Genomic DNA, 57,671 nt, shown 5'->3' with positions numbered 1-57,671 from the left:
AAAAAGCTAAACGCAAAAAAGTTATAATAGGTAGTTTAATTTCATTTTGCATTTTGCTCATTGCATACGGTACACCGGCAATATACTATAGGAATCATTTTTATTTTGGTTCTAATATTAACGGTATTAATGTTTCAGGCAAAACAGTAGAGGAAGTAAAAGAAGAAATGGAAGGAAAACTAAAGAAGTATACCTTGGAGTTAAAGGAAAGAGGGGATAAAAAAGAACAAATTAAAGCAGAGGATATTGGATTAAAGTTCAGCTCAGAGGAAAAAATTAAGGAATTAAAGGATAGTCAAAAGCCTATCAAATGGGCGTCGGCTTTTTTTGATAGAAAAGATAATGAAATCACGTTAGAAACTATCCACGATAAAGAGTTATTGACAAAGCAGATAGACAAGCTTTCTTGTCTTGACAGCACTAGTGTAATTGAACCTAAAAGTGCCGGCTTTAAATATGCCGATAATGGGTATGTAGTTATTGATGAAGTTCTTGGAAATAAGATAAATAAAGATACTTTATATACTAAAGTTGAAAATGCGGTGCTTAAGGAAGAAACCTCAATAGACTTAGAGACTGAAAATTGCTATGTAAATCCACAATATTCAGCAAAGTCTGAAAGAGTTATAGATGCTAAAAATATCCTTAATAAATATACAGCTTCAAAGATTACCTACAATTTTGGAGAAAAGAAAGAGATAATAGATGGATCAACTATAAATAAATGGATAACCATAGATGAAAATTTAGCGGTAAAACTTGATGAAGACAAGGTGAAAAGATACTTTTCTGATATTTCCAGTAAGTATAATACGGTTGGTAAGACAAGAGGCTTTGTAGCATCTTCAGGTAATACGATAAGTGTCAGCGGTGGTGATTATGGCTGGTCTATTAATACAAATAAAGAAACACAAGATTTAATTACGGCTATAAAAGACGGCAAGACTATAAATAAGGAACCTCAATATTCTCAAAGTGCGCTTTCACGCGCAAGCAATGACATAGGTAGTACCTATGTTGAGATAGATATGTCAAAGCAGCATTTATGGTTTTATAAAAATGGCTCCCTCATAGTTCAGGGAGATGTAGTTACAGGTAATGTAAGTGCAGGCCATAGGACACCTGCAGGTGTTTATAAGTTAAAATATAAAGATAAGGATGCCGTTTTAAAAGGACAAGATTATGCGTCACCAGTTAAGTTTTGGATGCCTTTTAATGGAGGTATTGGAATTCATGATGCCAGCTGGAGAAAAGAGTTTGGTGGAAGTATTTATAAAACTAACGGATCGCATGGCTGCGTAAACGCTCCGTATGCTTTAGCAAAAACTATATTTGAAAATATAAATCCAGGTACTCCTATTGTTTGCTTTTACTAGAAGGATTAACCCCTAGCAGAAATGCTAGGGGTTTTTTATATTAATATATTCTATCACCGTTAAAAATTGAATTTTTAACAATTACATAATCAACAGTGCGTATTGCATCTAAGGTTTTACCGCCTGCGTAAGAAATAGAAGATTGAAGATCCTGTTCCATTTCTATTAAGGTATCTTTTAATGGACCTTTAAACTCTACAAACATTTTTTTACCTTCTACATTCTTCTTTTCACCCTTTTGAAACTCTGAAGCAGAGCCAAAATATTCTTTATAAAGTTTTCCATCCTTTTCAATTGTTACTCCTGGAGACTCTTCATGACCAGCAAATAATGAACCGATCATAACCATAGAAGCACCAAACCTAACTGATTTTGCTATATCTCCATGGGTTCGAATCCCTCCATCAGCTATAATTGGTTTGCTTGCTGCTTTTGAACACCAGCGAAGGGCAGCTAGCTGCCATCCTCCAGTTCCGAATCCAGTCTTAATTTTAGTAATACATACCTTTCCTGGACCAATTCCTACCTTGGTGGCGTCAGCACCGGCGTGCTCCAATTCTCTTACTGCTTCCGGAGTTCCTACATTTCCTGCAATAACGAAGCTTTTCGGCAAGTGCTTCTTTATATACCTAATCATATCTATGACAGCATTAGAATGACCATGTGCAATGTCGATAGTTATATATTCCGGTGAGAGATTTTCTTCTGATAACTCTTTAATAAATCTATATTCTTCATCTTTAACCCCAACGCTGATGGAGGCGAATAATCCGCGTGACTTCATATCTTTAACAAAAGATAAACGTTTTTCTGGTTCAAAGCGGTGCATAATGTAAAAATAATTATTCTCAGCAAGATAAAGAGCAATCTTTTCATCAATAATAGTCTGCATATTCGCAGGAACTATGGGCAGTCTAAAAGTTCGGCCTCCAAAGCAAATGCTTGTATCACATTCTGAGCGACTACTTACAATGCATTTTGCGGGAATCAGCTGAATATCTTCGTAATCAAACACGTTTTCCATATGCGGCACCTCTGAGTATAAATTTAAATATTTAAATATTTATATAGAAAGCAAATATCTAATCACATTGAGCAGTTTCATAAATCCTTGAAGATTGAATCTTTTGGAGCAGTTCAATGCGAAGATATTTAATGCTTTTCATATAGATTATATTAGTTTGTGGAAGTTTTTTTATATTATACTTATTGACCGAATCGGTTTATAGGATTATAATTAAATAAACCGATTCGGTTTATAAAGTTAAGAGGTGAAACATTTGGAAAAATTTTTAGGTTTACCTACAGAAAAACAAAATGTAATTATTAATGCTGCCCTTAAGTGCTTTGGAGCCAACGGCTACAAGAAAACATCGGTTAGTGATGTTGCAGCTGCCGCTGGAATTTCAAAAGCAATGGTGTTCCACTATTTTGGAACTAAAAAGTCACTATACTTTTATTTGATTAATCTATGCGGAAACATTTTTATGAGCGAGATTGATGACAAATTTGATAGTACCATTGATGACTTTTTTGTGAGAATAAGACTTTCAACAAGCATAGAAATTTCTATTATGAAGAAGCATCCAGACATCCCATCTTTTTTAACAAGTGTGTATTTTGAAAATGATGAGGAAGTAAGAGATGACATAAAAACTATTTTGTCACAGGGAGATGATTTTAGAAATAAAATTGCTTTTGATGGTATGGATTATTCTAAATTTAAAGAGGGTACTAATCTAAAGCTTTTTATGAAAATGCTTCTTTGGCTTGCTGATGGTTATGCAAATCAGATGAAGAATAATCCGGCAACTGATCTTGATGAGTTGTTTAAAGAATTTGACGAGTGTTTGGATATGCTTAAAAATAATTTTTACAAAGAGGAATATTTAAGATAGGAAGGCATATCTATCAAACCAATTAGAGTGTTTTTTAAAAATAAAAATATAGGGGGGTAAATCATGAGTGTAGTTGAAATTAAAAATCTCACAAAGAATTATGGAAAGGCAAGAGGCATTATAGATGTAAATCTTAATGTTGAGCAAGGGGAGGTATTTGGATTTATCGGTCCAAATGGAGCCGGAAAATCTACTACTATAAGAACATTATTAGGATTAATAGCTCCTACCAGCGGAACTGCTGCTATCTTTGGAAAGAACTGTATTGAACATCCGGAGGTTAGGCAGGAACTTGGATATTTGCCTTCTGAGGTGTTTTATTACGACAATATGAGGGTAATTGATTTGCTGAAGTATTCAGCAAGCTTCTACAATAAAGATTGTACAAAGAGAATAAAAGAACTTGCTGAGATAATGGACTTGGATTTGAAAAAGAAAATTGATGATCTTTCTTTCGGAAATAAAAAGAAAGTTGGCATAGTACAGGGGCTGCTTCATGAGCCAAAGTTGATTATACTGGACGAGCCTACAAGTGGTCTAGATCCATTAATGCAGCAAAAGTTTTTCGAATTAATTGATCAGGAAAATAAAAAGGGAGCTACAGTATTCTTCTCATCTCACATCTTAAGCGAAGTTCAGAAAATGTGCAGCAGAGTGGCATTTATTAAAGATGGCAGAATTATTAAAACTGAAAAAATGAGCACTCTTCAGGAAAACAATTATAAGAGGATAAGTATAGAGGCTAAATCGAATATTACCAGAGAAGCCTTTAATCTTAACGGAGTGAGTGATTTTGAGTGTAAAAGAAATACAGCCAGCTTTATATTCAAGGGAAATATAAACTCCATTATGAAAAAAATTAGTGAGATTGAACTTAGAAATATATCCATAGATGAGCCTGACCTTGAAGAAATCTTCATGCATTATTATGCAAAGGAGGATTAATCAGCATGAACATCTTTTTATTTGAACTTAAAGCACTGAGGAAATCAACTTTTATATGGACGTGTTCAATAATCGCCCTAGCTGCACTTTTTCTTTCTATATATCCAAGCATGGTAAGTGAAGCCGAAGATTTTAAAAAGCTGTTAGGTGGATATTCTCCATCAGTTAGAGCAATGCTGGGAATAAATCTTGATTATATTACATCAATCTTAGGTTTTTACTCTATGATTTTTTCTTTTATTATTCTTTGTGGAGCTATTCAGGCTATGAACCTCGGAACTTCTATTATTTCCAAGGAATCAAGAGAGAGAACAGCAGATTTTCTCTTAGTTAAGCCAGTATCACGTTCAACTATAGTAACGGCTAAACTTTTAGCCGCTTTTACAACTCTGCTTGCTACTGATATAGTTTTTTTAGGAGTATCGTCTTTGATAGCCAACAGCGTTAAGTCAGCAGATTATAGCGGAAAGATATTTTTTATGATAAACCTTACTCTATTTTTTACTCAATTGATTTTTCTAGCAATTGGTGTTGTTGTTTCAGTATTTTTTAACAAGCTTAAATCTGTTCTTCCAATTTCGCTTGGTGTTGTCTTCGGTACGTACATGATTGGAGCACTGATAGCTACCGAAAAAAATAATGACCTTGCTCGGTTTATATCTCCTTTTAAATACTTCGATATAACATATATTATCAAAAATGCAAGCTATGAAACTCCATACTTGGCCGCAGGTACAGCAATTATAGTGATTGCAATAGCGGCTAGTTATATTATCTATAACAAAAAGGACATACATGCCGTTAACTAATATGCTTTTGAGGTGATTAAAATGAATACAGGAGGCATAGAGATTAATAATCTCTATGTACAGTATAAACAATACAGGAGGGTTGATTATGAATGTTTTTATTAGAGAATTAAGGGCTAATCGTAAAGCTTTAATTATATGGAGTATATGTATGTTTCTTTTTGTTCTTAGCGGCATGGGAAAATACACTGCGTATTCTTCAGGTGCTAACAATGAGGTTTTTGATAAAATGCCTCATACCATGAAGGCACTGTTGGGGTTCGGATCTTTTGATGTGACAACTATGAGCGGTTTTTTTGCATTTTTATTTCCTTATCTCGCGCTTACAGCGGCTATCCATGCTGCATTGCTTGGAAGCGGAATAATATCAAAAGAAGAGCGAGACAAGACGGCGGAGTTTTTGATGGCTAAGCCGATATCCAGAGCAGCTATTGTAACTTCAAAACTTTTTGCAGCTTTGATAAATATTATAGTTATCAATTTAGTTACTTTGCTTTCATCCATAGCTATGGTTGCAGCCTATAATAAGGGAAAAGACATTAGTGGAGAAGTGTTGGTGTTTCTTTTAAGCATGTTTATTATCCAATTAATCTTTTTATCACTTGGTGTATTTATTTCGGCTGTTATGAGAAAGCCAAAAGCTGCAGGTTCTCTTACAACCGGAATATTGTTTAGTTCATATGTAATATCAAAGATAACTGATCTGACAGATAGTTTAAATGCACTTAATGTACTTTCACCATTTAAATATTTCAGCTATGAAAATATCGTTAAAGGAAATGGTCTAAGCACTGGTGTAACTATCCTCTCTATTTTGCTTGTGGCGGTACTTTTAGCATCAGCATATTCCTTTTATGCTAAGCGGGATTTAAGTGTATGATAATTACCTAATAATAAATAGCTCAGTATTTTCAATTTAAGGTGAAAATACTGAGCTATATTTTATAAAATTTTATCGATTAAGCCATATTCTTTAGCTTCTTCAGCAGACATATAAAAATCTCTTTCCATATCCTTTTCTATTTTTTCTAACGGTTGTCCGGTGACTTCACTGTATATTTTATTTAATTTGCTTTTAACTCTGAGGAGATGCTCAGTGTGGATTTTTATATCTGTAGCTTGTCCTTGAAAACCACCATATACTGAAGGCTGATGTATTAGAATTTCACTGTTTGGAAGAGCATACCTTTTGCCTGGGGTACCGGCTGTAAGCAAGAATGATCCCATGCTTGCTGCAAGTCCAACGCATATTGTGGATACGTCTGGTTTTACAGCTCTCATTGTATCGTAGATTGCAAGTCCTGCAGTAATGGAACCTCCAGGACTATTAATATAAAAGCTGATGTCTGCTTCTGGATCTGCTGATTCAAGAAAAAGCAGCTGTGCTACAATTATACTAGCTGTTTCATCCGACACCTCACCGTTTAACATAATTATTCTATCCTTAAGCAGCCTTGAATAAATATCATAGGAACGCTCGCCTAAATTTGTCTGTTCAATAACAACAGGTACATAACTCATATTAATCACCTCTTAAAAATTTTAATGAATACTATGCCGCCATAGAAAGCCTAATATTAGCTTTGGAAGCTGAAAGCATCATGTGTATATGATTTCTATTTCTTCTAAATTCTCTTGGAGGAACTCCGTAAAATTTCTTAAAAGCCTTTGTAAAAGCCTCCTGGGAGCTAAATTGATATTTTAGGGATATATCTATAATCTTTTCATCTGTATAGATAAGATCTTTTGCGGCTCTATCAAGCCGTTTTTTCCTTATGTATTCAGCTACGGGTTCGCCGGTAGCGGCATGAAATTTCCTGTGAAAATGAAACTTTGATAAAAATACTTTATCCGCCAGTTCTTTAAGTTCTATTTTTTTATCAAGATTATCTTCAATAAATTCGATGGATTTTTTTATGCAAGCATCATAATTCATATTAATCTACCTACCTATTTGAATTCTTTTCTTTATTATAGATTAGTTTGTTTAATAAATCTTGTCATTTCTTGCTCATTTATTTTTTGGCTTCACTAAATAATATTACTGGAGTTGTATAGCTAAGTTTTACATCTATTCAGAAAATTAATAAAGTATGTAGAGAAGTTAATACATGAAAAATTGGAAGAAAATATATTTGCGGATACACTAATCAATGAAGTATTTGGGTAGTAGTATAAATTGGTGGAAGAATATGTTGATTTATTTTATAAACAGATTTATAATATGTTTATAAAAACAACAAACATACGGAGGTGGATTAGATGTTTGATGAACTTATAAACCTTACTTTGAATGAAATAAAAAATGGCTATAGCTTTGATAGACAATTAGATAAATATATTTGCAATATTTGCGGAAGAGAATTTGAAAGTGGCGAAGTTTTTAAAATTGGAGACAAATATTTCGATGCAGAGAAAGCAGCTAAAATTCATATAAAAAATGAACATGATGAAATATTAAAACTGCTTATGTCCTATGATAAAAAGTTTACAGGGATTACAGACAACCAAAAGGAACTGCTTAGTATGATTACCTCTGGTATGACTGACAGTGAGATAGCTAAGCAAATGGGTGTTGCACAAGCAACTGTGCGCCATCAAAGATTTACATTTAGGGAAAAAGCAAAGCAGGCAAAACTGTATCTAGCCATTTATGAACTTGCTTTTCAAAGTGCGGAAAGAAATAAGAATACTAAAGATGATATCATAAACATTCATAATGGTGCCAAAATGGTGGATGATAGATATTTTACTACAAAAGCTGAAGAGATGCAGATTTTATCAAGCATGTTTTCATCACTTGAACCGTTAAAATTAATAAGTTTTCCGGCAAAAGAAAAGAAGAAGATAGTAGTACTTAAGAAAATAATGCAACAGTTTGAAAAACAAAAAAAATATAGTGAAAAAGAACTTAACTCTATATTAAAAGAGATTTATGAAGATTTTGCTACGATAAGACGCTATCTTATAGAATATGGCTTTATGGAACGTACAAATGATTGTAAGTATTATTGGATTAAGGAATAGGAGGGAGCATAAATGGATTAAGGAATAGGAGGGAGCATAAATGGATTTGGAAATAGAACTTAAAAATTATCTAGATGACCAGAGTAGACTGAAAATATATCCATCCAAGAGAAAATATAAAATATTAGCTCTGATATTTTTAGCTTCTAAATTTGAAAAAGGGATAATATATTCTGAAAAGGAGATAAACGAAATACTGGATAATGCACATGCTTTTAACGATAGATGCCTTATCAGAAGAGAATTGTTTAATAAAGGATTTTTGGGAAGATTAAATGACTGTTCTAAATACTGGCTTGAAGAAAAACAGCCAGAATTAAGTGATTTTAAGATTAATTAACAAAAGGGGCTTCTCGCAAAACACCTCAAACCTGCCGCGTGTTAGCTGAATTCCTGGAAACTTTCGCTTTGCAGAAAGTTTAGGTGCTTTGGAACATCCCCTTTACCTAATTTAATGCGAGTATATGTCGGAAAACTCAATGTTAATTCTTTCTACTTTATTATGACTTGTGAAATTATTTTTATTTTCAGTAATAGCTGTCTTGGGAACTATTATTGCAGGAAGCTCAATTATAAATTCGCTCCCTTTTCCAGGCTCGCTTTTAACCGCAATACTTCCTTCATGCATTTCCACAAGGGATTTTACAAGTGATAATCCAATCCCGCTTCCCTCATGGTTTCTTGTAAGGGAACTATCTACCTGCCTAAAACGTTCAAATATTAATTTGTGATGATCTTCCGGTATTCCCAACCCATTATCTTTTACTGAAATCAATAGCATGTCTTTCTTATCTTGAACAGTAACCCAAATTTCACCTCCGGGTTCAGTAAATTTTATAGCATTTGAAAGAAGATTTAATATTATTCTTTCTATCTGATCTGGATCACAAGCAATAACCTTTTCTTCTACATCAGTATCAAAGCCAATAAATAATCCCTTGCTTTTTGTATAGTCTGAAACTGAAAGAGTTATATCTTCAATTAGACTTATAATCTCAAAATTTACAAAGTCAAGGCGGTAAGTATTTGAACCGATTCTTGTTAAGTCAATTAAGTTATTAACCATTCGGAGCAATCTGTAACAGTTTTGCCTCATTATATAAATATTTTTGCTCAGATTTTTCGATAGTTTGCTATCCGGATCATTTCTTACGTATAGCTCTGTCAGCTGCAGTGCACTAAAAATTACGTTTATAGGGGTTTTAAACTCATGAGAGATATTTGTCAGAAATTCACCCCTTAATTTATCGTATTGAAGTTCTGATTTAAGATTTTGGTTTTCTATGGTCTTTTCATTAAGTTTATTGACCATTTTATTAAAGGCTTCAGTAAGTTTCTCTATTTCTCGAGGTCCTTCGGTTGTAACATAACTGATAACATTATTTTGACTCATTTCATAAATTTCGTTTTCAAAGTTTTTAAGAGGTTTGGTTGTATATTTTCTTAGTATAAGTACCGCAGCTAGAATAGCCAAAAGTGCAAGCCATATTACTGAGCTTGAAGTAATATCAAGCATTTTTTTAGTAGATATAAAAGTATCTCTTTTCATTATAACTGTCAGCTTTGCCTGACATGTATTTGGTATATTATCAATGTATATAGAGCCTATAAGTTCATTGCCCCAAAACTTAACATCGTCAGAAGTATTGTTTGTATCACTTACTTTAATATAGTCATTGATATTATCATGCAGATCATCACTGGAAATAATCTTATCTCCAAAGGTCATAAATATTTTTTGTTCCAAACGTTTTCCAAGAGAACTGATATAGCTGGAAGATATTTTTTTTCCAATTATTAAGAGCCCTTTTTGTTCGCCTTTGTAATAAGTTTTAAGAATTGGGCTTGCATAAAATAAATAAGGATCTCCATTATACATAACTATTCCTCTGGGGTAATTTGCTTTGTCAGTAACAAAAGGGGCCTTTAACATATTTGATATACTTTCATCCTGCAGCAGTTGAGATATATCATTATTTTTTAAGCCAGACTCATCAATAATCTGTTTGTTATTATTAATTACAACAGAAAAATCAAGATTAAAATTCGATGGAATCCAATCAGAAAAGTTTTCTTTAAACCATTGAGAGTTGTTTTCCTCAAGTTTATTATAGGCATCATCCCAAATAGAATAATCCCTTGCTATAGTACCTAGTTCATTTAATTTTTCTTCAATTATTGTATTTGCCTGATTTCCTAATGAGTGTAAGTTTTCTTTTTCCAGGTTCAATATAGATTGTGAAATAATAAAGTTATTAATTATAAAGGAGACTAGTAATGGTATTACAGCTATTATTATTAAGGCACATAGAATTCGATTTTCTATACTTTTGAGTATTTGCAAATTTTTTCTCATTTTACAACCTCTCAACTATATTACAGATTTTTTATCTTTAAACAAGCTGGTAAACACTCTTACAAGGCTTGGATCAAACTGTGAGCCGCTATTCTTTTTAAGTTCAAGCAGAGCCTCCTCTAAAGATAAACTTTCTCTATATATTCTTTTAATTGTCATGGCAGAGAAGGCATCTGCAATTTGTATAATCCGTCCTTCAATGGGAGTATCATTTCCATTAATTTTATTAGGATACCCGGTGCCGTCGAATTTTTCGTGATGATATTTGATACCGCTCAAGATAACTTCAGAGAGCTCCATATCATTTACTATATTTATTCCATCATTTACATGACCTTTTATTATTAAGTACTCTTCAAAGGTTAGCTTTTCTGGCTTTCGTAATATCTCATTGGGTATAAACAGCTTACCAATATCGTGTATTAATCCCGAGATGTATATATCTTTAACTTTTTCTTCTGTAAAGCCTAAAGCAATAGCAAGGTCTGCAGAATATTGAGCAACATATTTTGAGTGAACATAAGTATAGGCTTCCTTCTCTTTTAGAGTTTTTAAAAGTTGTGTGAACCTGGAACTTTGTTTTATATTACCTATTGAGCCTTTGTTAGCTAATTTGTATTCTCCGAATTTATTGAGATACATATTGCTGTCCGCTTGATTTAAAAGTTCCTGAAGATTTAATTTTTTATGATCACTTGAATATGCTGCACCTATTGTAAAAGATATTCTTAAGGGTGGAAGAGCAGGATCTATAGAACAAACTTTGTTTTTAGAGCTTAGATACAACTGATCAATTATATTCTCAACTTGAATGCTCGAAACATCCTGTATGAAAACTACAAATTCATCTCCTCCTAATCTGGCAATGATACAATTAGTATTCATCAGCTCTTTCTTTAGTAAGTTTGAAAGATCTATAAGAACCCTATTTCCAATTAAGTGGCCATAGGTATCATTTATTTGTTTAAAATGATCCAAATCAATTAAAAGTACAGCCGTTTCATGATTTCTATCTAATATTTTTTGACCAGTTTCTAAAAAGTATTTTAAGGTATATAGTCCAGTGAGTGAATCGGTTATGCTTGCCTTAAGATATTTATTTTTTTCGGAATTTAATTTTCTAAACAAATAAGAGCTTATTGATAAGACTATTGATGCATAAATAATACCAATAATATCAGTCAGAACAATATTAGAATCAGCTTTTCCAAAGTATGTAGAAAACAATTCTGCAAGTATGACTCCCACTATATTTGTAGATATTACATCAGGCAGTAAGTATGCAGTTATCAATGGAATATAAAATGCTAGGCTTTGAAGGTATACCAATTTTAAAGGATGAAACTGTATTATTGTATAGAATAGGCCTATTGCAGCTAAGGAAAAGATATATCTATATAAGACATGTCCTTCCCAGTAATTTGCAAAGATTAGTAATCCTGTGATAATAGCAGAATATATCAAAAGCGCGGGAGAATTCCACCCGCATGCTATAAAACCAACTCCGGTAGATAATATAATAAAATCGAATATCGTTTTAGACGGGTTTGTTAAAACGTAATTATATATTTTTTTAGGTGTATGTTTAATAAATGTCTTTATGTTCATGAGCTGTTGTCCTCACTGTTTATTTAGTTTGAGTTAATCCATAGTAAATAGTAAAAAGATAGCTTGTCTAAAGTAGGAAATAATCGTATAAAAAGTACCAGTAACTATGTATGATAAGCATTAGTACTGGTACTGATTGAAAAAACTAACGTGTTGTCCAATACACGGCAACCCGGCTGTCATTGTATGAACTTTAGACCCGTAGTTTTGCGTCCCTAACTTTCGAATAGGTTTGCCCTTATATTAAGTTTTTACAAATTACATTACTATATTACATTATATACTAAAAATAGGGCCAAAGTAATGGTAATTAGATACACTAGCAAAAAAGCTGATACCTGATCAGTATCAGCTTTTTTTCACTCCAAGTTTTCCATTCATATACTTTATGCTTATTAATGTCAATATTAGCATTGCTGCAGTAAGGATTAAATGGGTAGTAAATATATCACTATTGTCTTTCAAAATACCCATCAATGGAAAAGCTACTGCAACAGCTAAGTTTGTAGCAAGACTCTGGAAGGATAAAATTGTAGCACGCTTATCAGAAGGAATATGCTTGTTCATATATTTTGTTGTAACAGGTCTGTAAATTCCTCTTGAAACCTGCTGAAGAAGTATTGCAAAAACTCCAGGCCAAACCCTGATAGTACCAAGCATTAAAAAGGAAACTATCATTAGAAAAGACATAAAAGTCAATGTCTTAGGTTTTGTCTTCTCCATAATATAGGAGCTTCTCTTGGAAATAAAGGCAGCAGTAATATTAAAAATAAAGAAAATGGCACCGAAATATTTTACTGGTATATTAACTCCCTCCATGTAAGGCTGATAGTACCAGAAACCTGTTCTGTAAAAAATGAAAAATATCATGGAGAAAAATACAATAGCTTTAAGCTTATCATGACTTAAAATATATTTTCCGCTTTCTTTTATTTGATTAAGATAATTTATTCCGTATTTTCCTTCCTTGCCCTCAACCTCAGGTTCTTTAAACATAAAGGTTACAGCAATTGTTATGAGCATAAACAAAATTGAAACAATCATAGGAAGATTTATATTCTTTTCATATAGGAAGCTTGACAACACTGATCCTATAGCTTGAGCATATAAAGAGTAGGAACGAGCCTTGCCTTCAACCTTTTGATATTCCTTTTCTCTGTTAAGCATTTTTAATGAATCGTAAATTAAAGCACTGTCAGCACCTGACTTGAAGGCCGAACCAAGGCTGAAGGTTATTTCTGAAAGAGCAAAAACTAAAAAGCCTTTACCAACTACATATAAAAGCAGTCCTACAGCCCAGAGAAAGGCACCTATAAGTATGCTGTATTTTCTCCCTAATTTATCTGCTGCCGCTCCTGTTGGAACCTCAAAGAAAAATACTGATATTGATGAGATGGATTGGAGCAGCATTATTTCTGTAAAGGATAAACCTTTAGCAGTTAGAAATAATACAAGTACAGGTCCTAAAATTAAAAGCTCAGCAAAGGTTGAATAAAAGTAGTAAAGTTTAATGTTTTTTTGAATACTCATGGTGGCACCTTCTTTCTTATAAAAATAAAAAACCCTGCGAAATCACATCTTATAAACAAACTTTAGCTATGAATTATATGAAATAAAAAAAGTTAACTTTGATGTTTAATTTCATATAATTTAAGTTTCAGTAATGCTTATAATTAGTGACTCCGCAGGGTTTAACTCTGCGTGTAGGATAAGCCCCTGTACCGCTTGATAAAACTAGGTACACTCACTTTGTTATATTTTACCATACACTATTTTGCTTGTAAATACTAAAAATATAAATAGTAAGATGTCCAAGTATTAAAAATATCAATAGTTGTTGCTCAAGCTTTCATGCCATTCTACAATTTAGTTGGACAATAAAATCATATAAATAATTGTGCATATAGCGAGGAAAAAAGATGGATATAAGAGAAGATATACTAACTCCTAGAGAGAGGTCCAAGGCATTTTCAGAAGGCAAACCTATGGATAGGATAATATGCCTGCCTATGGTAGCAATAAGTGCGGCTTACTTAATAGGTAAAACCATAAAAGAGTTCCAGCTTGATCCTGAAGTAATGGCTCAATCACATATAGCTGCTTATAAAAGGTTCAAGTATGATTCAGTAGGTCTAAGTACAAATTGTTCAGTACTTGCAGAGGCCATGGGAGCTAAGCTTGATTATCCGGAAGATGATGCTGCCAACTGCATTGAACCATTAGTTAAGTCAAGAGAAGACTTGAGCAAGGTTAAGGACATAGATCCTGAAAAGGATGGAAACCTGTGGGTTTTTTACAAGGCATTTAAAATAGTAAACGAGGAGATAGGCCAAGAAGTACCTATTTCAATATCAGTATCTGGACCTGTTACTACAGCTGCAACTTTAAGAGGTACAGAAGCTTTTGCAAGAGATATGTATGCAGATCCGGAGCTTTGTCATGAGCTTTTGAGAAAATCAACAGATAATATAAAAAGACACATAAAAACTATAGTAGCGCACGGAGCTGATATAGGAGCTATTGCAGACCCGATAGCTTCTGCAAGCGTAATAAGTCCTAAAATGTTTAAGCAATTTGCCTTTCCATATATTAAGGAGCTTGTTGACTATATTCATAGCTTTAATAGTGGGGCTGCGCTTCACATATGCGGAAAATCAGAAAAGATTTTAGAGCTTATGGTTGAAACAGGTGCAGATACTATAAGTGTTGATAAAGTGGATTTGAAGGTGGTTAAGGAAGTTGTAGCAGGGAGAGCGGCTATTGTTGGAAATGTTGACACAACAGATGAAATGCTGCATGGACCTGTAGAGAAAATCCAGGAGGTTTGTAAACGATATATTGATCTTATGAGAGATTATAAGGGCCTATATATTTTATCAACTGGCTGTGATATATCACCTAAAGCACCTTTTGAATATGTACAGGCTATGATGGATGTAGCGAGAAGCTACGGACTGTATGAATATAATTAATTAAGATATAAGGGAGTATTATATATGAATAATTTACCTGAGATATTTGAAGATTTCAGCGAATCAAGAAAGAACGGATTTATAACAATTAAAAATTTAAAGGATGATGGGAAAAAGGTTGTTGGCACCTTTTGTACTTTTACTCCTTGGGAGGTTATACATGCTTCAGGTGCAGCACCTGTTTCTCTTTGTGCAAAAAGTGATGAGCCTATTTCAGAGGCAGAACAGTACCTTCCTAGAAATCTTTGCCCTTTAATAAAGTCCAGCTACGGCTTTGCCATCACAGATAAGTGCCCTTACTTTTATTTTTCAGATATGATTGTTGGAGAAACAACTTGTGACGGAAAAAAGAAAATGTACGAATTTTTGGGTGAAATAAAAAATGTACATGTTATGCAGCTTCCTCAGACAAATAAGGGAGAAGATGCCTACAGACTTTGGAGAAATGAAATAATTAGTCTAAAAGAGAAGCTGGAGAAGGAATTCAATGTAGAAATAACTAAAGAAAAACTTATGGAATCTATTAGGCTTCGAAATAGAGAAAGACTGGCACTAAAAGAATTTTATGAATTAGGTAAAATGTGTCCGCCGCCTATAACAGGATTTGAAATGTACAAGGTATTGAGCGGAGCATCCTTTAAGTGGGATAAGGAAGCGGAAATAAAAGACCTAAGGGATTTAGTAGATAAAGCTAAAAGAGAATATGAAGAAGGAAAGAGAAAAGTTTCTAAGGATGCTAAGAGAATACTAATAACAGGCTGTCCTATGGGAGACGCTACAAAAAAGGTAATAAGAGCCATAGAAGAAAACGGCGGTGTGGTTGTTTGCTACGAAAATTGCTCAGGTATAAAGGAAATTAGCAGGTTGGTTGATGAAGATAAAAATCCTATAGATGCAATCGCAGAAAAATATTTAAATATAGGATGTTCCTGCATGAGTCCAAATGATAACAGGATAAATCTTCTTTCTGAACTTATAGATGACTACAAGGTAGATGGAGTTATAGATGTCATACTGCAAGCCTGTCATACCTTTGCTGTTGAATCCTATAAGATTAGAAGATTTGTAAATGAGGAAAAACAAATTCCATATATGAATATAGAAACTGATTATTCACAGACAGATGTTGGACAATTAAATACCAGAATCGCTGCCTTTATAGAGATGCTTTAAAAAGACGGCTGACAGAGGGAGTGAATTTATGGCAGAAGTCAGGTTTATAGATGAGAATATTAATGTTGAAGCTGTAGAGGGAACAAGACTTATAGATTGCATTAGAATGGCCGGTTTAAAAGCTGAAACTCCCTGCAACTGCACAGGTATATGCGGCAAGTGTAAGGTTAAAGCTTACGGAAAGCTTTCTTCAAAATCAGAGGAAGAAGAAAAACATACAAAGGAGCCTGATACAAGGCTTGCATGTGTGGCTAAGATTTTAGGAGATGTTGAGGTTAAACTTATCAGTGCAGGAGAAAACTTAAAAACAATAAATAGAGGCTATTCAATTGAAGTAAAAGCTGACTGTCCTGAAAAGGGGGCATTAGGGGCAGCTGTAGATATAGGAACGACGGGTATTTCTGTTTATCTTGTTGATTTAGAGAATGGCAGGGTTTTGGACAGAATATCCGATTTAAATCCGCAAACTGAGTATGGCGGAGATGTTTTATCAAGAATAACTTATGCCATAAAGGAAGAAAATGGTTTGGAGACCTTGAGCAAGTGTATAAGAGACAAGATAAGCAATATGCTTAAAAAAGCTGCTCATAAAGACTATAACCTGAAAGATATCTATAAAGTTGTGATCTCGGCAAACACTACAATGCTTCATTTGTTTTTAGGGGTAACCCCTGAAACTATTGCAAAGGCGCCCTATAAAGCTGTTTTTTTAGATAAAAAGGACTTTAAAGCTGAGGAACTGGGGATTGATATAAGGAACGAAGGAACTATAACGCTGCTTCCTTCTGCCTCAGCCTATGTAGGTTCTGATATTTTATCTGGAATAGTGGCCGTAGATTTTCAGAACAAAATAAAACCATCATTATTTATCGATATTGGTACAAATGGCGAAATAGTTGTGATAAAGGATGAAGAGATGGTTGCTTCTTCCACAGCAGCGGGACCTGCCCTTGAGGGCATGAATATCTCCTGCGGCTTAAGAGCCGAGGCCGGTGCAATTGACAGTTTTAACATAGATGAACAATACAATATAGCCTTTACAACAATAGGAGATAAAGAGGCAAAGGGTATTTGCGGAAGTGGTCTTATAGATATTGCAGCAAGTTTAATAAATAGAAATATAATTTTAAAAAGCGGTAGATTTAATAAAAATCTTCCTGATAAATTAGCCTTCAGGCTTGTAGATAAAAAGTTTTATATAACCGATGAAATTTATATATCTCAAAATGACATAAGACAAATACAGCTTGCAAAAGCAGCAATAGCTTCAGGAATTATTATGCTTTTAAAAGAATTAAACATTGATATTGAGTCTATAGAAGAAGCTGTTGTAGCAGGAGCCTTTGGCTATCATTTAGATTCTGAAAGTATAAAGGCTATTGGACTCATCCCTCAGGGTTTCAAAGGGAAAATTAATTTCGTAGGGAACTCATCTGTTGAAGGAGCAAGGCTTGCACTTATTAATGAACAAAAACTTAGAGAAATGAGTAAAATCAAAGAAAATATTAAGGTAGTAGAGCTTTCTGTAAAACAGGAATTTCAGGATTACTTTGTAAAGGAAATAAGCTTTTAATCAAGTACTGATTCTTTGAAGGGAGAAAAATATGATAAAGGTAGATATAGTATCGGGCTTCTTAGGCGCAGGAAAAACTACTTTAATAAAGAAACTTCTTACTGCCTATAAGGATGAAAAAGTTGTGCTTATAGAAAATGAATTCGGAGATATAGGCATAGATGGAGATATAGTTGAAAAAGACGGTTTTGATGTTGTCGAGATAACCAGTGGATGTATCTGCTGTATCATGAAAAAAGACTTTGTAACCTTATTTGAAAAGGTGCTTTGTGAGTATAAACCGGAAAGAGTAATAATTGAACCCACAGGGATAAGTATTTTAAGCGAAATAATAGAAGTTTTAAAACTTGAGCAATTCAAAAATATATGTGAGATTAATTCAATTATTACCGTTATAGACGGAATAAGCTATATGGAGCAGAGAGATGTATTTGGTGAGTTTTTTGAAGATCAAATAATAAATGCCGGAACTTTAATGATCAGTAAAAGTCAGCTGGCAGATTCAGAACTAATAGATAAAATTATTGCATCTTTAAGAGAGCTAAATTTAAAGGCCCCAATAATAACAGATAATTGGAGTAAACTGACTCAGGAAGAAATAAAATCCCTCTTAGATTTAGACTTAAATATAGATTTTGATAACTTGTTTTATACAGAATATAAGCCCTGCAGTGATAATCAGTTTGATGCATTGGCCATTAAAACCTCAAAAAAATTTAATGAAGAATCTCTTGCTGAAGCACTGAACAGACTGAAGGAATCCGAATTTGGCATGGTTATAAGAGCAAAAGGATTTTTAAAGGGAAAAGGATTTGGACTGGAATTCAGTTATGCAAACGGGTACTTTGAAATATATAAAAGCAAATTTGATTCTACAGGCAAGCTTTGCATAATAGGAAAAAACTTAGAGGATAAAAAGATAAAAGAGCTTTTTCAGACAAAGATTGGAGGGCTTTTTAAGTGGTAGATATACTAATTGACAGTATAAAGGATGTATCAAAAACCCTTCCTATATTATTTATAGCCTTTATTCTTGTAGATTACCTGGTGAATGTGGTAAATAAGGATAATCGCCTGATAGAAAAGCTTTCAAAATACGACTGTATAGGTGGAGCTATCCTTGGTGTGATACCTCAATGCGGCATACCTGTGGCTATGGCTAAGTTATACAGTGGCGGATTAATAAGCATAGGAATGCTTGTAGCAATATTTTTATCCAGTTCAGATGAAGCACTTATTATTATAGGAGCTCATCCGGAAAAGCTGCCTTTTATGCTTAAGCTTATAATTTTAAAAGTAATAATAGGCATGATCTTTGGATATTTAATTAATGCTTTTATAAAAGAAAAAAGAAATAGATTTAAGCTATACGATATATCCTGCGATTGCAGCAAATGTAAAGATGGAAAAGGTATAATAACCAGAAATATAAAATTTACTCTGAAAATTTTTATATTCTTGATTATTACAGTATTTCTTATCAATCTTGGGATGGACAAGATAGGGGAAGAAGGTCTTTATAAGCTGTTAGGAAAGAACTCCTATCTGCAGCCTGTGTATGCAAGCTTAATAGGTATGATCCCAAGCTGTTTATCCTCTGTGGTTCTGGCAGAAGGCTTTATTAAAGGCGCTGTAGGTCTTGGACCTTTGATCGCAGGGTTATGCGCTAATACCGGTTTTGGAATATTGGTTATCTTTAAAGAGTTATCTGTGAAGAAAGCATTTAAAATAATGCTCCTTGTGCAGACAGTCAGCATTATTATTGGAGAACTTATTTATATTTTAAAGTTTTCTTTTTAGAAATTTGCGGGGGTAGATTAATGGAAAACCAGATTAATTTTAAATGTACATTAGACAAGTTTGAAGAAATACCGGAGAGTGTTGCTAATCAAACAGGTATTACGTTTCCTGAAGCACATACAAAAGTTGATAAAATTTCAATACTTGCAAAAACTTTAAAAAACCACCACAAGGATTCTATTTCAAGGGTTCCCTTCTGTCTTACCGTAGAAGCTGAGGCTTTGGGAGCAGATATAAAGCTTGGAGATGAAAAAATAGGACCTAGAGTTGGAGAATATGCTTATAAAAGTATTGAGGATTTGAAAAATATTAAACCAATTGATTTTTCAACAGGAAGAATTAGCGAAGTGCTAAAAGCTGTAGAAAAGTTAAGCAGCGAAGGAGAAGAAGTGGCATTAAATATTCAAGGACCTTTTACTATAATGTCTTCCTTAATTGACCCGGTACTATTTTATAAGGCTGTAAGGAAAGACAGGGCAGCAGTAGAAGCTTTTATGGAGGTTATTTGTAAAAGCACAGTCCAATATGCAGAAGAAGGCTTGAAAAGAGGAGCAAAGATAATATCTTATGGAGATTCTGCTGGAAACATTGATATACTTGGGCCAAAGATGTACAAGGATTTTAGCGGAAGGTACAGCTATGAGGTGTTAAAGCAAATAGAAAGTAAGCTAGGAAAAGCATTTGTGCATATTTGCGGAGTTACCTCCACTTCTTTAAACAAATCCGGATTTATAAAATCTACTCCAATTGGGATAGATAAAGATATGACCTATGGTGATGCTTTAAAGTTAATTACCGAGTTAAGAAAGGATGTTAAACTTATCGGCTATAACTGCTTAAAAAGGACAACTTTAAAAATGAAAAAACCTGTTGTTTGGAAAATAGAATTAATATAGAAGGGGAGATAAAAAATGAGTGATGTAAAGGAAAATCTTTTAAGGGAATTATCTGATTCAGTAGTGGATATGGATGAGGAAAAAACCGTTGAACTAGCTAAGTTGTGCATAGAAAAAGAAATTAGCGCTTATGAGGGAATTGAAAAGGGGCTGTCTGATGGAATGAATAGAGCCGGGCAACTTTATGAAGAAGGCGAATACTACATTCCTGAGCTTTTAATGTGCTCAGATGCAATGTACTCAGGTATCGAGGTTTTAAAGCCGCACCTTGAAAAGTCCGAAACTGAAGGTAAACATAAGGTTGTTATAGGAGTAGTTCAAGGAGATACGCATGATATCGGGAAAAATCTTGTTAAGATTATGATGGAAACAGAGGGCTTTGAAGTAGTTGATTTAGGAAGAGATGTACCACCTGCAGCTTTTGTAGAAAAAGCAAAGGAAATAGGTGCAGACATAATTGCCTTATCAACCCTTATGACAACTACTATGGATGGAATGGCAGAGGTAATAAGGATACTTGAAGAAGAAAAATTAAGAGACAAGATAAAAGTTATGATAGGCGGAGGTCCTATATCCCAAAGCTTTGCTGATAAAATAGGTGCAGATATTTATACTACAGATGCTTCAAAGGCTGCTAAACGTGCAAAAACTCTAGTTCAGGGGGCGTAATATAATGAAGGATCAAATGACTCCAATGGAAAGAGCTATTGCCTTGGGAAAGGGTCAGCCAATTGATAGGCTGCCCTGTAACCCTAACATTGCAAACGGGGTAGCCCGTATTCATGGCTGCAAAATTTCTGATTTCAATATTAGTGGCAAGGCTATAGCAGATGCCCAGATTTCCGCTTATAAAAGATATGGAATGGACGGAGTTAGAGTATTTACGGATTTATATGTTTGGGCAGAAGCAATGGGCTCAGAGCTTATTTTACCTGAGGATAATACCGCAGACCTTTTAAAGCCTGCAATAGAAGATGTAAAAGATATAGACAAACTTAGGGTAGCTAATCCTTATAAGGATGGCAGGCTTCCTGTATTTATTGATGCGATGAAGTATCTGATTGATGAAATAGGACAGGAAGTTCCCTGCTCAGCAGGAATAGTAGGACCATTTTCAAATGCCTTCTTTCTTGTAGGTCTAGAAAAGATGACAAAGATTTTATTTAAAGATCCTGAAGCTGTACACAAGCTGTGCGAACTTTCACTTCAGACATGTATAGATTATGCCAAGGTAGCTATAGAATTAGGATTAACTCCAACTATATCAGAACCTCTAGCCTCTTGCACAATAATAAATCCAAAGCACTTTAGGATATTCTGCGCACCTTACTTAAGAAGGCTTGTAGAATTTATAAAATCAAAAGGTAAGGCCACAGTACTTCATATATGCGGAAAAACTGAGAAGATATGGCCGGATATCGGTGAGATGGCTTCTATCGGTGTTTCAGGATTCAGCATGGATAACGTAGTGAGCCTTAAAGCCTGCAAAGAAACTATAGGAGATAAAATGAAGATTTTAGGTAATGTAGATCCATCAAATGTTATGTATGCAGGTACCTTCAAGGAGGTACGAAATTCTGTTACACAATGCGTTATAGATGGATATGACAACCCTAAAGGCTATACAATTATGTCAGGCTGCAGTCTCCCTGTTGAGACTCCTCTTGAAAATATACACGTTATGATGGATACAGTAAGAGAAATAGGTTATCCGATAGATGTAGAGAAACTTCATAAAATGATAGAAAACTAAAAGAATGAAGGTGGCTAAATTGTTGACCCCTAAGGAAAGATTAAAACTTACTCTTTTAAGAGAGAAGGTAGACAGACCACCATGTATTTGTCCTAGTGGAATGATGAATATGATTGTCGAGGATATCATGGATATAACAGGCTGCAAATGGCCGGAGGCACATACGGATGCAAGGCTAATGGCTGAGCTTTCTGCAGGAGTTTGTGAAAACGGAGGCTTTGAAAACTTTGGAGTGCCCTTTTGCATGACTGTCGAAGCAGAAGCCATGGGTGCTGAAGTTTTTCTAGGTACAAAAGTAAATGAACCTAGAGTAACAAAGTATGTAATAAACTCAGTAAGTGAATGGACAAAGCTAAAGAAAATAAAAACTGATGAAGGAAGAGTTAAAACAGTAATCGATGCTATTAAAATACTTAAGGAAAAAAATAATGAAGTTCCTATAGTAGCTAATCTGACTGGACCGATAAGCCTTGCAGCTTCCCTTATGGAACCGGTAAATTTTTATAAGGAAATTATAAGGAAGCCTTCTGAAGCACATAAACTGATGGAATTTGTAACAGAAAATCTAATTGAGTTCGGAAAAGCTCAGCTTATGGCAGGAGCAAATGTTCTTGCTATTTCTGATCCTAGTGCCACAGGTGAAATATTAGGTCCTGTGAGCTTTAGAAAGTTTGCTGTTCCTTATTTAAATAAAATTGCTGATGCTTTAAAGCAATATGCAGAAACCGGAGTAATAATTCATATATGCGGAAGGCTTAAGAGTATTTATGAAGAGCTTAACTCTCTGAGAAGTGATGCCATAAGCTTTGATTCCATTACAAGTGTAAGAGAGGTTTGCGAAAATGTAAATAATAAAGCTGTCATGGGAAATGTAAGTACCTTTACACTTGAAAATGGTACTAAAGAAAGTATAAAGGTACAGGCGTTAAGTTGTCTAGATTCAGGAGTAAATATATTATCGCCAGCCTGCGGCATCGGACCAAGAACTAAATTTGATAATATAAAAGCAATGCTTGATGTTGTAAAGTTTAAAGAAGCTGACTAAATTATATTTAACTATAATATAGAAATATTTATATATTTAACTAGAAAAGAAGATATCGCGAGTGCGTACAGCAAAGCAGGATCATACTTACTGGTGAGAGTCCAGTTATTGATAGAAAAATCTTACTGTCATACAGCTTGTTGGTGGACTCAATGCGGAAGAATCCTATATAAATTTAGATTATATAGTTGGACGCTCCTCACAAGTTTTAAATGCAAAACCTTGCTTTATGTACGCTCCTATTATCTTAGAAAACAAGAAGCTTTGCGATTCCTTGGTGAATGAAGTTAAGAAGGCTTGCACTATAGCAATAGTTGGTATCGGAGATATGTCTGCTAAATCCAACATTGTTCAGAAGAACTACATATTAAAATCAGAAGCTTATATTTTTCAGAACAAAAATGCAGTTGGAGAGGTATGTACACATTATTTTGATATAAGCGGCAATATAAAAAAATAATCAGGAAATCAATCCTGATTATTTTTTTATATTAATCTTAACAATATCTTATTGTGTTTATAGGAATAATATCATTGATAGCACAAACATGAATATAACTCCACCGATCATTGGAACTGAGGTGCGCTTTACAATTTCCAAAGCTGGTTTTTTTGTGGTACCCGCTACGATTACTACAACCGCAGCAACTGGAGAAACCGCTCTCATCAGGTTACCAGCAAGTCCCATTGGAACTGAAATTGCAATTGGGCTGATTCCAGCTGCTTGAGCTAGAGGAACCATAAGTGGAACCATTGCGTAGAATAGGGCTGTTCCGCTTCCTGAAAGAAGTACGATTATTAAGGATAGTACTACTAGTATAAGAGGAAGGATTATTCCCATTCCTGTACCCTTTGTAGAAGTCATTGCTATCTGCAGAGTCTTTATTAGACCTATGGACTGCAGTCCCTGTACAAATACGCTAGCTGCAACAAGTAATGCTACTATTGACATACCGCCTGCCATGCCCTTGAAGAAGCTTTCTGTATCGTCTAAAACCTTTTTATCTCCTTTGTATCTGATAAGCTCACAGATAATAGCAACAATAAAGCTTAGTATTGATGCAACTTCAACTGATAAGGAAACAGGTGACTTTGTAAAATACATTGCTATAAGAAGCAGTATTGGTAGTAAAGGAAGTAGTGCGTAAACTGTTATAAATAATGGTGAGCCCTTGATTTCCTTAATTTCCTGAACTTGTATTTCTTCTTCTACAGCTGATTTTAAAGCTTTCTTATCCATACTCTTTTGCCAGAAGTAGTGAAGAACTGCCATTACAAATAAAGTAGGTACAGATACTATAGCGTGATAGTTCATAACATAGTTAGTTACTGAAAGCCCTGAGTAAGCAGGGAATTTTGCAAGTTCCTTGGCTATAGCAACATTGTCAGCTCCAAGAGGAGTTGGCATTACAGTTGCAGTTGTCGCTATAACTGCCGCCGCTGTTAATGTGCTCATACCTGATTTTTTCAATACTGGATATAATGTAGCTAATAATATTATAGCTAGATTAGAAGCACTAGGAACAACTAATGAAAGCATGTTTCCTATTAAGAATACTATCGGAACTAAAACATAAGCTGATTTAATCTTTGATATAGGTTTGGTTAATACGCTAACTGTAACATCATTTGCTCCGATTTTACTCATATAAGCAGCATAACCACCTAATATCAGAATTATGAAGCCGGCTCCATTTAAGGTTGATTTAAAAATATCTGCTGTAACCTTTAAAGGATCCAATATCCAGGACTTGGTTGAAGCAAAATCCTTGATTCCTAAGCCGTTGCCCATTGCAATAGCGATATAAAGCAGTATGATTCCTGTTGCAAATAAAGTGACCTTTATGTCCATTTTCTTTATAAGCATATAGACTACCAATACAACAGCTACTATTGCAGCTGCATACATAATGAAATTGTTCATACTATTTTTCCCCCTTATCTTTTATATACATTTTTTAATTGATTTTAAAAACCACTCTTTAAAAATATCAGGATTAATTTCGGTACATACCTTTGCGTTTGGATCTCTCTTCATGTAGCCTTTTAAATCTACAATAGTACATCCAAGTGTTAGGGAACTTTGTGTCTCCACATCTATAAAGGTATCTGTCATTTCATACATCTCAGGGCAAAGAAGATATGCAATGGCACAGCTGTCATACATCTTTAGTCCCGTTTTAAAGCTTCCACCTCTGTATTTTTGGAATAGTGAGTACATCATGTCACCAGTTTTCCCAAAGGTTTTTATCTTTTCACTATCCTCAGGATAAACAAGTGCTTTAAGCCCCATGTCCAGGCCAGCCATAACAAGTTTTACTCCGCTGCCAAATACAATCTTGGCTGCCTCAGGGTCAGTAGCTATATTGAACTCTCCCATTACTGTCTTGTTTCCTCTTGTTAAAGAACCACCCATGAATACTATCTCATCAATGTTTTCTTTAACTTCTGGATACATTTTTAAAAGCAGTGCAATGTTTGTAAGAGGTCCAATAGCTGCGATGGTTACTCTAGTATTGCTCTCAAGTATAGTTTTTCTCATTACATTCACAGCATGTTCCTCAAGCAGATTGCTTCGAATTGGTTCTCCAAATTCATAGCCATCCATTCCTGATGCTCCATGAACATTTTTAGCATCATCAAACTTTTGTATAAGAGGTTCCTTTGCTCCTTTTGCAACAGGTACATTTTTGCCAAAGAATGTTAGAAGCCTTAGTGTATTTTCAGTTACCAGGTCTAAACTAACATTTCCTGCTACAGTAGTTATCAGTTTCACATCCAGCTCATCGGAAAAAAGAGCGATTGCTATGGCGATAGCATCATCAATTCCTGGATCTGTATCGATTATTAATTTTCTTTTGTCTTGCATAATACACCCTCCTTTATATTACTTAAAAAATTCAGTTACTTCTTCAGTGGTTGGTATTGCTATTTGAGCTCCCTTCCTTGTAACAGTTACTGCTGACACCTTTGTGGCATATTCCAAAGCCTCTTCTAAGTGATCACCGAAGGCCAGCTTTGCTGCCAGCGCACCAATAAAAGAATCCCCTGCCGCCGTTGAATCTACAGTATCTACCTTATATGCACGCATTTTAATAACTTCCTCTGGAGTTATTGTTACGCTACCAACCTTACCTAAGGTTATGATCACATTTTCTGTTCCTTTACCCCTTATGGCTTTTCCCAGGCTCTCGCACTCTTCTGGAGTTTTAGGGTAAATTCCTGTCAGAACCTCACACTCACTCTGATTTAGAACAAGTATATCAATGTATTTAAAAAATTCATCTGGTATGACCTTTGCAGGTGCGGGATTCAATATAGTCTTCATACCGATGGTTTTTGCGTATTCAAGTACCTTTAGGGTTGTATCAAAATCATTCTCAAATTGCGTTATGAACAGGTCTTCCTTATCTGCAATCTTGTCCAGCTTTTCCCTTACAAAATCAAAATCTAAAGAAAAATTCGCTCCAGGATTTAATATGATTCTGTTGTCATCATCACTGCATATAATCATTGCCGACCCAGTATAATCCTGCTTTTGAAGCTGTATTGAGTCTGTGCTTATACCGTAACCTTTGAGAGATTCTATTATCTGATTGCCAAAGGCATCTCCACCTACACTTGCTATCAATACTGTTTCAGCACAAGACTTTACTGATGCCACTGCTTGATTTCCGCCTTTACCGCCAGTATTTATTAAAAAGTCATGACCATGAATGGTCTCTCCTTCCTTTGGCATCCTATCAACCTTAATTGTAAGATCGATATTTAAACTTCCTACTACAACAACTTTTTTCATTCTAGTCTATACCTTCCTTCTATTCAAACATATCATTCCTGCCCCAAACCTATCATTTGGTCTTACAATAAAACCAAACTTTTCATAAAACTTCTCCGTATGAGGCATAGCCATGAGTCCAATATAGGGATTTTCACAGCAGCAGGATTCTATATAATCTAAAAGTTCATTAACAACCATAGTTCCAACATGCTTGTTTCTGTAATCAGGATGAACTACAACGTCCTTTATAAAAAATGCAATTCTTCCATCTCCAACAATTCTGCCAATAGCTACGGGTTTTTCCCTATCATAAATCACGACGCTGTAAAGTGTATTTTTTAGTGCCTCAATAATATCGGTTTTCTCATATATTTGCATATCTGCGTATCTTCTTATAGAATCAAAAATCTCCCAAGTTAAACCGTTTCTTTCAATATTCATCTAATCACCTTCTATGCTAAAACGTTTTATCTTTATTTATATAATACAGCCCGATGTAAACATTGTCAATATAGAAATAAAACGTTTTATCAGATATATTAAGATAACATTTAGCAATTTAAACTCTGCAAAAAATATGGTATAATTACAATGGTGATTGATATGAGTTGTACTATAAAAGACATTGCTAAACAAGCCAATATATCCATAAGTGCCGTTTCGCTGGTTTTAAACGATAAACCTTGTAGGATTTCTCAAGAAAAAAAAGAGTTAATTAAGAAGATTGCAAAAGAAAACCACTATACCCCAAACATAAATGCAAGAAGTTTAGTTACAAAAGAGACTAAGACTTTTGGTCTCATTATTCCTGATATTGAAAACATATTTTTCTCTAGACTAACAAAATCTATTGAAAGTTATTGCAGAGAATCGGGGTATACTCTTATTATTGTTAACTCCAATGATGAGTACGAGCAAGATTTATATTTAATTGACCTATTACTATCTAGAGGTATTGATGGCTTATTTATCACTTTTTCTACTTCAGCCTATAAGCATGAAAAAGAGATGTGCGCTAAATTAAATAAATTAACAGTCCCCTATATTTTAATAGACAGGTTTTTTAGCGACTTTAATTGTAACAAGGTGTACTTTAACAACAAAAAAGGAGCTTATCTAGCCACTAGGTATTTGATTGAACAAGGTCATAAAAAAATTTCTTGTATTATACATTCCATTACTTCACACAATCTATCTTATAGATTTGAAGGTTATAAAGAAGCTATGGACGAATACGGACTGGAAGTAAAAGAGGAATATATTATCAAGGGCGATTATTATATTGAAAGCGGATATAATGCTGGAGATATAATAATGAAAAACAGCACAACTGCTGTGTTTGTATCCAATGATATGATGACGCTTGGTCTGCTAAAGCGTCTAAAGGAAGAGGGCATAAAGGTTCCTGAGGACTTATCAATTGTGAGTTATGATAATACATTAAATGACTTTATAATAGATTTGCAGCTGACCTCTGTTGAACAAAATATTTTAAATTTAGGAAAAAAAGCTTCCGAGCTTATGATTAGTCTTATTCAAAATAGGCATTCTAAATTTGCAGATATTTGTCTTGAGCCCAAATTAGTTGTAAATAATAGTGTTAAGAAAATTATAGACTGAGCATAGAATTATTGAAGGGACAACGGTATTAATAACCATTGTCCAGTTCTATCTCTGTCACTTCCTAATAAATAAAGTCTCCTGATTGATTTTTGTCGTTCACCTTGCACAGTTTTTCTGTGAGTTTTTACTATAAATACGCAAATAATTATAATGAAATATTACTAGAGTAAACTAGCCTACTTAAAGAGAATAACTCAACATCACGCAAAGCACTTATTTTTAGTTTCCTAAGGACTTTTTATATTCTATAAACTCACTAGCAGTAAGAAAAGTATCTTCAAATCCAAGCTTTTGACACAGCTGAGTTACATGAGGAGGTTCAAGATATGCTTTTCTAAGTACGTCAGCATGAGAATAAACCTCTCTTGTATTTCCATCAAGAAGTATTGAGCCGTCATTTAGCACTATAGTTCTTTCAAAGGTTTCGGCTACAAAGTCCATATCGTGGATTATTGTTATTACAAGCTTTCCTTGTGCTATGAGCTTTTTTATTATTTGTTTAATTTTTTCTTTTCCTAAATAGTCTTGAGCAATTGTAGGCTCATCAAAGATTATTATATCTGTATCCATAGCTAGTATTGAAGCTATACTGATTAGCTTTCTTTCAGAAAGACCTAAGTCATAAGGGTTTTCATTAAGCTTATCAAAAAGACCTACTTCTTTAAGAGCATACTCACAACTTATCCTTGCTTTATCTTTATCCATGCCTATGTTTAACGGGCCGAACATTACTTCATCAATAACCTTGTTTTTAAATATCTGATCATTAGGATTTTGAAAAACAAGACCTATATGCTTTGCAAGCTTTGCAGCAGTGGTATCCTTTGTATTTATTGAATTTATTAATATATCTCCGGATACAGGTCTTAAAAGTGCTTTTAAAAGCTTTACGAAGGTCGTTTTGCCAGCACCGTTTTGCCCTATTATAGCTGTGCTTCTCTCATCAAATTCAAGAGATATGCCTCTAAGTATTTCTTCAGAATCTTTGTAAGAAAAGTGAAGGTCTCTAACTGAAATTTTATTCATTTTTTTTCACCACCAAATCATAAGCCTCATCTATTGTGATTGGATAAAGTCCTGTGGCTTCATTTTTTATATTAAGCCCTCTGCATATTCTAGTAAAAGCTGGAGCTTCGACTCCGTAAGCCTCTATGTCATCTCTAGAAAATATCTTTTCAGGAATATCAAAGTCTATTAACTGACCTTTATTTAAAAGCATAACTCTGTCTGAGTATTTTGCTATCTTTTCAATCTTATGCTCCACCATAATTACAGTTATTCCTTCGCTGCTAAGTGCCTGAACCGCCTTAAAGACTTCTTCAGAACCTTGAGGATCAAGCTGCGAAGTAGGCTCGTCAAGAACAATAACTTCAGGCTTCATAGCTATTATGCTTGCTATAGCCATTCTCTGCATCTGTCCGCCAGATAAATCAAAAGGATTTCTATCCTTGTATTTATAAATATCAAGAAGCTTTAAGGAATAATCTATTTTATTTTTCATTTCACTTTGGGATAATCCAAGGTTTTCAAGTCCAAAGGCAATTTCTTCATAAACGGTTAGCTTTGAGCCGGTTACCTGTGTGAAGGGATTCTGAAAAACTATGCCTACCTTTAGCGATAAAGTATTAACATCACTTTCGCCAACCTCAATATTATCTACAAGCACCTTTCCTCCATAAGCACCTTTATAGAAATGAGGAACCAAACCAACGAGAGCTTGACACAATGTGGATTTTCCCGCACCATTTTCTCCTATAACTCCTATAAACTCTCCCTGGTTGACCTCAAAGGATATGTCATTAAGGGCAAGCTCAGAAGTTAAGGGATATCTGTATTTTAAATTTTCTACAACTATCTTTTTCATGCTATAATCCTCCAAAGTATTGCAGCAGCTATTAAGGTTATTATTACTGCTCTTATTAAAAAGCCATGTTTAAATTTGAACTCATCATTTAGAAAGCTTTTTTTAACTTTTGAGTTAAAGCCTCTAACCTCAAGTGCCATAGCTCTTTCTCTTGTAGAAATCAAAGAGTTCATTACTACTGGACCTATAAGAGGAAGAAAGGCCTTCATTCTCACAAATAGTTTTCCTTCTGTCTCCATTCCTCTTGAGCGCTGTGCATCAGTAATTGTATCCATAGTTGAAACCATCTGAGGAATAATCTGAAGTACTGAACTCAATACATAGCCTATTTTAGGAGAAAGCCCTTTTCTAACAAGCTCTTCAATAAGATCAGATGGTTTTGTTGTTAATATAAGTATTGAAAAGGCACAGATTATATTAATAACTCTCATACAAATCTTAAAAGCATAAAAAAGTCCCTCTTTGTAAAAGGTAATAGACCCTAAAGTGAGAAAAGCAATTTTATTGGTTTTATTAAATAGTCCTTGAATTATAATTATTGATAAAAGCACGATTAAGCTAAAACTAACTAGAGGAATTACTTTCTTAAAAACCTTTCCTATAAGAAGCAGTCCTATACTTACAAGCATGCAGATAAAGGTCATGTTTAAAGTCGGCAGAATTATAGGGATAAGTATGGCGGCAGCTATGTAATAGAGCTTGCTTATAGGATCAACCTTGTGAATTAAAGAATTTCTTTGCTGATAAAGGGTTAAAGTTCTCATATTTATCACCTTTTTCCTAGAATAAAGGAGCTATTTTTCAACAGCCCCTTGAAAGTTACAGTTTTTCTATATCGCTATTATTATTATATAAGTGAGTAAGTTTTTTAGGAAGACCCTTAAATATTAAAAAGGCTATAATGACGGTAGCTACCTTATCAGGAAGATCAACTACTAGTTCATCTAAGAAAGAAGCTATAAAGGTTGGAAAACCATGACCTGTAAGAGTAGCAAAAAGTGCATCTCCCCAAAGGTTTCCTGTTTGTCCTCCCCAGAAACCGATATTCAAAGGTGTAGATACAATTGCTGAAACCAATGCAACTACAAGACCAGTGACAATTGCTTTGCCGATATTATCTACCCAGCCTTTATAAGCCATAACTCCGATTGCAATACCTATAGCTATGCTTGTAAGGGCATAAACAAAGGAAACAGGATCTGCAGTAAGACCGTAGATTACATTGTTAACGGCTCCTGAAATGGCTCCTATAACAGGACCAGCCAGCATACTTGCAAGAGATGTTCCTATAGCATCAAGCCATAAAGGGAGCTTTAAAGCCGAGGCAATAAGTTTTCCGATATAATTGATGCCGACAGCTGCTGGAATAAGTACAAGGGATGCAGTAGAAAATTTAAAAGACCACATACTTTTTTTTGACATAAGAATTCTCCTCTCACTATTTATATATTAGTACTTAAATAAATGTGTAAAGAATAGCAGAATGATGTATATACACTTGTACATATTATACATCACACTACAAATATTGCCAAGCATATAATTATTTGTATAATATTTTATGATGTATAAACTTTATATATTAATTAATAATGATGATTTCATTAAAAAGTTATATATGAATAAATAGTCAAGGAGTTGTTTTATAACAGCTCCTTTTGTGTAGAAAATAATATAGAAATGTTTTTACTATTGTGGGCTCCTCTCTTCGCAAGATAAACTATATATAGAGTAGGACATCTTGAAATTAAAAATGACTTAAGGTTATGGTGTCCCACAGAAAATGATAAATAGAGATGGGGGATATGATGAAAAAATATGAAGGTAAGTTAATAATGCGTCCTGCTAGCTTGGAAGATATACAGAATATACAGTATATTGCTTCAGCCTGTGATATAGATGAGTTTGGAACAGATGAATTTGTAATCAATATGCAAGAGGTACTAGAATCAATACCCATGGAAACAAATAGCTGGGTGGTTACGACAGAGGACAATAAAGTAATTGGAAATGCATTTATGGAAGAAATGGGTGAAGGAAGGCTGGATACTTATGTATTTACTCATCCGGAGTATAAAGGACTAGGAGTTGCAACGCTTTTGGTAAAATGTACTGAGGAGAGGGCCAAGGAATATATTGAAAAATACAAGGAAAAACAAATATCCTATGAATTTAACAACGTTATTCCTGCCGAAAATACTGGTGCAAAGAATATTTTAGAGAAACGAGAATATAAATTTAAGCGCTTATACAGCCAAATGAGTATTGAGCTTGATAAAGAGCCTGATGAGGTTATCCTTCCAGAAGATGTAACTATAAGAAAGTGGAGTTCTGATGAGGATTTTAAATCTATCTACAAGGTTTATTGTGAAGCGTTTAAGGATGCAAGAAGCCACCGGCCAAAGCCATATGAAGAATGGCTGAATCATAAGACAAAAGATACCGGAGATTTCAATCTATGGTACATGGCTTACTACAAGGGAGATTTAGCAGGCTTTTTAATTGGAAAAATAGAAGGAGAATATATGTGGGTTGATCTGTTAGGGGTATCTCGCAGTGCCCGTAAGCATGGAATTGGAAGAAACCTTCTTAAGACAATTATGAAAGAAAGCTATAAGAGAAGTATTTACAAGGTTGCGCTTAGTGTAGATGCAGACAGTCCTACTAATGCCCATAAGCTTTATAAAAGCATTGGAATGAAGCCAGCCTTTCAAATAGCAATGTATGAAAAACAAAATATATAGTAATATGAAATAGAGTAGGGAATAAATAAGTTATTTAATCTCTGCTCTATTTTTATCTTTGTTAATAATACGATGAAAAGTTTATAAAAACACTTCAGGTAATTGCAGAAATAGCATATTTTAGGTTAAACTTAATTTGTACAGTTGGAAAACAGCGGAACTTTAGTACTGTATAGATTTATAGTTGAAATGTTTATTTATCAGCTTTATAAAGGTGGTTTGGTTATTATGGAAACTGATATAAATATTCTAGTTGTGGAAGATGATGCAGACATAAATAGTCTTCTTTGCAGAATACTAGGCAGAAAAGGTTACAATGTAAGGGCGGCATATTCAGGTACTGAAGCTAAGATGTGTTTTGAGATGTATGATTTTCAGCTTGTACTGCTTGATTTGATGCTTCCGGGGGTTTCTGGAGAGGAACTTATAGCATACATAAGAAAGTTAAAGACGATGCCTATTATAGTTATATCTGCAAAGGACTTTCTAGAAACAAAAATAGATGTGTTAAAGCTCGGTGCTGATGATTTTGTAGCTAAACCCTTTGATGTCAATGAGATTGAGGCAAGGGTAGAAGCACAATTAAGACGGTTTATGATATTTTCAAAACCAAAGGAAGAAAAAAACATTCTTAAGCATAAAAATATGGCTTTAGACAAGGAAACTATGGAGGTTAAAGTTAATGATATTCCTCTTTCACTTACAGCAAGAGAGTTTTCTATTCTGGAATTATTAATGACCTATCCTAATAAGGTGTTTACAAAGGCGAATTTATTTGAGCATGTTTGGAAGGATGATTTTCTTGGTGATGATAATACTGTTAATGTTCATGTAAGCAATCTGCGCTCAAAAATTGCTAAAGCAGATAAAGACAGTGAATATATTCATACTGTGTGGGGAATCGGTTTTAAATTAAGCGATAAAACTTAATACTTTCTTAAGGATTTCTTTAAGTTTTCTTGTACATTAAGATTTACTATAACATTGTACAAGGAAAGGGAGGTTGAAATTAATGACCAACACGGTAATAAAAACTAAGAATTTAACTAAAAAATACCGCAGTCATCTTGCTGTTGATAATGCTGATTTAGAAATAAAACAAGGTGAAGTATTTGGACTAGTAGGAAAAAATGGAGCAGGAAAAACAACACTGCTTAGAATGATAACTGGTCTTACTATGCCAACAAGCGGAGAAATTGAGCTTTTTCAGGAGACTTCGAATGAGGGATTAAATAAATCAAGAATGAGAACAGGCTCCATTATAGAAACTCCAAGCTTTTTTCCATATTTGTCAGCAAGGAAAAATCTTGAGTACTATAGAATACAAAGAGGTATCGCAGAAAAAGATGTTATAGATGATACATTAAAAATTGTAGGACTTGATAACACAGGAAATAAAAAGTTCAAGAACTTTTCACTTGGAATGAAGCAGCGTTTAGGGCTGGCTCTAGCTATAATGGCAAGTCCGGATTTATTGATTTTAGATGAACCTATAAACGGACTTGATCCAACAGGGATAGTGGAGTTTCGAGATATTTTATTAAAGCTTAATAGAGAGAGAAATATTACTATTATTATATCAAGTCATATATTAAGTGAGCTTGCTCAACTCGCAACTTCTTTTGGCTTTATTAATGACGGCAGGTTCATTGAACAGATATCTGCTAAGGACTTAGAGGAAAAATGCAGAAGCTCAGTTTCTGTAAAGGTAAGCAGCACAGAAAAAGCTTCAGCAGTGATTGAAAAACAGCTTGGCTCTACTAAATATGAAGTGTTAAACGGAAATGAGATAAGAATTTACGATTATATAAATAAGCCTGAGGTTGTAGCTGAGGCAATGATTAATAACGGTATTAAGCTTTACTCTCTAAATCAATTAGGAGCAAACCTTGAAAATTACTTTATAGATTTGATTGGAGGTAATAAACATGCTTAATTATATTAGAGCCGAATTATATAGAAATTTTAATCGTATGTATTTTTGGGTTTTTACAGGACTTGTAGCGGCACTTGCACTAACAGTAACTATAATAGGTAAAGCAAATAATATTTCCCAAATAAATTTTTCTATGCTTTTAGGCAGCAGTCTTTATGTTCTCACAGCAGCCGTATTTATTATTGTTCCATATATTGATATGGTTACAGCAGAAGAAAATAAGCATCAAACAATGCGAAACGTAATAACCTTTGGAGTCCCAAGATATAAGCTTATATTATCAAAGTTAATTGTTTCGGTAATATTATCATTCATAGCAGCTTTTATTATATTCGGTGTTTTTTATGGAAGTGCAGCTGCTTTATTTGGAATTGACCAGGGAGTTAAAGAAGTTCTTCCTATGGTTTTAAAAAGAATATTAACAGCAATACCTTTATGGATTGGTGCTGTATCAATAGGAACTTTCCTTGGTATGGCTATAAACAGCAATACGATTTTTAGCTTTGTCTATGGTGGGGTATTCCTTTTGACTTCTAAGATATTTCAGTTACTTGCTTATATTGTTTCTGATAAATTCGAATATTTAAGAAGATATCTTATTACAAACAGGCTGGGTGCTTTAAGTGATCCAAAGATGACAGTAAATGAACTCTATTATGCTGCATTTATTGGCCTTGCGTATACTGTTATTTTTACAGTATTAAGTATTGTATATTTTAATAGAAAAGAAATAAAATAAAAGGAAAGGGTGATGTTTATGGAGAAATTTATAATTATTATACTAGCGATTGGCTTAATCATATTCATTGCCCTATACTTTTCTCTAAGAAAAAATGTTTCTGATATAGCAGACAGATTGGATAGTATTAATTCAACGAAGACTAATGCAAAAATACTAATTGGCTCAGCGAATAATTTAATAAAAAAGCTAGCTTTAGCTATAAATAATGGATTAGAGGAAAAACTAAAGGTAGAGGCTGAATACAAAAGAATGGATCTTGAGCTAAGACAGGCAATTGCAAACATATCTCATGATTTAAGAACACCTCTTACTTCTATAATGGGCTATATCCAGCTTATAGAAGATGATAACCTGCCGGAAGAGGAAAAAAAGCAGTATATAGACATTGTAAAGAAACGTTCAAAGGCACTTCAGATGTTGATTAGCGGCTTTTATGATTTGTCTAGGCTTGAAGCTAAGGAATATAAGTTTGAGTTTAAGACTTTAAATTTATATAACATAATTTGTGACATAACAGCTTCCTACTACAATGATTTTTTAAACAAAGGCATTGATCCGGCCTTGGAACTTGAAGAAAATATAAAATTAGTTATAAGCGATGAAAATGCTGTAAGAAGAATCTCTTCTAACCTGATACAAAATATGCTGAAGTACAGCAGTAAGAATATGTCTGTAACTTTATCTCAAAAAGATGGCTATATAAGCAATATTTTTACTAATGATGCTCCGGATTTAAAAGAAGAGGATGTTCCACACCTGTTTGAACGATTTTTTACTGGAGATAAAACAAGAACGGAAAAGAGTACAGGTTTAGGACTTGCAATAACAAAACAGCTAGTTGAGCAAATGGGACACGAAATAAGCGCTAGCCTTAAGGATAAAGAGCTAAGCATAGAAATTAAGTGGCTAACATCTATTAAGAGTGATACAAAGCTTAACTAAAAATAAATGAATGGGTGAAACATATGAAGATTTTGCTTATGAAAATTACACTGAGAGCTTCCTGGGTACATTCTTTAAAAGAAAAAAGAATGGTTGTAAAAAGTATTGTTCAAAGGCTTAAGAACAAATTTAATATATCTGTTGCAGAAGTAGCTGAGCAGGATATTCATCAGACAATAGTTATAGGAATTTCTGCAGTATGCGGAAGCTCAGCTCAGGTAGATTCTACAATGGAAAATATAATTGATTTTGTTGAAGCTAATACAGATGCAGAGTTAATTAATATTGAAAGAGAAGATATGGTCACTTTTACATAAGTTTATTTAATATGAGGCATATACAGATTTATAAATTTACAAAATCAATAATTAGGAAGCCTTGGCAAATGAGATTCTGCCAAGGCTCTTTTTAGTTAAATTTATATTTTTATAACAAATGTGCAAACTATATTGTAAGATAATCGAGGCATTTATCATAACAATAAAGGGAGTGTTTTTATGAAAGAGAAAGACAAACAAAAGGAACCCAATTTAACCTTCAGCGATGATTGGGGTTATCTAGGCTTTGAAATTGATAAAAATGATGGAAAAGATCCTAAAATACTAGAGTCACCATTTTCAAATAATGATGACAGGAATAATAAAGATAGGTAAAAGGAGTTGTTTTGAGACAACTCCTTTACCTATTTTTCAAGTATTGTTTTCAGTTCCATAAGGCATGAAACTTCATAGGTAGGTTTTATATTTGTGTTGTTTTGAAGTCTTTTAGGATTGTACCAGCAAGTATCTACTCCAAAATTTATACCTCCCTGTATGTCAGAAGTTAAGCTGTCTCCAACCATAAGGATTTTACTCTTATCTGTATGATTGATATTTTGCATAGCATGTTCAAAAATTTTTGGATCAGGCTTTGCTATTTGAATTTCCTCGGATATTACTACATACTCAAAATACTTTGCTATCTCTGATTTTCTTATTCTCTTGCTTTGAACATCAGTAAGGCCATTGGTCACGATAGTAAGTTTATAATTTTTGTGGAGGCTTTCAACAAGTTCTATGCTTTCATCAAATAAAAAGGATGCATCAGCTAAATGCTTCATGTACACTTTTGCAAATTTATTTTCATCAAAGCTTGTGTTTAATTTATCAGATAGTCTTTTAAATCTTTCAACCTTTAATTTTTCTTGAGTGATAAGTCCCTGCTCAAATTCCTTCCATATTGCAGTATTTATTTCCTGATATATTTTTAAGTGATGATTTTCATCATATTCTATATCAAACTCAAGTATAGCATTTCTAAAAGCTTCTCTTTCTGATTTTTTAAAATCAAATAAGGTATCATCTGCATCAAATATTATAACTTCGTATTTCATTATTATCCTCCTGTTTAGTTAGTTTAGTAAGCTGCTTATTATCAATTTTTGCATTAATTATTAATCCTATTAAAAACAGCAGTCCTCCGATTAGCTTTCCTTTAGAAAAGATGTTCAAGTATACATAATCTATGGCAGCACTCGTAAGCATCTGTCCTATAAATCTCAATATGACTATATATACTGCCGGTACCCTTGGAACAATGATATTAAACAAATAGGTTGTTAAAACTCCAATAAAACCCCCAAGAAAATATATAGGGGGAATGGCCTTAATAACTAAATATGAGGGCACAGTTTTTACCATTAATACGCATAGTATAATAGAAGACAAGGCTGCAGTTGTATAATTTATTATAAGCCCGTTTAGCATTCCTTCTTTTTGAGCAAGCTTTCCATTTAACATCATATTTACAACTATTATTATACCAGTAAAAAAAGATAAAAATATATACATAGAAAATTCCTCCTTTACTACATTATTATCATCATCATTATTCCAAGAGAAATAATTGAAAAGCCTAGCAGTTTTTTCTTTTTGAATCTGTTTAAAGGCATTCCGAATAGCCCAAAGTGTTCCACTATGCAGGACATTACAAGCTGGCCGAATAGCCCTATTCCAATAGAAAGACTCAAACCTATTTTAGGAATAGCAATATTGTTAAAGAGTATGGTTAAAACACTTAAAAGCCCTGGGATAAAAAATACAAGAGATAAAGTTTTAAAGTTTGAAAGCTTATTTCCTTTAAATATAGATAAAGTAATAATTAATAAAAGTCCCAATAAGTGATATATCAGTGTGCTTAAATAGGGTCCTGATTTACTTCCAAGCATACCGTTTAAAAACACCATGAGAGCAAGAATAACTCCATTTATAAAGGCTAAATTTTTATACATATAATAATCCTCCTCGTATAAGATTTACAATCCTTTGTTAATAAACTACAATATTTATAAGAATCTGAATATGACATATGTCATTTCAAGGAGGATTTATGAGAAGAATTTCTGATAGGAAGTTATTAAGAACATATATTGACAAACATAATATAGAAGAAATACTTGGAGAAGATATATTAAAAAATGCTCAGCTTCACTTCTTTGAGAGAAATGAGTTCATATTGGAAGCACAGACAGAGCTTGAATACTATTACTTGCTTGTAGATGGGAAAATCAAAGTATCGTATCTTTTTGAAAATGGCAAATCAATGCAGTTAAAGTTTTATAAAGATTTTAATACTATAGGAGACCTGGAACTTTTAAAAAACATTCCTGTACTATGCGATATTGAGGCAGTTGAGGATACTTATTTAATAGCAATACCAGCGGCTACACTTAGAAAAGAATATTTCAATAATATAATGCTTTTACATCATTTAGTAGACTCCCTAAGTGAAAAGCTATATGCAACTATAAATAATAGCTCCTACAATTTTGTCTATCCTCTTATCAACAGATTATCCAGCTATCTAATTGAGCATATAACAGATAAAAACTATGTAACTTTAAATTCATCATTTAAAGAAATTGCTCAATTTTTAGGAACAACCTACAGACATTTAAATAGAACTCTTAAAGAGATGGAAGAAGAATTGATTATAAAATGTGATGGTAAAAAAATATATATCTTAGATGAAAAAAGGCTTAATGATTTATCTAAGAATTTATATATAAAATCTTTATAATAATAGTTAATGGGGGAAAAATATGAAACAAAGTAAAGAAACCAGATCTATATTAATAAAGGAGGATTTAGTAAAGCAGTTTAGAGACTGCGGGGTATCTAAAGGGCAAGCTATATTTGTACACACATCACTGAAGAGTCTAGGATTTGTAGTAGGTGGTGCTGAAACTTTAATAAGAGCATTACTTGAAATAGTTGGCGAAGAAGGAACTCTAATGATGCCTTCGCAAACCTGGAAGAACCTTGATCCATCTACGGGAGTACACTGGGAAGAGCCTGAAGAATGGTGGCCTATAATACGTGCAAATTGGCCAGCTTATGATAAGGAGGTTACCCCTGCAATAGGAATGGGAGTAGTTGCTGAGGTGTTCAGAAAGTGGCCTGGAGCAAAAAGATCAGATCATCCTGCAAGGTCTGTAGCTGCGGTAGGAAAATATGCTGGATACTTAACTAATAATCACGACCTAAGCAATATATTTGGAAAAGGTTCGCCGGTAGATAAATTATACGAACTTGACGGACATATTTTATTAATAGGCGTAGGATATGAAAAGAATACATCACTGCATCTTGCTGAAATTAGGGCTGATTTTAAATCTAAGAAGTTTACAAATGAAAGTAGTGCTGTGATAATTAACGGTAAAAGAGAATGGGTAACCTACAGCACACAGGCGGTTGATGATTCGGATTTTGTAGCTTTAGGAAATCAATATGATAAAGAGGCGGATAATAAAATTCATAAGGTTGGAGATGCTGATGTAAGGTTTATGAAGCAAAGATCTTTAGTAGATTTTGCAACTGAGTGGATGGAAAAAAACAGATAAAAACATTTGAGAATAATAATTGGGTAGGAAATGGGTATAGTGATTGGGATGGTTTAATAAATCCATGTGATTCTGGCGTAAACTTGTTTACTAATGTATTAACTATATCTAATTTTTCTGATGAATATTTAACTGCAGAATATGGCTTAACGCTAAGCTGCCTGAAAAAGGATGTATATCTCAAAAGTTTCTTCGTCTAATAAGGCTCTATCTCCTTTGCCACAAAATAAAGTAGATATTTGGATAGGAATTCATATATGTTGAATAGAAATTATGAAGATATAGACAAGGCAGCGAAAAGTATAAAGAGGTTAATAAGATTAAAAAAAGAGCACCTTAGGATGCTCTTTTATCTTTCTATTTATTTTTATAATAAAATATGGCAAGCTGAGTTCTGTCTCTTAAGTTAAGTTTTTCTAAGATAGTTGTAATACTGTTTCTTACAGTGCCTTCGCTTAGATAAAGCCTGCTTGCTATTTCTTTATTGCTTAACCCTTCAGCTACATTAGTAATAATGTCTAGTTCCTTATCTGTTATGCTGAAGGAGGAAAAGTCAGCTTTATTGCTATTGTTAATAAGGGTAGGTATTTTTGTAACAATATCTTCTCCAAAAACGCTTTGCCCCATATGAACTGCTCGAAGTGAAGGTACAATGCTTTCGAAATTCTGTTTTATAATATAACCCTTTGCTCCCATTTGAAGAGCCTTTATTATATACTCATCATCAGAAAAAGTTGTTAAAAATAGTATTTTTGCGTTTTTATCTGACTTTAATATAACTTCTCCGGCTTCAAGACCTGTCATAGTTTCCATACGTATATCCATAAGAAGAATATCAGGCTTTAGACTTTCATAAAGTTCAATGGCATCTTTGCCGTTATGGCCTATACCAACTACTGTGATATCCTTCTCGGCTTCAAGTATAGTTTTAAGAGATACGCATACTAGTTTATCATCATCAACAACTAAAACTTTCATATTTTCTCCTTTCAGTTGAAACACTGGGTAGTTTAAGATGGTTATTTTTTTGGTACCGAAATAAATATTCTAAAACCTTTGTCGGTGCTAATGTTCACATTTCCGCCTATAGCTGAAACCCTGTCAGCAATGTTTTTTATTCCTATGCCATTTTCGCTGTTGTAGTTTGTTTTTGAACCATTATTCTGAATAACCAACTGGTAAAGTGCAGGGTGTTCACGAACAATAATTGAAACCTCTGTGGCATTGGAATGTTTAATTATGTTTGATAAAGCTTCTTTTGTTACTGATATAAAAGCATACTTAATATTTTTATCTAGGTTTGTCTCTATATCATAATTAAATTTAACAGGGCAAAATTTAAAGCTATCAATTAACTTTTCAATTTCTGTCTGAAGGTCTATTGACTCCTCGTGCAAATCATGTACGCTGTTTCGTATACTGTCCATCGCTTCTGAGAGAGTATCTTTTACAAGCCTTAAGTTTTCTTTCATTTCTACATCTTTATTTATTGCCATAAGTGCGCCTATTTGCAGTATTGACCTTGAAAGAAGATGTCCTACATTATCATGAATATCTCTTGCTATTCTATTTCTTTCTCTTAAGGTAGCAAGATGAACCTCAGAATCCTGCCCTTCTATAAGCTCTTTATTTTGCTTTTCAAGCTGCAGTGATATTTCCTTAGCAGTATCCCGAAGCTTATAATAATCCATTTCAACATTTAAAAGAGAAGCAGTACGGTATTTTAGAATAAACGAAGCAATAATAAGTGAGGCAATCATCCACACAGAAGGTAGGTATGCATTTGCGGTATTTGCGATTAAAGGGAAAGCAGATAGTATCCACAGTCCTTTAATTTTAATAGATACTACATCGTAGCATATAAGAGGAATAAAGAATAAAAATTCAGATCTAAAGAAGCAAATGATCAAAAATATAAAAAATACCGCTATCGTAGTAAGCTCATCTTCAATATAGCTTAACAGTGCACTTAAAATTATGGAAATTAAAATTGGTACAATGGTGTATATGCTATTACCATTAGGTATATACAAGGCTGCTGAAACAACAAAAATAACAAGCTTATCAGTTAACTTTTTCATTATAATATCCAAACCTTTGTTTTCTAAGAATAGTCATTGTATATAAATTTTAACATTTAAAATAACAGTGCTCAAGTTTATTATTACATTTGTCATATTAAGCCTGGAGTTTATTCACTTATATGCTTCCAGCAAATGTATTATTATTAGTATATGGAAAATAAATGTACGTAAATCATTGATTAATAATTGGAGGTATTCCTATGGTAATAAATGTTAAAAATTTAGTAAAAAGATATAATGATTTAGTGGCCTTAGATCACTTCAACCTTGAAGTAAGAGAAGGAGAAGTTTTCGGTCTTTTAGGTCCAAATGGCTCAGGAAAGACAACAGCAATAAACTGTATTTTATCCCTGCTGAAATATGATAAAGGTACAATTGAAATTTATGATAAACCTATGACTCCAGATGCTTATGATATTAAAAGAAATATCGGGATAATAATGCAAAATGTAGCTGTTTTTGATGAACTTACTGTTTATGAAAATATTGATTACTTCTGTGGTATGTATATTACAGATAAGAAGAAACGTAAAGAACTTGTTGAGGAAGCTATTGAATTTGTAGGTCTTAAGGATTTTAGAAAATTTTATCCTAAAAAGCTGAGCGGAGGTCTTTTAAGAAGGCTCAATATTGCCTGCGGTATTGCGCATAAGCCTAAGCTTATTATACTTGATGAACCTACAGTTGCTGTTGACCCTCAGAGCAGAAACAATATATTAGAGGGGATACAAAGGCTTAACAGAGAAGGTGCCACAATAGTTTATACCTCTCACTATATGGAAGAGGTAGAAGAAATCTGTACAAGAATTGCAATCATGGACAAAGGTAAAATAATAGCTACAGGAACTAACGATGAATTAAAGGGAATGATAAATTCTGGTGAAAAACTCACAGTTGAAGTCTTTAAGATCGACAATAGAATTTTAGAGGGGGTCAGAGCTCTTCCTCATATAAATTCAGCAGAATATAACGGCAACTTGCTTGTGGCTAAATCAAGCCGAGGTAAAAATAACCTGGTTGCTCTGTTAGACTATTTAAGAGCTAATAATATTGCTGTTGGAAAGATTTATTCTGAACCGCCTACATTAAATGATGTATTCCTTGAAATTACAGGTAAAGAGCTTAGAGATTAGGGAGGGGAAACAGTATGATTTTTCATAACTATTTATATAGACTCAAATGCATTGTAAGGGATAAGCAAACCATGTTTTGGACATTCGCCTTTCCAATACTTTTGGCAACCTTATTCAATATGGCCTTTTCAAATCTTTCAAATGCAGAGACTTTTTCTAAAATCAAAGTTTCTGTAGTTAATGATGAACAATATAAGAAAAATGAAAGTTTTGCAAAAGCAGTAGAGTCAACTTCAGATAAACTGCTGGATGTAAAATATACAACAAAGGAAGAATCAGAGAAGCTTTTGAATGATGATAAGGTAGATGGATATATTTATGTTGACAATGATATAAGGCTTGTTGTTAAGCAGTCAGGTCTAAATCAGACTATTTTAAAAAGCTTCTTAGATGACTATAAGCAAACCACATCAACAGTAACAACAATTATTAGTGAAAATCCTGCTTCAATTCAAAAGGGATTATTAAGTAATATATCGAACAGGACTGAGTATTTAAAAGAGGTTGCTTCAAGCAGTTCCGCACCGGACACGTCAGCAAATTACTTCTATACTTTAATAGCAATGGCTTGTCTATATGGTGGTTTTTGCGGATTAAAAGAAGTAGTTGCCTTACAGGCTGATTTGTCTCCACAGGGAGCAAGGGTTAATATGGCGCCAACCCATAAGTTGAAATTTTTTATGGCTTCTATGGCTGCTGCAGCTACAGTTCAGCTTGCAGAAATATTTATCTTATTGTTATACCTTACTATGATATTAAAAGTTAACTTTGGAAATCAGCTGGGTTATATAGCGCTGACTTGTTTAATAGGCACAATTACAGGAGTTACCTTTGGAACCTGCATAGCTTCAATAGTTAAAAAAGGTGAAGGTATTAAAATTGCAATCTTAATTGGAACTTCAATGACAATGTCATTCTTATCAGGAATGATGTACGATAAGATGAAATATATAGTTACAACAAAGGCTCCGATTTTAGGTTATCTCAATCCTGCAAATTTGATAACTGATTGTTTTTATTCACTATATTATTATAATACTCATACTCAATTTTTTATTGATATATCTATACTATGTGCTTTCACAGTAGTTTTCAGCATATTAACCTATTTGGTTTTAAGGAGGCAGAAATATGCAAGTTTATAAAGCTTTCTTTAAGATAATCTTAAAGAACTTAAATCAAATAATGATTTATATTGTAGTTTTTATATCTTTAGCAATTGCTTTGGCTAATACTAACAGCAAACCTGTAAATACGAACTTTACGGATGCAAAGGTAAATGTAGCCTTCATAAATAATGACACTGATTCAGTTTTTGTGAAGGGCTTCAAAAGTTATCTCGGCAATAATGTTAACTTTGTAGATATACCTGATGAAACACAAAAATTACAAGATGCTTTATTCTTCAGGCAGGCAGAGTATATTGTAAGAGTACCTAAAGGTTTTACAGAAGGAATATTAAAAGGAGAGACTGTTCAGCTTGAAAAGACTATAGTTCCTGGATCAACCAGTTCAATATATATAGATAGTATAATAAATAAATATTTAAATACCGCAAAGCTTTATACTGAAAGTATGGAGAATTTGTCTCAGGAACAGCTTGTAAGCTATATTAACAAGGACTTGGCACTAAAAACAGATGTAAATCTTAAAACTTCAGCATATGAATCTTCCAATAATGAAAAGCGTGCTTACTATTTTAACTATATGGCTTATGCTTTATTTTCAGTTTTAATTTTAGGAGTATCTTCAGTTATGATTGTATTTAATAATACAGATCTTAAGAAGAGAAATCTTTGCTCTCCAATAAAGCTAAGAAGCATGAACTTTCAAATGATACTAGGAAACTTAAGCTTTGCAGTAATTACATGGGTAATAATGATTTTAGCAAGCTTTATAATGTATAGAGGATATATGTTTTCTGCTAAGGGTCTTTTATTCCTTCTAAATTCCTTAATATTTACTTTTGCGGCTTTAAGTATAAGTTATCTAATAGGAAATGTTATAAAAAGCAAAACAGCAATGTCTGCAGCGGCAAATGTGGTTTCTTTAGGGAGCTGCTTTATAAGCGGAGTATTTGTTCCTCAGGCTCTTCTTGGGAAAAATGTATTAAGAATTGCAAGCTTTACACCAAACTATTGGTATGTAAAATCTAATAATAGTATTGTTAATATGACTAATTTTGATATGCAAAATCTTGAACCAATATTTTTAAATATGCTTATAATTATTGGCTTTGCTGTGGCTGTACTGGCTGTTACGCTTGTAGTTATAAAGCAAAGAAGAGTAAGTAATTAACAAGAGGGCTGAACATAACAGCCCCCTATCTCATATAATTAGCACTTAAAGTCATGCCAGTTTACTGGCGTAACTTTTCCGCTTTGCCAGTCTTCTCTAGTGATGCCATAGCCAATTGAATCGTAAGGTATTCCATCCTGGCCTACCCATGCGTTTCTATGATGTGATTCTTTGGCGAAACCACATTTGTTAAATACACATCTCATGCCATAATTATCTTGTCTTGTGTTAGCTTCTATTCTTTTTATATCAAGATAGTTGTTGAATACATATGAAACAAGCCAATTAACAGCAGTTGTTCCTATGCCCATGCCAATATATTTCTTTGAAATCCTTATATCGAACAAAGGATCGCCGTCGTCTAAGTCATAAAGCCACAAAATTCCTACCCTTATATCATCATCTGAAATAATCCAGAAGGTTTTATATCCTTCTCCAGTATAAAGTTGGTTTTCATAATTTGCCCTTACTCTTTCTGGACTTGGATTGGGTGTACCAAAAAACTCCCAAGTATTTGTGGTTAAAAACTCCACAAGATTATCAATTTCATCTTTAAATTCCTTAAAAATAAGCCCCATAATTTTGTATCCCCCTAGCAACAATAATGAATAACTTACAATTGCAAGCGTAAATGTAAATTATTTGTAAAGTAATTATAATATTATATTATATAAAGTGCAAATAATGAAAGAAATAACACAAATATATCAATAAAAATAACTTGTAATATGGTATAAAATAACTTATAATAGAATTATAAATAATATGTAATTTATAACGCATAAATAACAGGGGGATTTTAAAATGTTCTATTTATTAATTATCATTTTGTTTCTTAAACCAAGCATCAGAAAAGAAGATTTGCCGGAGCAGATAGTAAGAGGCATCATAGGCGTACTTGTTTCTTTCTTTGTCTTATATATTCTAAAGTTTGATAGAAGCCTTTCCTTTATGCTATCAATGCTTTGGCTTCCAGCTTTAGTTCAAGTGCTTTTTTATGCAGGGACTTCTTCGGCTAATAAGAAGTCAAGGAATAAGACAGTTCAAAAAGGTTCGTCAGTAATTCCATTAATAATGGTTACAGCTATGCTTTTCAGCGTTGGATACAATCTTTTTCCTTATATAACTGGTGGAGCTAAGAACCTTGCTAAAATGGTTCCTGTAAAGGAAAGTACAGAAAAGGTTTCTCAAATTGATGCAGAGCATGTTGTGATTATTTCACCAGAAACTGCTTATTACGAAATGCAGAAGATGATAGGCACACTGCCTAATCCAAGCGTATATAAAATTGGAGAACTTGGAATTACAATGACTAAAAATGGAGCTGTGTATGTAGCCCCAATTGAAGTAGACGGATTTTTCAGAGCTATTACAAACAGACAAATACCTGGAGTTATGTATGTTTCAGCAGAAAAGCAGGAAGAAGCTAAAATTATAAATATGCCAGTAAGTTCAGCAGAATCTCTTATACTAGGACATAACTTAGAAAGAAATTTGCGTAATGCTAAACCTGACGCAATACTTTTCCAAGCTAATGCAGAACTTGATGACGAAGGAAATCCATATTATGTAGGTACCTATGGACACTATAAATATGGACGTACAGGTCCTGTGATTGATGGTGTGCTTTTACTATCCTTTAAGGACGGAAAAATAACTGATTACAGTAAGGATAAAGTTCCTGCATGGGTAGATGAAATTTATCCATCAGATGTTTCAGAGGATTATAATAAGTACTTTGGAACTCTTGAAAAGGGGCTTATAAATAAGCTTTTTGCAAAGGTTGGAGTGCATATTCCTACAGAGTGGAGCGGGGATACAAAAGTAGAAGGACTTCAGGTTAATTCAAAGGAAGTAACAGGAGTTATAGATGGTGATGGAAAGATGAAGTGGTTTACTGACCATACTAACACTTCAAGTTCATCAACTACTATGACGGGGTATACCCTTATGGATATGAGAACAGGAGATATGATTTATTACAAGACAGCTGGTTATGTAAACGGAAAAGGTGCAATGAACGCTGTTGATAAAACTTTAGGAGCAAATAAATCAAATTGGGCTCCTGTACAGCCGCTCTTTTATAATATCTTTGGAACAGAAGCCTGGGTGGTTCCGGTAGTTAACAAGACAGATGGAGCTCTAGTTAAGGTGGCAATAGTTGCCGCTCAAAATAGCTATGTTGTATTAGAGGATAATAAAACAAATGCTATAGAATCCTTTAAAAATGCTATTGCTTATGGAAAGATAAGTGCTTCCAATGATAAAAATGCAAACAGCATAAAAGCAGATGAAAAAACTATTTCAGGAAAAATATCAAGAATAAATCCTGTAACTGAGGATGGAAATACTGTTTTCTATGTAAAGCTTTCAGAAGGACCAACGGTTTATATGGTTACTAAATCAGCAGGAATTGATATTGTCCTAAGCAAGGAAGGAGATAATGTTGAGATTAAATATCTTGATATAAAAGATAACAACGTTATTTCAACAACTGGGTTTAAGAACAACAGCATAAAATAAATTGAGAATATATCGCGGCATCGCGATATATTCTTTTTGGGTGTGCCTAATAATACACAATATGACTTTATTAGTAAAAGCAATAAAAATAAGTTGACAGAAACTTAAAATTGAGATAGATTTAAAAGTGAACGGAGGTTTTCTAATGCAATATTTAAAAGATGAAGTCCGAAACAGTATAGCAGAAGAAGCTTTGAAAGAGTTTATGGAAAAAGGCTATGAGGGAGCTTCTATAAGAAGTATAGCTAAAAAATCAAATACATCTGTAGGCAATATGTATAAGTATTTTGAATCAAAGGAAGCTTTATATGAAAATCTTATAGGCTCTGTTTATCACAGACTTATAGATTACATAAAGCAGTTTGATAAGGTGGAGCTTAATGAAAATGCTCAGCTTATATTTTATGAGCTTATGGAAGAGATAATGGAAGTTGTTAATGAGAGCAGCACCGAGATTTCCATACTTTTAAATCAAAGCAAGGGTTCCAGATATGAAAACTGCAAAAGTATATTTGTTGACTTTATTACAAGAATTGTTACTCAGACGATGAAGTATCAATTGTTTAATAAAGGCAGGAAGCTTAAAGATGATTTTGCTATATATCTTGTTTCTCACAGCCTTGTTGAGAGTATTGCTATTATTGTTAGAGAGCGTAAGGATGGTGCGGAAGTTAGAAAACTTATACTCAATATAGTTGATATTTTTTATACTGATATTGTAGATAAATTAGAAAGCGAAGATATATAGTGAATTAGAATTTCAGCATTACATATGATAATGATATGCTTCTGTAAAAAGAAGTATATTTTTTGAATTAAAAGAGAACTTAGGTTCACGACATTAATGAAGGAGAGACATATAAATGAATAGTTTTGTAGAATTAAAAAATGTAAGAAAGACCTATGATATGGGTGAAGTTGCAATTACAGCGGTAGATGATGTTTCGTTTTCTATAGAAAAGGGTGAATTTGTTATTGTACTTGGTGCCAGCGGTGCTGGGAAATCAACAATACTTAATCTTTTAGGTGGAATGGACAGTGTAACCTCAGGAAGTATATTTGTAGATGGAAATGAAATAAGCAAATATAATAAAAAAATGCTTACTAAGTACAGAAGAGAAGATATAGGTTTTGTATTCCAATTTTATAATTTGGTTCAAAATTTGAATGCAGTAGAAAATGTTGAGCTGGCAGTAGAAATCTGCAAAAATCCTATGGATCCTGTGGAAGTGTTAAAAAGTGTTGGACTGGAGCATAGACTTTATAACTTTCCTTCTCAGCTTTCAGGAGGAGAGCAGCAAAGAGTTTCTATAGCAAGAGCTATTGCAAAAAATCCAAAGCTTTTGCTTTGCGATGAACCTACCGGAGCTTTAGATTATAATACTGGAAAATCTATTTTGAAGCTTTTGTCTGATACAGTAAAACTGTACAATATGACTGTTGTAGTTATAACACATAATTCAGCTATAGCACCAATAGCTGATAAAATAATTACTGTGAAAAGCGGTAAAATATCAAGTGTAAGGAAGAATGAAAACCCAGTATCAATAGAAAGTATAGAGTGGTAGTTATGAAGAAGACATTTTTTAAGAATTTATTTAGAGACATAAAAAAGACACTTTCAAGGTTTTTATCCATAGTTATAATTATTGCGGTGGGAGTAGCTTTTTATGCAGGTGTAAGAGCTACAAGCCCTGATATGAAGATGTCGGGAGATTCGTACTTTAGTAAAAATAATCTCATGGATTTTAAGTTGATTTCTACTCTTGGACTTACCAAGGATGATTTAGCAGAGGTTCAAAAACAAAGCGGTGTTAGCAAAGCAGAGGGAACCTATTCCATAGATGCAGTAATTGAAAAGAATAAGAAGCAATTGGTACTCAACATTAATGCTTTGCCTGATGAAAATGGAATTAACAGTATAAGAATGATAAAAGGCAGACGAGCTGAAAAAGCTGATGAAGCAGTGGTAGAAGATAGATTTTTAAGAGAAAATAAGCTGAATTTAGGTGACAGTATAGTCCTCACATCCGGAAACGACACAAAAATTGAAGATAATTTGAAAAACACTAAATTTATGATTGTTGGAACTGCGGAGTCACCTTTATATGTATCTGCACAAAGACAGCTTAGCTCAGTTGGAAATGGTTCTGTAAGAGGCTTTGTGTATATACTTCCAGAGGTTTTTAAGAGTGAGGTTTATACAGAAATTTATGTACGAACAGAAGGAACAGAATCAACAAATAGCCTTTTAGATAACCAAGGCTATAATAATAAAATTGACAGTATAAAAAGTTCTCTTAAAAATCTTGGATTATCAAGAAATGAAATAAGATATGCTGAGGTTTTAAAAACTGGAACAGATAAGCTAAATGAAGCAGAAGAAAAGCTTAACAGCTCGAAGAAAGAAGCAACAGATAAATTTGCTGATGGGTATAAGCAGTTAAATGATGCAAAAGATAAGCTGGCTAAAGGTTGGGAAGAACTTAAGAAAAATGAAACCCTTTTTAATCAAAAAATGGCAGATGGTAAAAAGCAAATAGAGGATGGCAAAAAGCAAATCCTATCTGGAGAAAATGAAATAAATTCAAAGAAGAAGGATATTGAAAATGGAAAGCTTCAGCTTTCTGAAGGTGAAAAACAGCTTGATGAGGGTGAAGCAAAATTAAATGCAGGCAAAGTTCAGGCAGCAGGAAGTATTTCTTCAGCAATTGCAGAGCAGGTAGCAAATGCTAAAAAGCTTGCTGATGCTAACCCTTTGAACCCTATTTATGGATATCAATATACTGCGATGAATCAGCTTTATGAAAAAGATATTAAGGGAAAAGATTTTGACAGTATGTACAGCTCTTTAAAGGCTGATAATGCTTTAGAAAGTATAAAAGTTTATTTTGATTTAGAAGCATTAAAAAATAATTTTGATAAATCAGCTTCAGATATAAGCAATGGAAGGCTGCAGCTTGCCGCTAATGAAAAGAAGCTTCAAGATGGTGAAGTGCAGCTTAATAATGGTATAGCTCAGCTTGACTCTAGTAAGAAAAAAATTGCAACTGCAGAGATAGAGCTAAATAAGGGAAGGGCAGAAGGTCTTTCAAAGCTTGAAAGTGGAAGAAAAAAGCTTGAAGACGGGCAAAAAGAAATTGATACTAATACTGAAAAGCTAAAATCAGAAGAAGAAAAGGCAAATACCAAAATTAAAGATGCAGAAGATGAAATTCAAAAGAACAGAGATAAACTCAATGATATAAAAAAGCCTGACTGGTATGTTCTTGGAAGGTCTGAGAATGTAGGCTATGAAACTTACAGGCAGGACAGCGACAGAATAGACAATATAGGAAAGGCATTTCCACTCATATTCTTCCTTGTGGCAGCTTTGGTAAGTCTTACTACAATGACAAGAATGGTACAGGAAAAGAGAATAGAGATAGGTACCTTTAAGGCTTTAGGTTATTCAAGAACTTCAATAGTAGCTCAGTATCTTATTTACGCACTTTCAGCAAGTGTTATTGGAAGTCTTATAGGTATATCAATTGGGTTTAGGTTATTCCCTCCTTTGATAATGAATGCTTACGGGTCACTTTACGCGATTGCAGATAACGTAACACCGTTTAATACAGGTATTGCACTGCAGGCTTCCTTGGTAGCTGTATTATTTACAGCAATAGCTGCTGTAGCAGCAACTTTGGATGAATTAAGGGAGGTTCCAGCATCTTTAATGAGACCAAAGCCACCTAAATCAGGTAAGAAAATACTTCTTGAAAGAATGATCTTTATATGGAAGAGGATTAGTTTCACAAAGAAGGTTACTGCAAGAAATATCTTTAGATATAAACAGAGACTTTTTATGACGGTTGTAGGTATAGCAGCTTGTACAGGGCTTATGATAACCGGCTTTGGACTTAAAGAAGGAATAATTGGAGCAACTGAATCTCAATTTAGTAAAATCTATAGATACGATATGCAGGGGACTCTTAATAAAAGCATAAATGAAGCTGATAAGAATGATGTAAAAGAAAAGTCACTTAAGGATTCAAACATTAAATCTATATTGTTTACTTATTCAAAGAATGCTTCAATAAAAGGTAAAAATTTAAAGAGTCAGGATGCTTATGTAATTGTTCCTGAAAATAACACTGAACTAAACAATTATATAAATTTAAATACTAAAGATCAAGAATTAAAGCTTGAGGATAATGGCGTTATACTAACAGAAAAACTATCAAAACTTATAAATAAAAAGATAGGAGACACTGTAGAAATTACACTTAATGATAAGGTTGTAGAGGCTAAGGTTTCTGCTGTAACAGAGCATTACATTCAGCATTATATTTATATGAGCCCAGCTTATTATCAAAAGATAACAGGCAGCAATATAACTTATAACAGCTTCTATGGACTTTTAAAAAGTTTATCTGAGGCTGACGAAAATAACACTTCCAGCGCTTTAAAAGCTATAAGCAGTGTAAATTCTGTAGGTTTTAAAAATAATGTTCATGTTGACTACAATAAGAGTATTGATAGTGTTAATACTGTAGTTCTTGTGCTTATAGTATCTGCAGGAGTTCTAGCTTTTGTTGTAATATACAATCTTACAAATATTAATATTTCTGAGAGAAGAAGAGAACTGGCAACTATTAAGCTTTTAGGTTTTTATGATCATGAACTTGCAGCTTATATATACAGAGAAAACATGATACTAACAGTAATAGGAAGCATAGCAGGAATCGGGGCAGGGATACTATTAAACAAGTTTATTCTTGTTACTGCTGAAACAAATGTAATTAAATTTTTAGAAAAAATCAGCCCGATTTATTTTATATATTCCGTTTTACTTACTATCTTGTTTTCAGTAATTGTAAACTTAGCTATGTATAAGCGTTTTGATAAAATCGATATGATAGAGTCGCTTAAGAGTGCAGAATAAAAATACCCCGTTTTTTTCAGAAATGAAAAAGGCGGGGTATTTTTTAGAGTTATAGCTCTAAAAGTTTCTAAACAGACACCTTTCATAACTTTAAATCATAGCATAATATTGTGATTACTTAAAAGGAAGGAATGAAATGTATAATAACCACAGGACATATCCATGTCCTTATTATGATGATTCATCAAGATACTACTCAGATGATGGATATAACTATGAGAATTATCCATATCCTTATATGGATAACGCAACAATTTATAATCCGTATTTCTACAGGCAGTTTACGGAAGACTATTTCCCTTATGATGATGAAATGAATTACGCCTACAGATCTGATTCTTTTGAAGGAGAACGTTTAGTTAATCTTAAAGATTATGGCCCACAGCCTTATACTGTTAATATAAATGAGGCTACTAAGCAAAATGACAATTTCCGCACTGCTTTATGGACAGGAAAACATCTGCAGGTCACATTAATGAGTATAGATGTTGGTGATGATATAGGATTAGAAATTCACCCAAATGTTGATCAATTTATACGCGTTGAAGAAGGTCAGGCAATTGTTAGAATGGGAACCAGAAAAGACAATCTTGATTTTCAAGCTAGAGTTTCAGACGACTTTGCAATAATGGTACCTGCAGGAACTTGGCACAATGTTATTAATACAGGAGATACGCCTCTAAAAGTATACTCTATTTATGCACCGCCCCAACATCCTCATGGAGTAGTTCATGTAACTAAGCCAAGTGATCATGATTAGTTGGAGAATACAGGCTGTTAACTAAAGAAGATATGTATTTGCACCAACTTAAAATCCTTCTTCCCAAAGTTTTTATAAATATATTAAGCTGTAATATCAGGTTATCCATTGAGCTAAAACCTAATGATTACAGCTTATTTTTATAAATGTATAAATCATACTGCAAAATTAAAAAGAGTCCTATCTGAAGAGTTTTATTGACTCAGAAAAGTCATTAAAGCTTTGCTTCAACCTATAATAATATTCATCAGTATCATCTGTAATAGCACAAAATTCAAAGCCTGAATCTTTATAAAACTTTATTATTTCAGGCAAAGCCTTAACTGTATTCATGTTATTTGAATTGCAGTGTGCAAGTATTATTATTCTTGAATACTGAGGTTTTATATTTTCACCATTTTTAATAATTTGACTGACAGTAGCATCTGGTCTGCTGCCATCATATAAATCTACGTTCCAATCGTATACTTTAAGGTTATAGCTGTGAAGCTTATCTAAAAGACTTCGTGTAAGATGGTGGGAGCTCCCTCCTGGAAATCTCACCGAAGTAGGAGAAATGTTTATAGTTTCTTTAATTTTTTTCTGCGTCTGTAGCATTTCATTAACCAAAGCATCTTCGCTTCGATAGATTTTTTTGAATTTATGACTGTAGGTATGTAAGCCTATAGTATGGCCGTCATTATGCATTCTTTTAAGTAGTTCTTCTCTTTCAGGTATTTCCTTACCAACTACAAAAAATGTTGCTTTAACATTCTGCTCTTTAAGAGTATCCAGTATCTTATCAGTTATAATAGGTATTGGACCATCATCAAAAGTAAGATATACCTTTTTCTTCGTACAATCTTCTTCCTTGCCCTGAACGTATTTGTAAGGATATATTATAGAAACAATGATTGTTAAGACTATTAGTAGAGGTAATAATCTTGTATATATGTTAGTTTTCATTATAATCAGTCCTCTCCTAAGATGTTTTAAAGCTAAATGCATGTCGGGAAAATGGTTGCTTACTCTTTATAAATATTTCGTATTGCATTTTTATAATGTAATTTGATTTTATTGTTAGTAGATTATAGGAGTTTAATAACAGGTAATATATGTTAAGAATAAAAAGGCATGATGGTTTCAAAATTTATTTAGTGAAAAATACTTGAAGTATTAATATATAATTTATTCCTTATCGCGATATCTTCTTATCAAGATATCGCGATAAGTTTAGTTTTAAATGTATTTCAAAAAGATAAGAAGCCGATAAGGCATAGAAGTGTTGTAATAATTGAAAATAAAGAAACTATTTTGGCCTCGTGCCACCCGGATAATTCAAAAGAATGGTGAATAGGAGCCATCTTAAAAAATCTTTTACCTGTAGTTTTAAAATATATTATTTGTATTAAGTCAGACAGTGCTTCTAAAACATAAATTCCGCCGACAATCGCGATAATGAGCGGATTTTTAATTACGATTGCTACTGATGATATAAGTCCGCCAAGTGCCAGCGCGCCGGTATCTCCCATAATTATTCTTGCCGGAAAGGAATTATATCTTAAAAATCCAAGCAAAGAGCCGGATACGCATCCGCAGAAGATTGACAGCGAATAATAACCCATGCTGAAGCTTATTAAAGAAAAAAACACCATTACAAGCAAAGTGACGGAGGTAGCAAGTCCATCTAGTCCGTCAGTCAAGTTTACCGAATTTGTTGTTGATGCATAGATAAATAATACAAATGGTATGTACAGTATTCCAAGATTTAAATTTTTTCTTATAAAAGGAATCATAATTGTAGATCCAATTGATGGATTAGTATAGGCATAAATGGTGCAGGCTGTGGAAACAACTATTAAAAGCAGCATTTTTTGTTTTGAGGCCAATCCTTCATTCTTTTTATGTATCTTTTTTAAAAAATCATCAAGAAATCCTATAAGTCCAAAAACTGCAAAGGAACAAACAACAAAAAGTATCTCCTTATTAAATTGTTTGTGAAAGAACAGCATTGCTATTATAGAAGAAAAAATAAATATAATTCCTCCAAAAGTAGGGGTATTTGCTTTTTTATAATGGCTTTTGGGTCCTTCTTCTCGGATGTTTTGTCCAAGTTTTAGAGCTTTAAATACCGGAATTAAGAACCAGCCGGTAATTGAGGATATTGCAAAGCTCAGTAGTACTGCATAAACAATATAGTTCAAAATATACACCAGCTTTCTTTTAGTTAAGTATTTTTAAAGTTACATAATTATGGTAGTATATTAATTAACTTCACTCAATAAGTATGTATAAATATCAAATATAATTGAAAACAATAGGATAGTTAGTTGAATAATATTCAACTAACTTGAGTGTAATTATAGAAAATAAACGTAACTATGAGCATGGGGAGATAAAAGTGAGTAGAGATTTATGTGAATTGAAAGAAATAGATGAAAAAGTTAAAAATGAATTGAGAAATATTAAGAGTAATCCTAAAGCGTCCTTTGAGGATAATAACAAGGTAAAGGCTTTAAAAAATAATATTTATGAAAAAGTCTCCAAGACCTTTGTATACAATTTAAGGAGGCTTATTATGCTTGAAGCTACTCAGAAAAAACTTGCAAAGAAAATAGGCGTGTCAGAAGATTTGCTTTCAAAATATAAATCAGGCGAGGCGTTTCCTTCTATAGAAACCTTGTTGTATATTTGCGAGGTTTATAATATTTCATTAGAAGAACTTTTATCTACACCGCTGACTGCGGGTGATATAGAAAGTATGGCAACTAATAATATAAGTGAACCTAATATATTTGAAGATAAATATTATGCTTATTTTCTAGTTACAAACATTGCTAAAGAAGGGGCAATACATGAAGGTATTATTGAATTTAATAATGATGCTGTGGTTTTTAAGATTTTAGCAAGGGGCTCAGTAGTGAAATACTTCAAGGGAAATTGTAATGCCTCTGAAAAACTCATAGATTTTAATCTGAATAGTCAAAGTGACGGCGCTGCCTACATAAGTATGATTAAGCCAAACATAAATAAGAACAAATATCTTGGAGGGCTGGCTATTCTCGTGCTTCCTTCAGATGCAAACAGCAAGCCGTGCGTTCAAAAAATTTTATTCAGCAGGGTTAGATTGGATAGAGAAATGTATTATGACAACTTAAAAGATTTACTAAAGTTTAATACTGAAGAATTGAGTAGGGGAAGTATTAAGTTATCCCAATGGGAAGATG

At 33.4% G+C, this 57,671-nt stretch carries 58 protein-coding genes, 1 pseudogene and 1 riboswitch (2 of these 60 only partly in view); of the genes and pseudogenes, 37 read left to right on the top strand and 22 right to left on the bottom strand.

The window, feature by feature from the left end; all coding sequences use genetic code 11:
* Window positions 1-1,376 carry the 3' portion of a L,D-transpeptidase family protein gene (locus JK636_RS01430; RefSeq protein WP_202747052.1) on the top strand. 4 nt of this gene lie to the left of the window's left edge, so 1,376 of the gene's 1,380 nt are visible here — the last part of the coding sequence; its start codon lies off the left edge, out of view; its stop codon occupies window positions 1,374-1,376.
* A 40-nt stretch (window positions 1,377-1,416) separates the two neighbouring features.
* On the opposite strand, the gene guaC is transcribed toward JK636_RS01430, so the two are convergent.
* Window positions 1,417-2,400 carry a GMP reductase gene (gene guaC / locus JK636_RS01425; RefSeq protein ID WP_202747051.1) on the bottom strand — a complete coding sequence of 328 codons (984 nt, stop codon included), beginning with the start codon at window positions 2,398-2,400 and terminating at the stop codon, window positions 1,417-1,419.
* Between the two features lie 256 nt (window positions 2,401-2,656).
* Between guaC and JK636_RS01420 the strand changes: the two genes are divergently transcribed.
* The 4 genes from JK636_RS01420 (at window position 2,657) to JK636_RS01405 (ending at window position 5,908) form a co-directional block, all read left to right on the top strand.
* Window positions 2,657-3,274, top strand: a complete 618-nt coding sequence (locus JK636_RS01420) for a TetR/AcrR family transcriptional regulator (RefSeq protein WP_202747050.1) — start codon at window positions 2,657-2,659, stop codon at window positions 3,272-3,274.
* A gap of 63 nt (window positions 3,275-3,337) precedes the next feature.
* The gene (locus JK636_RS01415; protein WP_202747049.1) at window positions 3,338-4,219 is read left to right on the top strand and encodes an ABC transporter ATP-binding protein; all 882 of its coding nucleotides are present in this window, start codon (window positions 3,338-3,340) and stop codon (window positions 4,217-4,219) included.
* A 5-nt stretch (window positions 4,220-4,224) separates the two neighbouring features.
* On the top strand, window positions 4,225-5,028 hold the full coding sequence (locus JK636_RS01410) for an ABC transporter permease subunit (protein WP_202747048.1): 804 nt from the start codon (window positions 4,225-4,227) through the stop codon (window positions 5,026-5,028).
* A gap of 88 nt (window positions 5,029-5,116) precedes the next feature.
* The gene (locus JK636_RS01405; RefSeq protein ID WP_202747047.1) at window positions 5,117-5,908 is read left to right on the top strand and encodes an ABC transporter permease subunit; all 792 of its coding nucleotides are present in this window, start codon (window positions 5,117-5,119) and stop codon (window positions 5,906-5,908) included.
* Window positions 5,909-5,970: 62 nt separating this feature from the next.
* Here JK636_RS01405 and clpP read toward each other — a convergent pair whose 3' ends face one another.
* Both clpP and JK636_RS01395 read right to left on the bottom strand, forming a co-directional pair.
* The gene (clpP, locus tag JK636_RS01400; protein ID WP_202747046.1) at window positions 5,971-6,549 is read right to left on the bottom strand and encodes an ATP-dependent Clp endopeptidase proteolytic subunit ClpP; all 579 of its coding nucleotides are present in this window, start codon (window positions 6,547-6,549) and stop codon (window positions 5,971-5,973) included.
* A 31-nt stretch (window positions 6,550-6,580) separates the two neighbouring features.
* Window positions 6,581-6,964 (bottom strand): helix-turn-helix transcriptional regulator, encoded by a 384-nt coding sequence (locus tag JK636_RS01395; RefSeq protein ID WP_202747045.1) that lies wholly within the window; start codon window positions 6,962-6,964, stop codon window positions 6,581-6,583.
* 326 nt (window positions 6,965-7,290) lie between these two features.
* Here JK636_RS01395 and JK636_RS01390 point away from each other — a divergent pair, with 326 nt between their 5' ends.
* Window positions 7,291-8,055 (top strand): DUF2087 domain-containing protein, encoded by a 765-nt coding sequence (locus JK636_RS01390; RefSeq protein ID WP_202747044.1) that lies wholly within the window; start codon window positions 7,291-7,293, stop codon window positions 8,053-8,055.
* Between the two features lie 40 nt (window positions 8,056-8,095).
* The gene (locus tag JK636_RS01385; RefSeq protein WP_202747043.1) at window positions 8,096-8,395 is read left to right on the top strand and encodes a DUF2087 domain-containing protein; all 300 of its coding nucleotides are present in this window, start codon (window positions 8,096-8,098) and stop codon (window positions 8,393-8,395) included.
* A gap of 111 nt (window positions 8,396-8,506) precedes the next feature.
* Here JK636_RS01385 and JK636_RS01380 read toward each other — a convergent pair whose 3' ends face one another.
* The 3 genes from JK636_RS01380 to JK636_RS01370 form a co-directional block, all read right to left on the bottom strand.
* Complete coding sequence (locus tag JK636_RS01380; protein WP_202747042.1) at window positions 8,507-10,411, bottom strand: sensor histidine kinase; 1,905 nt, start codon at window positions 10,409-10,411, stop codon at window positions 8,507-8,509.
* Window positions 10,412-10,426: 15 nt separating this feature from the next.
* On the bottom strand, window positions 10,427-12,019 hold the full coding sequence (locus tag JK636_RS01375) for a bifunctional diguanylate cyclase/phosphohydrolase (RefSeq protein ID WP_202747041.1): 1,593 nt from the start codon (window positions 12,017-12,019) through the stop codon (window positions 10,427-10,429).
* Window positions 12,020-12,182: 163 nt separating this feature from the next.
* Window positions 12,183-12,266, bottom strand: a riboswitch (cyclic di-GMP riboswitch).
* 101 nt (window positions 12,267-12,367) lie between these two features.
* Window positions 12,368-13,549, bottom strand: coding sequence for an MFS transporter (locus tag JK636_RS01370; protein WP_202747040.1), 1,182 nt, complete (start codon window positions 13,547-13,549; stop codon window positions 12,368-12,370).
* A gap of 389 nt (window positions 13,550-13,938) precedes the next feature.
* Here JK636_RS01370 and JK636_RS01365 point away from each other — a divergent pair, with 389 nt between their 5' ends.
* The 10 genes and pseudogenes from JK636_RS01365 to JK636_RS01320 all read left to right on the top strand — a co-directional run.
* Entirely contained in the window at window positions 13,939-14,991 is a 1,053-nt protein-coding gene (locus JK636_RS01365) for a uroporphyrinogen decarboxylase family protein (protein ID WP_202747039.1), read from the top strand.
* 24 nt (window positions 14,992-15,015) lie between these two features.
* Complete coding sequence (locus JK636_RS01360; protein ID WP_202747038.1) at window positions 15,016-16,164, top strand: double-cubane-cluster-containing anaerobic reductase; 1,149 nt, start codon at window positions 15,016-15,018, stop codon at window positions 16,162-16,164.
* Window positions 16,165-16,192: 28 nt separating this feature from the next.
* Window positions 16,193-17,737, top strand: a complete 1,545-nt coding sequence (locus JK636_RS01355) for an ASKHA domain-containing protein (protein ID WP_202747037.1) — start codon at window positions 16,193-16,195, stop codon at window positions 17,735-17,737.
* A 31-nt stretch (window positions 17,738-17,768) separates the two neighbouring features.
* Complete coding sequence (locus JK636_RS01350; RefSeq protein ID WP_202747036.1) at window positions 17,769-18,704, top strand: CobW family GTP-binding protein; 936 nt, start codon at window positions 17,769-17,771, stop codon at window positions 18,702-18,704.
* A complete protein-coding gene (locus JK636_RS01345; protein WP_202747035.1) occupies window positions 18,698-19,537 on the top strand; it encodes a putative manganese transporter in 840 nt (279 codons plus the stop codon). The genes JK636_RS01350 and JK636_RS01345 overlap by 7 nt, the downstream gene beginning before the upstream one ends.
* Before the next feature lie 20 nt (window positions 19,538-19,557).
* On the top strand, window positions 19,558-20,433 hold the full coding sequence (locus JK636_RS01340) for a uroporphyrinogen decarboxylase family protein (RefSeq protein WP_202747034.1): 876 nt from the start codon (window positions 19,558-19,560) through the stop codon (window positions 20,431-20,433).
* A gap of 15 nt (window positions 20,434-20,448) precedes the next feature.
* On the top strand, window positions 20,449-21,102 hold the full coding sequence (locus tag JK636_RS01335) for a corrinoid protein (RefSeq protein WP_202747033.1): 654 nt from the start codon (window positions 20,449-20,451) through the stop codon (window positions 21,100-21,102).
* Window positions 21,103-21,106: 4 nt separating this feature from the next.
* Complete coding sequence (locus JK636_RS01330; RefSeq protein WP_202747032.1) at window positions 21,107-22,186, top strand: uroporphyrinogen decarboxylase family protein; 1,080 nt, start codon at window positions 21,107-21,109, stop codon at window positions 22,184-22,186.
* 19 nt (window positions 22,187-22,205) lie between these two features.
* A complete protein-coding gene (locus JK636_RS01325; RefSeq protein WP_202747031.1) occupies window positions 22,206-23,231 on the top strand; it encodes a methylcobamide:CoM methyltransferase MtbA in 1,026 nt (341 codons plus the stop codon).
* A gap of 127 nt (window positions 23,232-23,358) precedes the next feature.
* Window positions 23,359-23,691, top strand: a pseudogene (locus JK636_RS01320) (sugar-binding domain-containing protein); the annotation flags it as partial.
* Window positions 23,692-23,748: 57 nt separating this feature from the next.
* On the opposite strand, the gene dcuC reads toward JK636_RS01320, so the two are convergent.
* From dcuC to JK636_RS01300, 4 genes are read right to left on the bottom strand one after another with little or no spacing between them, the layout of a single operon-like run.
* A complete protein-coding gene (gene dcuC / locus JK636_RS01315) occupies window positions 23,749-25,155 on the bottom strand; it encodes a C4-dicarboxylate transporter DcuC (protein WP_202747030.1) in 1,407 nt (468 codons plus the stop codon).
* Window positions 25,156-25,176: 21 nt separating this feature from the next.
* Window positions 25,177-26,100, bottom strand: a complete 924-nt coding sequence (gene rihC, locus JK636_RS01310) for a ribonucleoside hydrolase RihC (protein WP_202747029.1) — start codon at window positions 26,098-26,100, stop codon at window positions 25,177-25,179.
* Between the two features lie 18 nt (window positions 26,101-26,118).
* Window positions 26,119-27,030: a ribokinase gene (gene rbsK, locus JK636_RS01305; RefSeq protein ID WP_202747028.1), complete on the bottom strand. Its 912-nt coding sequence runs from the start codon at window positions 27,028-27,030 to the stop codon at window positions 26,119-26,121.
* Between the two features lie 6 nt (window positions 27,031-27,036).
* Window positions 27,037-27,453 (bottom strand): GNAT family N-acetyltransferase, encoded by a 417-nt coding sequence (locus tag JK636_RS01300; protein ID WP_202747027.1) that lies wholly within the window; start codon window positions 27,451-27,453, stop codon window positions 27,037-27,039.
* Between the two features lie 162 nt (window positions 27,454-27,615).
* Here JK636_RS01300 and JK636_RS01295 point away from each other — a divergent pair, with 162 nt between their 5' ends.
* Entirely contained in the window at window positions 27,616-28,632 is a 1,017-nt protein-coding gene (locus tag JK636_RS01295) for a LacI family DNA-binding transcriptional regulator (RefSeq protein ID WP_202747026.1), read from the top strand.
* Between the two features lie 222 nt (window positions 28,633-28,854).
* Here the strand turns inward: JK636_RS01295 and JK636_RS01290 are convergent, their stop codons facing one another.
* From JK636_RS01290 to JK636_RS01275, 4 genes are read right to left on the bottom strand one after another with little or no spacing between them, the layout of a single operon-like run.
* Window positions 28,855-29,661, bottom strand: a complete 807-nt coding sequence (locus tag JK636_RS01290) for an energy-coupling factor ABC transporter ATP-binding protein (protein WP_202747025.1) — start codon at window positions 29,659-29,661, stop codon at window positions 28,855-28,857.
* Window positions 29,654-30,499 (bottom strand): energy-coupling factor ABC transporter ATP-binding protein, encoded by an 846-nt coding sequence (locus JK636_RS01285; protein WP_202747024.1) that lies wholly within the window; start codon window positions 30,497-30,499, stop codon window positions 29,654-29,656. Before JK636_RS01285 ends, JK636_RS01290 begins: the two co-directional genes overlap by 8 nt.
* Entirely contained in the window at window positions 30,496-31,263 is a 768-nt protein-coding gene (locus tag JK636_RS01280; protein WP_202747023.1) for an energy-coupling factor transporter transmembrane component T family protein, read from the bottom strand. Before JK636_RS01280 ends, JK636_RS01285 begins: the two co-directional genes overlap by 4 nt.
* Before the next feature lie 55 nt (window positions 31,264-31,318).
* Complete coding sequence (locus tag JK636_RS01275) at window positions 31,319-31,921, bottom strand: ECF transporter S component (protein ID WP_021654491.1); 603 nt, start codon at window positions 31,919-31,921, stop codon at window positions 31,319-31,321.
* Between the two features lie 386 nt (window positions 31,922-32,307).
* Here JK636_RS01275 and JK636_RS01270 point away from each other — a divergent pair, with 386 nt between their 5' ends.
* The 7 genes from JK636_RS01270 (at window position 32,308) to JK636_RS01240 (ending at window position 37,516) form a co-directional block, all read left to right on the top strand.
* Window positions 32,308-33,243 (top strand): GNAT family N-acetyltransferase, encoded by a 936-nt coding sequence (locus JK636_RS01270; RefSeq protein ID WP_202747022.1) that lies wholly within the window; start codon window positions 32,308-32,310, stop codon window positions 33,241-33,243.
* Between the two features lie 228 nt (window positions 33,244-33,471).
* The gene (locus JK636_RS01265; RefSeq protein WP_202747021.1) at window positions 33,472-34,173 is read left to right on the top strand and encodes a response regulator transcription factor; all 702 of its coding nucleotides are present in this window, start codon (window positions 33,472-33,474) and stop codon (window positions 34,171-34,173) included.
* Between the two features lie 82 nt (window positions 34,174-34,255).
* Window positions 34,256-35,179, top strand: coding sequence for an ABC transporter ATP-binding protein (locus tag JK636_RS01260; RefSeq protein WP_202747020.1), 924 nt, complete (start codon window positions 34,256-34,258; stop codon window positions 35,177-35,179).
* Window positions 35,172-35,918 carry an ABC transporter permease gene (locus JK636_RS01255; RefSeq protein ID WP_202747019.1) on the top strand — a complete coding sequence of 249 codons (747 nt, stop codon included), beginning with the start codon at window positions 35,172-35,174 and terminating at the stop codon, window positions 35,916-35,918. The genes JK636_RS01260 and JK636_RS01255 overlap by 8 nt, the downstream gene beginning before the upstream one ends.
* A gap of 18 nt (window positions 35,919-35,936) precedes the next feature.
* Window positions 35,937-36,863: a sensor histidine kinase gene (locus JK636_RS01250; RefSeq protein WP_202747018.1), complete on the top strand. Its 927-nt coding sequence runs from the start codon at window positions 35,937-35,939 to the stop codon at window positions 36,861-36,863.
* A 23-nt stretch (window positions 36,864-36,886) separates the two neighbouring features.
* Window positions 36,887-37,180: a DUF503 domain-containing protein gene (locus tag JK636_RS01245; RefSeq protein WP_202747017.1), complete on the top strand. Its 294-nt coding sequence runs from the start codon at window positions 36,887-36,889 to the stop codon at window positions 37,178-37,180.
* Window positions 37,181-37,360: 180 nt separating this feature from the next.
* Window positions 37,361-37,516 (top strand): hypothetical protein, encoded by a 156-nt coding sequence (locus JK636_RS01240; protein ID WP_202747016.1) that lies wholly within the window; start codon window positions 37,361-37,363, stop codon window positions 37,514-37,516.
* Between the two features lie 29 nt (window positions 37,517-37,545).
* On the opposite strand, the gene JK636_RS01235 is transcribed toward JK636_RS01240, so the two are convergent.
* Genes JK636_RS01235 through JK636_RS01225 form a run of 3 tightly spaced genes read right to left on the bottom strand, consistent with a single transcriptional unit; the run spans window position 37,546 to window position 39,132 of the window.
* The gene (locus JK636_RS01235; protein WP_202747015.1) at window positions 37,546-38,235 is read right to left on the bottom strand and encodes a YjjG family noncanonical pyrimidine nucleotidase; all 690 of its coding nucleotides are present in this window, start codon (window positions 38,233-38,235) and stop codon (window positions 37,546-37,548) included.
* Window positions 38,210-38,692 (bottom strand): DMT family transporter, encoded by a 483-nt coding sequence (locus JK636_RS01230; protein ID WP_202747014.1) that lies wholly within the window; start codon window positions 38,690-38,692, stop codon window positions 38,210-38,212. The genes JK636_RS01235 and JK636_RS01230 overlap by 26 nt, the downstream gene beginning before the upstream one ends.
* 17 nt (window positions 38,693-38,709) lie before the next feature.
* Window positions 38,710-39,132 (bottom strand): DMT family transporter, encoded by a 423-nt coding sequence (locus JK636_RS01225; protein ID WP_202747013.1) that lies wholly within the window; start codon window positions 39,130-39,132, stop codon window positions 38,710-38,712.
* 98 nt (window positions 39,133-39,230) lie between these two features.
* Here JK636_RS01225 and JK636_RS01220 point away from each other — a divergent pair, with 98 nt between their 5' ends.
* From JK636_RS01220 to JK636_RS23970, 3 genes are read left to right on the top strand one after another with little or no spacing between them, the layout of a single operon-like run.
* Entirely contained in the window at window positions 39,231-39,920 is a 690-nt protein-coding gene (locus JK636_RS01220) for a Crp/Fnr family transcriptional regulator (RefSeq protein WP_202747012.1), read from the top strand.
* A 22-nt stretch (window positions 39,921-39,942) separates the two neighbouring features.
* Window positions 39,943-40,743, top strand: coding sequence for an AAC(3) family N-acetyltransferase (locus JK636_RS01215; RefSeq protein WP_202747011.1), 801 nt, complete (start codon window positions 39,943-39,945; stop codon window positions 40,741-40,743).
* Window positions 40,722-40,943: a DUF6143 family protein gene (locus tag JK636_RS23970; RefSeq protein WP_338025710.1), complete on the top strand. Its 222-nt coding sequence runs from the start codon at window positions 40,722-40,724 to the stop codon at window positions 40,941-40,943. Before JK636_RS01215 ends, JK636_RS23970 begins: the two co-directional genes overlap by 22 nt.
* Before the next feature lie 157 nt (window positions 40,944-41,100).
* On the opposite strand, the gene JK636_RS01210 is transcribed toward JK636_RS23970, so the two are convergent.
* Together JK636_RS01210 and JK636_RS01205 are read right to left on the bottom strand one after the other, a co-directional pair.
* The gene (locus tag JK636_RS01210; RefSeq protein ID WP_202747010.1) at window positions 41,101-41,721 is read right to left on the bottom strand and encodes a response regulator transcription factor; all 621 of its coding nucleotides are present in this window, start codon (window positions 41,719-41,721) and stop codon (window positions 41,101-41,103) included.
* A 41-nt stretch (window positions 41,722-41,762) separates the two neighbouring features.
* Window positions 41,763-42,824: a sensor histidine kinase gene (locus JK636_RS01205; RefSeq protein WP_202747009.1), complete on the bottom strand. Its 1,062-nt coding sequence runs from the start codon at window positions 42,822-42,824 to the stop codon at window positions 41,763-41,765.
* A gap of 203 nt (window positions 42,825-43,027) precedes the next feature.
* Here JK636_RS01205 and JK636_RS01200 point away from each other — a divergent pair, with 203 nt between their 5' ends.
* From JK636_RS01200 to JK636_RS01190, 3 genes are read left to right on the top strand one after another with little or no spacing between them, the layout of a single operon-like run.
* Window positions 43,028-43,960: an ABC transporter ATP-binding protein gene (locus tag JK636_RS01200; protein WP_202747008.1), complete on the top strand. Its 933-nt coding sequence runs from the start codon at window positions 43,028-43,030 to the stop codon at window positions 43,958-43,960.
* A gap of 14 nt (window positions 43,961-43,974) precedes the next feature.
* Window positions 43,975-45,105, top strand: a complete 1,131-nt coding sequence (locus JK636_RS01195; protein WP_202747007.1) for an ABC transporter permease — start codon at window positions 43,975-43,977, stop codon at window positions 45,103-45,105.
* On the top strand, window positions 45,092-46,258 hold the full coding sequence (locus JK636_RS01190; protein WP_202747006.1) for an ABC transporter permease: 1,167 nt from the start codon (window positions 45,092-45,094) through the stop codon (window positions 46,256-46,258). The genes JK636_RS01195 and JK636_RS01190 overlap by 14 nt, the downstream gene beginning before the upstream one ends.
* A 38-nt stretch (window positions 46,259-46,296) precedes the next feature.
* Here the strand turns inward: JK636_RS01190 and JK636_RS01185 are convergent, their stop codons facing one another.
* Complete coding sequence (locus JK636_RS01185) at window positions 46,297-46,836, bottom strand: GNAT family N-acetyltransferase (protein ID WP_202747005.1); 540 nt, start codon at window positions 46,834-46,836, stop codon at window positions 46,297-46,299.
* Between the two features lie 226 nt (window positions 46,837-47,062).
* Here JK636_RS01185 and JK636_RS01180 point away from each other — a divergent pair, with 226 nt between their 5' ends.
* The 5 genes from JK636_RS01180 to JK636_RS01160 all read left to right on the top strand — a co-directional run bounded on the left by JK636_RS01180 (window position 47,063) and on the right by JK636_RS01160 (window position 54,465).
* Window positions 47,063-48,781 carry a hypothetical protein gene (locus tag JK636_RS01180; protein ID WP_202747004.1) on the top strand — a complete coding sequence of 573 codons (1,719 nt, stop codon included), beginning with the start codon at window positions 47,063-47,065 and terminating at the stop codon, window positions 48,779-48,781.
* A gap of 145 nt (window positions 48,782-48,926) precedes the next feature.
* The gene (locus JK636_RS01175) at window positions 48,927-49,529 is read left to right on the top strand and encodes a TetR/AcrR family transcriptional regulator (protein WP_202747003.1); all 603 of its coding nucleotides are present in this window, start codon (window positions 48,927-48,929) and stop codon (window positions 49,527-49,529) included.
* Window positions 49,530-49,644: 115 nt separating this feature from the next.
* A complete protein-coding gene (locus JK636_RS01170) occupies window positions 49,645-50,349 on the top strand; it encodes an ABC transporter ATP-binding protein (RefSeq protein WP_202747002.1) in 705 nt (234 codons plus the stop codon).
* 2 nt (window positions 50,350-50,351) lie between these two features.
* Window positions 50,352-53,705, top strand: coding sequence for an ABC transporter permease (locus tag JK636_RS01165; RefSeq protein ID WP_202747001.1), 3,354 nt, complete (start codon window positions 50,352-50,354; stop codon window positions 53,703-53,705).
* A 136-nt stretch (window positions 53,706-53,841) separates the two neighbouring features.
* On the top strand, window positions 53,842-54,465 hold the full coding sequence (locus tag JK636_RS01160) for a cupin domain-containing protein (RefSeq protein WP_202747000.1): 624 nt from the start codon (window positions 53,842-53,844) through the stop codon (window positions 54,463-54,465).
* Between the two features lie 180 nt (window positions 54,466-54,645).
* Here JK636_RS01160 and JK636_RS01155 read toward each other — a convergent pair whose 3' ends face one another.
* Together JK636_RS01155 and mraY are read right to left on the bottom strand one after the other, a co-directional pair.
* Window positions 54,646-55,410 carry a polysaccharide deacetylase family protein gene (locus tag JK636_RS01155; RefSeq protein ID WP_202746999.1) on the bottom strand — a complete coding sequence of 255 codons (765 nt, stop codon included), beginning with the start codon at window positions 55,408-55,410 and terminating at the stop codon, window positions 54,646-54,648.
* A gap of 284 nt (window positions 55,411-55,694) precedes the next feature.
* Window positions 55,695-56,648 carry a phospho-N-acetylmuramoyl-pentapeptide-transferase gene (mraY, locus tag JK636_RS01150; protein WP_202746998.1) on the bottom strand — a complete coding sequence of 318 codons (954 nt, stop codon included), beginning with the start codon at window positions 56,646-56,648 and terminating at the stop codon, window positions 55,695-55,697.
* 197 nt (window positions 56,649-56,845) lie between these two features.
* Between mraY and JK636_RS01145 the strand changes: the two genes are divergently transcribed.
* A protein-coding gene (locus tag JK636_RS01145) for a helix-turn-helix domain-containing protein (protein WP_202746997.1) crosses the window boundary here: on the top strand, window positions 56,846-57,671 show its 5' portion. It continues 35 nt past the right edge of the window; 826 of the gene's 861 nt are visible here — the first part of the coding sequence; it begins with the start codon at window positions 56,846-56,848; its stop codon lies off the right edge, out of view.

Source organism: Clostridium rhizosphaerae (genome assembly GCF_016765585.1).
Classification (GTDB): Bacteria; Bacillota; Clostridia; order Clostridiales; family Clostridiaceae; genus Clostridium_AT; species Clostridium_AT rhizosphaerae.
This window is presented reverse-complemented; position numbering and strand designations above follow the sequence as displayed.

Coding starts and splice junctions, on each gene's coding strand:
- JK636_RS01340 (WP_202747034.1), top strand. CDS start 19,558: ATGGAAAACCAGATTAATTTTAAATGTACATTAGACAAGTTTGAAGAA.
- JK636_RS01415 (WP_202747049.1), top strand. CDS start 3,338: ATGAGTGTAGTTGAAATTAAAAATCTCACAAAGAATTATGGAAAGGCA.
- JK636_RS01160 (WP_202747000.1), top strand. CDS start 53,842: ATGTATAATAACCACAGGACATATCCATGTCCTTATTATGATGATTCA.
- dcuC (WP_202747030.1), bottom strand. CDS start 25,155: ATGAACAATTTCATTATGTATGCAGCTGCAATAGTAGCTGTTGTATTG.
- JK636_RS01360 (WP_202747038.1), top strand. CDS start 15,016: ATGAATAATTTACCTGAGATATTTGAAGATTTCAGCGAATCAAGAAAG.
- JK636_RS01265 (WP_202747021.1), top strand. CDS start 33,472: ATGGAAACTGATATAAATATTCTAGTTGTGGAAGATGATGCAGACATA.
- JK636_RS01190 (WP_202747006.1), top strand. CDS start 45,092: ATGCAAGTTTATAAAGCTTTCTTTAAGATAATCTTAAAGAACTTAAAT.
- JK636_RS01300 (WP_202747027.1), bottom strand. CDS start 27,453: ATGAATATTGAAAGAAACGGTTTAACTTGGGAGATTTTTGATTCTATA.
- JK636_RS01205 (WP_202747009.1), bottom strand. CDS start 42,824: ATGAAAAAGTTAACTGATAAGCTTGTTATTTTTGTTGTTTCAGCAGCC.
- JK636_RS01290 (WP_202747025.1), bottom strand. CDS start 29,661: ATGAATAAAATTTCAGTTAGAGACCTTCACTTTTCTTACAAAGATTCT.
- JK636_RS01210 (WP_202747010.1), bottom strand. CDS start 41,721: ATGAAAGTTTTAGTTGTTGATGATGATAAACTAGTATGCGTATCTCTT.
- JK636_RS01170 (WP_202747002.1), top strand. CDS start 49,645: ATGAATAGTTTTGTAGAATTAAAAAATGTAAGAAAGACCTATGATATG.
- JK636_RS01225 (WP_202747013.1), bottom strand. CDS start 39,132: ATGTATAAAAATTTAGCCTTTATAAATGGAGTTATTCTTGCTCTCATG.
- JK636_RS01165 (WP_202747001.1), top strand. CDS start 50,352: ATGAAGAAGACATTTTTTAAGAATTTATTTAGAGACATAAAAAAGACA.
- JK636_RS01365 (WP_202747039.1), top strand. CDS start 13,939: ATGGATATAAGAGAAGATATACTAACTCCTAGAGAGAGGTCCAAGGCA.
- JK636_RS01275 (WP_021654491.1), bottom strand. CDS start 31,921: ATGTCAAAAAAAAGTATGTGGTCTTTTAAATTTTCTACTGCATCCCTT.
- JK636_RS01215 (WP_202747011.1), top strand. CDS start 39,943: ATGAAACAAAGTAAAGAAACCAGATCTATATTAATAAAGGAGGATTTA.
- JK636_RS01370 (WP_202747040.1), bottom strand. CDS start 13,549: ATGAGTATTCAAAAAAACATTAAACTTTACTACTTTTATTCAACCTTT.
- JK636_RS01410 (WP_202747048.1), top strand. CDS start 4,225: ATGAACATCTTTTTATTTGAACTTAAAGCACTGAGGAAATCAACTTTT.
- JK636_RS01280 (WP_202747023.1), bottom strand. CDS start 31,263: ATGAGAACTTTAACCCTTTATCAGCAAAGAAATTCTTTAATTCACAAG.
- JK636_RS01185 (WP_202747005.1), bottom strand. CDS start 46,836: ATGGGGCTTATTTTTAAGGAATTTAAAGATGAAATTGATAATCTTGTG.
- JK636_RS01155 (WP_202746999.1), bottom strand. CDS start 55,410: ATGAAAACTAACATATATACAAGATTATTACCTCTACTAATAGTCTTA.
- JK636_RS01355 (WP_202747037.1), top strand. CDS start 16,193: ATGGCAGAAGTCAGGTTTATAGATGAGAATATTAATGTTGAAGCTGTA.
- JK636_RS01175 (WP_202747003.1), top strand. CDS start 48,927: ATGCAATATTTAAAAGATGAAGTCCGAAACAGTATAGCAGAAGAAGCT.
- JK636_RS01195 (WP_202747007.1), top strand. CDS start 43,975: ATGATTTTTCATAACTATTTATATAGACTCAAATGCATTGTAAGGGAT.
- JK636_RS01230 (WP_202747014.1), bottom strand. CDS start 38,692: ATGTATATATTTTTATCTTTTTTTACTGGTATAATAATAGTTGTAAAT.
- JK636_RS01255 (WP_202747019.1), top strand. CDS start 35,172: ATGCTTAATTATATTAGAGCCGAATTATATAGAAATTTTAATCGTATG.
- JK636_RS01180 (WP_202747004.1), top strand. CDS start 47,063: ATGTTCTATTTATTAATTATCATTTTGTTTCTTAAACCAAGCATCAGA.
- rbsK (WP_202747028.1), bottom strand. CDS start 27,030: ATGAAAAAAGTTGTTGTAGTAGGAAGTTTAAATATCGATCTTACAATT.
- JK636_RS01245 (WP_202747017.1), top strand. CDS start 36,887: ATGAAGATTTTGCTTATGAAAATTACACTGAGAGCTTCCTGGGTACAT.
- JK636_RS01380 (WP_202747042.1), bottom strand. CDS start 10,411: ATGAGAAAAAATTTGCAAATACTCAAAAGTATAGAAAATCGAATTCTA.
- rihC (WP_202747029.1), bottom strand. CDS start 26,100: ATGCAAGACAAAAGAAAATTAATAATCGATACAGATCCAGGAATTGAT.
- guaC (WP_202747051.1), bottom strand. CDS start 2,400: ATGGAAAACGTGTTTGATTACGAAGATATTCAGCTGATTCCCGCAAAA.
- JK636_RS01330 (WP_202747032.1), top strand. CDS start 21,107: ATGAAGGATCAAATGACTCCAATGGAAAGAGCTATTGCCTTGGGAAAG.
- JK636_RS01250 (WP_202747018.1), top strand. CDS start 35,937: ATGGAGAAATTTATAATTATTATACTAGCGATTGGCTTAATCATATTC.
- JK636_RS01350 (WP_202747036.1), top strand. CDS start 17,769: ATGATAAAGGTAGATATAGTATCGGGCTTCTTAGGCGCAGGAAAAACT.
- JK636_RS01335 (WP_202747033.1), top strand. CDS start 20,449: ATGAGTGATGTAAAGGAAAATCTTTTAAGGGAATTATCTGATTCAGTA.
- JK636_RS01395 (WP_202747045.1), bottom strand. CDS start 6,964: ATGAATTATGATGCTTGCATAAAAAAATCCATCGAATTTATTGAAGAT.
- JK636_RS01270 (WP_202747022.1), top strand. CDS start 32,308: ATGAAAAAATATGAAGGTAAGTTAATAATGCGTCCTGCTAGCTTGGAA.
- clpP (WP_202747046.1), bottom strand. CDS start 6,549: ATGAGTTATGTACCTGTTGTTATTGAACAGACAAATTTAGGCGAGCGT.
- JK636_RS01405 (WP_202747047.1), top strand. CDS start 5,117: ATGAATGTTTTTATTAGAGAATTAAGGGCTAATCGTAAAGCTTTAATT.
- JK636_RS01390 (WP_202747044.1), top strand. CDS start 7,291: ATGTTTGATGAACTTATAAACCTTACTTTGAATGAAATAAAAAATGGC.
- JK636_RS01385 (WP_202747043.1), top strand. CDS start 8,096: ATGGATTTGGAAATAGAACTTAAAAATTATCTAGATGACCAGAGTAGA.
- JK636_RS01240 (WP_202747016.1), top strand. CDS start 37,361: ATGAAAGAGAAAGACAAACAAAAGGAACCCAATTTAACCTTCAGCGAT.
- JK636_RS01260 (WP_202747020.1), top strand. CDS start 34,256: ATGACCAACACGGTAATAAAAACTAAGAATTTAACTAAAAAATACCGC.
- JK636_RS01295 (WP_202747026.1), top strand. CDS start 27,616: ATGAGTTGTACTATAAAAGACATTGCTAAACAAGCCAATATATCCATA.
- JK636_RS01200 (WP_202747008.1), top strand. CDS start 43,028: ATGGTAATAAATGTTAAAAATTTAGTAAAAAGATATAATGATTTAGTG.
- JK636_RS01235 (WP_202747015.1), bottom strand. CDS start 38,235: ATGAAATACGAAGTTATAATATTTGATGCAGATGATACCTTATTTGAT.
- JK636_RS01375 (WP_202747041.1), bottom strand. CDS start 12,019: ATGAACATAAAGACATTTATTAAACATACACCTAAAAAAATATATAAT.
- JK636_RS01285 (WP_202747024.1), bottom strand. CDS start 30,499: ATGAAAAAGATAGTTGTAGAAAATTTAAAATACAGATATCCCTTAACT.
- JK636_RS01220 (WP_202747012.1), top strand. CDS start 39,231: ATGAGAAGAATTTCTGATAGGAAGTTATTAAGAACATATATTGACAAA.